This is a genomic window from Rhodohalobacter halophilus (genome assembly GCF_001715195.1).
Classification (GTDB): domain Bacteria; phylum Bacteroidota; class Rhodothermia; order Balneolales; family Balneolaceae; genus Rhodohalobacter; species Rhodohalobacter halophilus.
Map to the genome: position 1 here is coordinate 1 of NZ_MDWE01000011.1, position 57,671 is coordinate 57,671.

Annotated in this window: 55 protein-coding genes, 2 tRNA genes and 1 pseudogene (1 of these 58 running past the window's edge); 35 read left to right on the forward strand and 23 right to left on the reverse strand. The window is 44.8% G+C overall.

Annotated features, from left to right (window positions below):
* Positions 1 to 197, reverse strand: a 197-nt coding sequence (locus BG260_RS03515) for an SAM-dependent methyltransferase (RefSeq protein WP_218089718.1), incomplete at its 3' end; no start/stop codon positions are given.
* A gap of 94 nt (positions 198 to 291) precedes the next feature.
* Between BG260_RS03515 and pyrF the strand changes: the two genes are divergently transcribed.
* The 6 genes from pyrF to BG260_RS03545 all read left to right on the forward strand — a co-directional run bounded on the left by pyrF (position 292) and on the right by BG260_RS03545 (position 5,417).
* Positions 292 to 1,131: an orotidine-5'-phosphate decarboxylase gene (pyrF, locus tag BG260_RS03520; RefSeq protein ID WP_069130567.1), complete on the forward strand. Its 840-nt coding sequence runs from the start codon at positions 292 to 294 to the stop codon at positions 1,129 to 1,131.
* Entirely contained in the window at positions 1,124 to 1,573 is a 450-nt protein-coding gene (gene rnhA, locus BG260_RS03525; protein ID WP_069130568.1) for a ribonuclease HI, read from the forward strand. The genes pyrF and rnhA overlap by 8 nt, the downstream gene beginning before the upstream one ends.
* Positions 1,574 to 1,600: 27 nt before the next feature.
* Positions 1,601 to 2,950: an MFS transporter gene (locus tag BG260_RS03530; protein WP_069130569.1), complete on the forward strand. Its 1,350-nt coding sequence runs from the start codon at positions 1,601 to 1,603 to the stop codon at positions 2,948 to 2,950.
* A 172-nt stretch (positions 2,951 to 3,122) separates the two neighbouring features.
* A complete protein-coding gene (locus tag BG260_RS03535; protein WP_069130570.1) occupies positions 3,123 to 3,299 on the forward strand; it encodes a histone H1 in 177 nt (58 codons plus the stop codon).
* 140 nt (positions 3,300 to 3,439) lie between these two features.
* Positions 3,440 to 3,919, forward strand: coding sequence for a PH domain-containing protein (locus tag BG260_RS03540; protein ID WP_069130693.1), 480 nt, complete (start codon positions 3,440 to 3,442; stop codon positions 3,917 to 3,919).
* Positions 3,891 to 5,417 (forward strand): PH domain-containing protein, encoded by a 1,527-nt coding sequence (locus BG260_RS03545; protein WP_083750076.1) that lies wholly within the window; start codon positions 3,891 to 3,893, stop codon positions 5,415 to 5,417. The genes BG260_RS03540 and BG260_RS03545 overlap by 29 nt, the downstream gene beginning before the upstream one ends.
* On the opposite strand, the gene BG260_RS03550 is transcribed toward BG260_RS03545, so the two are convergent.
* Complete coding sequence (locus tag BG260_RS03550) at positions 5,402 to 5,770, reverse strand: response regulator (protein WP_069130572.1); 369 nt, start codon at positions 5,768 to 5,770, stop codon at positions 5,402 to 5,404. The genes BG260_RS03545 and BG260_RS03550 overlap by 16 nt on opposite strands.
* A 146-nt stretch (positions 5,771 to 5,916) precedes the next feature.
* Positions 5,917 to 8,826: an aminomethyl-transferring glycine dehydrogenase gene (gene gcvP / locus BG260_RS03555; RefSeq protein ID WP_069130573.1), complete on the reverse strand. Its 2,910-nt coding sequence runs from the start codon at positions 8,824 to 8,826 to the stop codon at positions 5,917 to 5,919.
* Positions 8,827 to 9,092: 266 nt separating this feature from the next.
* Here gcvP and BG260_RS03560 point away from each other — a divergent pair, with 266 nt between their 5' ends.
* The gene (locus tag BG260_RS03560) at positions 9,093 to 9,923 is read left to right on the forward strand and encodes a ZIP family metal transporter (protein ID WP_069130574.1); all 831 of its coding nucleotides are present in this window, start codon (positions 9,093 to 9,095) and stop codon (positions 9,921 to 9,923) included.
* Here BG260_RS03560 and BG260_RS03565 read toward each other — a convergent pair.
* The 6 genes from BG260_RS03565 to BG260_RS03590 form a co-directional block, all read right to left on the reverse strand.
* A complete protein-coding gene (locus tag BG260_RS03565; RefSeq protein WP_069130575.1) occupies positions 9,920 to 10,564 on the reverse strand; it encodes a DUF2459 domain-containing protein in 645 nt (214 codons plus the stop codon). The two genes, BG260_RS03560 and BG260_RS03565, sit on opposite strands and share 4 nt — an antisense overlap.
* Before the next feature lie 42 nt (positions 10,565 to 10,606).
* Positions 10,607 to 11,398 carry a gamma-glutamyl-gamma-aminobutyrate hydrolase family protein gene (locus BG260_RS03570; RefSeq protein WP_069130576.1) on the reverse strand — a complete coding sequence of 264 codons (792 nt, stop codon included), beginning with the start codon at positions 11,396 to 11,398 and terminating at the stop codon, positions 10,607 to 10,609.
* Entirely contained in the window at positions 11,388 to 12,395 is a 1,008-nt protein-coding gene (locus BG260_RS03575) for an amidoligase family protein (RefSeq protein ID WP_069130577.1), read from the reverse strand. The genes BG260_RS03570 and BG260_RS03575 overlap by 11 nt, the downstream gene beginning before the upstream one ends.
* 29 nt (positions 12,396 to 12,424) lie before the next feature.
* The gene (locus tag BG260_RS03580) at positions 12,425 to 14,863 is read right to left on the reverse strand and encodes a penicillin acylase family protein (protein ID WP_069130578.1); all 2,439 of its coding nucleotides are present in this window, start codon (positions 14,861 to 14,863) and stop codon (positions 12,425 to 12,427) included.
* A gap of 82 nt (positions 14,864 to 14,945) precedes the next feature.
* Positions 14,946 to 15,716, reverse strand: a complete 771-nt coding sequence (locus BG260_RS03585; protein WP_141691508.1) for a DUF481 domain-containing protein — start codon at positions 15,714 to 15,716, stop codon at positions 14,946 to 14,948.
* 113 nt (positions 15,717 to 15,829) lie between these two features.
* On the reverse strand, positions 15,830 to 16,726 hold the full coding sequence (locus tag BG260_RS03590) for a dimethylarginine dimethylaminohydrolase family protein (protein WP_069130580.1): 897 nt from the start codon (positions 16,724 to 16,726) through the stop codon (positions 15,830 to 15,832).
* Between the two features lie 173 nt (positions 16,727 to 16,899).
* Between BG260_RS03590 and BG260_RS03595 the strand changes: the two genes are divergently transcribed.
* Entirely contained in the window at positions 16,900 to 17,817 is a 918-nt protein-coding gene (locus tag BG260_RS03595) for a DUF58 domain-containing protein (protein WP_069130581.1), read from the forward strand.
* On the opposite strand, the gene BG260_RS03600 is transcribed toward BG260_RS03595, so the two are convergent.
* Complete coding sequence (locus BG260_RS03600) at positions 17,818 to 18,612, reverse strand: SDR family oxidoreductase (RefSeq protein WP_069130582.1); 795 nt, start codon at positions 18,610 to 18,612, stop codon at positions 17,818 to 17,820.
* A gap of 152 nt (positions 18,613 to 18,764) precedes the next feature.
* Between BG260_RS03600 and BG260_RS03605 the strand changes: the two genes are divergently transcribed.
* Complete coding sequence (locus BG260_RS03605) at positions 18,765 to 19,460, forward strand: response regulator transcription factor (RefSeq protein ID WP_069130583.1); 696 nt, start codon at positions 18,765 to 18,767, stop codon at positions 19,458 to 19,460.
* A gap of 1 nt (position 19,461) precedes the next feature.
* The gene (locus BG260_RS03610; protein ID WP_069130584.1) at positions 19,462 to 20,856 is read left to right on the forward strand and encodes a sensor histidine kinase; all 1,395 of its coding nucleotides are present in this window, start codon (positions 19,462 to 19,464) and stop codon (positions 20,854 to 20,856) included.
* Here BG260_RS03610 and BG260_RS03615 read toward each other — a convergent pair.
* Positions 20,839 to 21,459, reverse strand: a complete 621-nt coding sequence (locus BG260_RS03615) for an MIP/aquaporin family protein (RefSeq protein WP_069130585.1) — start codon at positions 21,457 to 21,459, stop codon at positions 20,839 to 20,841. The two genes, BG260_RS03610 and BG260_RS03615, sit on opposite strands and share 18 nt — an antisense overlap.
* Positions 21,460 to 21,778: 319 nt before the next feature.
* On the opposite strand from BG260_RS03615, the gene hemH reads away from it, so the two are divergent.
* From hemH to hemF, 6 genes are read left to right on the forward strand one after another with little or no spacing between them, the layout of a single operon-like run.
* The gene (gene hemH / locus BG260_RS03620) at positions 21,779 to 22,900 is read left to right on the forward strand and encodes a ferrochelatase (protein WP_069130586.1); all 1,122 of its coding nucleotides are present in this window, start codon (positions 21,779 to 21,781) and stop codon (positions 22,898 to 22,900) included.
* Between the two features lie 5 nt (positions 22,901 to 22,905).
* Positions 22,906 to 24,168 carry a glutamyl-tRNA reductase gene (gene hemA / locus BG260_RS03625; protein ID WP_069130587.1) on the forward strand — a complete coding sequence of 421 codons (1,263 nt, stop codon included), beginning with the start codon at positions 22,906 to 22,908 and terminating at the stop codon, positions 24,166 to 24,168.
* Positions 24,161 to 25,078: a hydroxymethylbilane synthase gene (gene hemC, locus BG260_RS03630; protein ID WP_069130588.1), complete on the forward strand. Its 918-nt coding sequence runs from the start codon at positions 24,161 to 24,163 to the stop codon at positions 25,076 to 25,078. The genes hemA and hemC overlap by 8 nt, the downstream gene beginning before the upstream one ends.
* 18 nt (positions 25,079 to 25,096) lie before the next feature.
* Positions 25,097 to 25,852 (forward strand): uroporphyrinogen-III synthase, encoded by a 756-nt coding sequence (locus BG260_RS03635; protein ID WP_069130589.1) that lies wholly within the window; start codon positions 25,097 to 25,099, stop codon positions 25,850 to 25,852.
* A 28-nt stretch (positions 25,853 to 25,880) separates the two neighbouring features.
* Positions 25,881 to 26,924: a uroporphyrinogen decarboxylase gene (gene hemE, locus BG260_RS03640; RefSeq protein ID WP_069130590.1), complete on the forward strand. Its 1,044-nt coding sequence runs from the start codon at positions 25,881 to 25,883 to the stop codon at positions 26,922 to 26,924.
* A gap of 33 nt (positions 26,925 to 26,957) precedes the next feature.
* On the forward strand, positions 26,958 to 27,869 hold the full coding sequence (gene hemF / locus BG260_RS03645) for an oxygen-dependent coproporphyrinogen oxidase (protein WP_069130694.1): 912 nt from the start codon (positions 26,958 to 26,960) through the stop codon (positions 27,867 to 27,869).
* 49 nt (positions 27,870 to 27,918) lie between these two features.
* Here the strand turns inward: hemF and BG260_RS03650 are convergent, their stop codons facing one another.
* The 3 genes from BG260_RS03650 to cutA all read right to left on the reverse strand — a co-directional run bounded on the left by BG260_RS03650 (position 27,919) and on the right by cutA (position 29,493).
* Positions 27,919 to 28,281, reverse strand: coding sequence for a SnoaL-like domain-containing protein (locus tag BG260_RS03650; RefSeq protein WP_069130591.1), 363 nt, complete (start codon positions 28,279 to 28,281; stop codon positions 27,919 to 27,921).
* A 115-nt stretch (positions 28,282 to 28,396) separates the two neighbouring features.
* The gene (locus BG260_RS03655) at positions 28,397 to 29,128 is read right to left on the reverse strand and encodes an enoyl-CoA hydratase/isomerase family protein (protein WP_069130592.1); all 732 of its coding nucleotides are present in this window, start codon (positions 29,126 to 29,128) and stop codon (positions 28,397 to 28,399) included.
* Between the two features lie 2 nt (positions 29,129 to 29,130).
* Positions 29,131 to 29,493, reverse strand: a complete 363-nt coding sequence (gene cutA, locus BG260_RS03660; protein ID WP_069130593.1) for a divalent-cation tolerance protein CutA — start codon at positions 29,491 to 29,493, stop codon at positions 29,131 to 29,133.
* 163 nt (positions 29,494 to 29,656) lie between these two features.
* On the opposite strand from cutA, the gene BG260_RS03665 reads away from it, so the two are divergent.
* The 5 genes from BG260_RS03665 to BG260_RS03685 all read left to right on the forward strand — a co-directional run bounded on the left by BG260_RS03665 (position 29,657) and on the right by BG260_RS03685 (position 34,404).
* Positions 29,657 to 29,740 (forward strand) — tRNA-Leu (locus BG260_RS03665).
* Positions 29,741 to 29,783: 43 nt separating this feature from the next.
* The gene (gene tig, locus BG260_RS03670; protein ID WP_069130695.1) at positions 29,784 to 31,082 is read left to right on the forward strand and encodes a trigger factor; all 1,299 of its coding nucleotides are present in this window, start codon (positions 29,784 to 29,786) and stop codon (positions 31,080 to 31,082) included.
* A gap of 51 nt (positions 31,083 to 31,133) precedes the next feature.
* Positions 31,134 to 31,748 (forward strand): ATP-dependent Clp endopeptidase proteolytic subunit ClpP, encoded by a 615-nt coding sequence (gene clpP / locus BG260_RS03675; protein ID WP_069130696.1) that lies wholly within the window; start codon positions 31,134 to 31,136, stop codon positions 31,746 to 31,748.
* 34 nt (positions 31,749 to 31,782) lie between these two features.
* Positions 31,783 to 33,033, forward strand: coding sequence for an ATP-dependent Clp protease ATP-binding subunit ClpX (gene clpX, locus BG260_RS03680; protein ID WP_069130594.1), 1,251 nt, complete (start codon positions 31,783 to 31,785; stop codon positions 33,031 to 33,033).
* 78 nt (positions 33,034 to 33,111) lie between these two features.
* Positions 33,112 to 34,404 (forward strand): sensor histidine kinase, encoded by a 1,293-nt coding sequence (locus BG260_RS03685; protein WP_069130595.1) that lies wholly within the window; start codon positions 33,112 to 33,114, stop codon positions 34,402 to 34,404.
* Here the strand turns inward: BG260_RS03685 and BG260_RS03690 are convergent.
* The 5 genes from BG260_RS03690 to aroC form a co-directional block, all read right to left on the reverse strand.
* Positions 34,395 to 34,997, reverse strand: a complete 603-nt coding sequence (locus tag BG260_RS03690) for a sigma-70 family RNA polymerase sigma factor (protein ID WP_245683887.1) — start codon at positions 34,995 to 34,997, stop codon at positions 34,395 to 34,397. The two genes, BG260_RS03685 and BG260_RS03690, sit on opposite strands and share 10 nt — an antisense overlap.
* A gap of 157 nt (positions 34,998 to 35,154) precedes the next feature.
* Positions 35,155 to 35,877: a CPBP family intramembrane glutamic endopeptidase gene (locus tag BG260_RS03695; RefSeq protein ID WP_245683888.1), complete on the reverse strand. Its 723-nt coding sequence runs from the start codon at positions 35,875 to 35,877 to the stop codon at positions 35,155 to 35,157.
* A gap of 21 nt (positions 35,878 to 35,898) precedes the next feature.
* A complete protein-coding gene (locus BG260_RS03700) occupies positions 35,899 to 37,068 on the reverse strand; it encodes a LysM peptidoglycan-binding domain-containing protein (RefSeq protein WP_083750078.1) in 1,170 nt (389 codons plus the stop codon).
* On the reverse strand, positions 37,058 to 37,399 hold the full coding sequence (locus tag BG260_RS03705; RefSeq protein WP_069130597.1) for a tetratricopeptide repeat protein: 342 nt from the start codon (positions 37,397 to 37,399) through the stop codon (positions 37,058 to 37,060). The genes BG260_RS03700 and BG260_RS03705 overlap by 11 nt, the downstream gene beginning before the upstream one ends.
* Positions 37,396 to 38,580, reverse strand: a complete 1,185-nt coding sequence (gene aroC, locus BG260_RS03710; protein ID WP_069130598.1) for a chorismate synthase — start codon at positions 38,578 to 38,580, stop codon at positions 37,396 to 37,398. Before aroC ends, BG260_RS03705 begins: the two co-directional genes overlap by 4 nt.
* A 231-nt stretch (positions 38,581 to 38,811) precedes the next feature.
* Between aroC and BG260_RS03715 the strand changes: the two genes are divergently transcribed.
* The 6 genes from BG260_RS03715 to BG260_RS03740 all read left to right on the forward strand — a co-directional run bounded on the left by BG260_RS03715 (position 38,812) and on the right by BG260_RS03740 (position 44,953).
* Positions 38,812 to 39,549, forward strand: a complete 738-nt coding sequence (locus tag BG260_RS03715) for an MlaE family ABC transporter permease (protein WP_069130599.1) — start codon at positions 38,812 to 38,814, stop codon at positions 39,547 to 39,549.
* Positions 39,546 to 40,283 carry an ABC transporter ATP-binding protein gene (locus BG260_RS03720; RefSeq protein ID WP_069130600.1) on the forward strand — a complete coding sequence of 246 codons (738 nt, stop codon included), beginning with the start codon at positions 39,546 to 39,548 and terminating at the stop codon, positions 40,281 to 40,283. The genes BG260_RS03715 and BG260_RS03720 overlap by 4 nt, the downstream gene beginning before the upstream one ends.
* A gap of 25 nt (positions 40,284 to 40,308) precedes the next feature.
* Positions 40,309 to 41,232, forward strand: a complete 924-nt coding sequence (locus BG260_RS03725; protein WP_176719425.1) for an MlaD family protein — start codon at positions 40,309 to 40,311, stop codon at positions 41,230 to 41,232.
* Positions 41,233 to 41,378: 146 nt separating this feature from the next.
* Positions 41,379 to 43,133 carry a peptidylprolyl isomerase gene (locus tag BG260_RS03730; protein ID WP_245683889.1) on the forward strand — a complete coding sequence of 585 codons (1,755 nt, stop codon included), beginning with the start codon at positions 41,379 to 41,381 and terminating at the stop codon, positions 43,131 to 43,133.
* A 100-nt stretch (positions 43,134 to 43,233) separates the two neighbouring features.
* Positions 43,234 to 44,352: a bifunctional diaminohydroxyphosphoribosylaminopyrimidine deaminase/5-amino-6-(5-phosphoribosylamino)uracil reductase RibD gene (gene ribD, locus BG260_RS03735; protein WP_069130603.1), complete on the forward strand. Its 1,119-nt coding sequence runs from the start codon at positions 43,234 to 43,236 to the stop codon at positions 44,350 to 44,352.
* Between the two features lie 4 nt (positions 44,353 to 44,356).
* The gene (locus tag BG260_RS03740) at positions 44,357 to 44,953 is read left to right on the forward strand and encodes a riboflavin synthase (protein WP_069130604.1); all 597 of its coding nucleotides are present in this window, start codon (positions 44,357 to 44,359) and stop codon (positions 44,951 to 44,953) included.
* Between the two features lie 12 nt (positions 44,954 to 44,965).
* Here BG260_RS03740 and BG260_RS03745 read toward each other — a convergent pair whose 3' ends face one another.
* The 4 genes from BG260_RS03745 to BG260_RS03760 all read right to left on the reverse strand — a co-directional run bounded on the left by BG260_RS03745 (position 44,966) and on the right by BG260_RS03760 (position 49,319).
* Complete coding sequence (locus BG260_RS03745) at positions 44,966 to 47,722, reverse strand: putative LPS assembly protein LptD (protein ID WP_069130605.1); 2,757 nt, start codon at positions 47,720 to 47,722, stop codon at positions 44,966 to 44,968.
* Between the two features lie 13 nt (positions 47,723 to 47,735).
* Positions 47,736 to 48,686, reverse strand: a complete 951-nt coding sequence (locus BG260_RS03750) for an ROK family protein (protein WP_069130606.1) — start codon at positions 48,684 to 48,686, stop codon at positions 47,736 to 47,738.
* Between the two features lie 62 nt (positions 48,687 to 48,748).
* Positions 48,749 to 49,054, reverse strand: a complete 306-nt coding sequence (locus tag BG260_RS03755) for an FtsB family cell division protein (RefSeq protein WP_069130607.1) — start codon at positions 49,052 to 49,054, stop codon at positions 48,749 to 48,751.
* Positions 49,055 to 49,246: 192 nt separating this feature from the next.
* Positions 49,247 to 49,319, reverse strand: a tRNA-Lys gene (locus BG260_RS03760).
* Between the two features lie 200 nt (positions 49,320 to 49,519).
* Between BG260_RS03760 and BG260_RS03765 the strand changes: the two genes are divergently transcribed.
* From BG260_RS03765 to BG260_RS03800, 8 genes and pseudogenes are all read left to right on the forward strand, one after another.
* Positions 49,520 to 49,918 carry an HIT family protein gene (locus tag BG260_RS03765; RefSeq protein ID WP_069130608.1) on the forward strand — a complete coding sequence of 133 codons (399 nt, stop codon included), beginning with the start codon at positions 49,520 to 49,522 and terminating at the stop codon, positions 49,916 to 49,918.
* Between the two features lie 3 nt (positions 49,919 to 49,921).
* Positions 49,922 to 50,356 (forward strand): type II 3-dehydroquinate dehydratase, encoded by a 435-nt coding sequence (locus BG260_RS03770; protein ID WP_069130609.1) that lies wholly within the window; start codon positions 49,922 to 49,924, stop codon positions 50,354 to 50,356.
* 3 nt (positions 50,357 to 50,359) lie between these two features.
* On the forward strand, positions 50,360 to 51,841 hold the full coding sequence (locus BG260_RS03775; protein WP_069130610.1) for a lipopolysaccharide biosynthesis protein: 1,482 nt from the start codon (positions 50,360 to 50,362) through the stop codon (positions 51,839 to 51,841).
* Positions 51,842 to 51,949: 108 nt separating this feature from the next.
* A pseudogene (locus BG260_RS03780) lies at positions 51,950 to 52,327 on the forward strand (GxxExxY protein).
* 125 nt (positions 52,328 to 52,452) lie between these two features.
* Positions 52,453 to 54,159, forward strand: a complete 1,707-nt coding sequence (gene recN, locus BG260_RS03785) for a DNA repair protein RecN (protein ID WP_069130611.1) — start codon at positions 52,453 to 52,455, stop codon at positions 54,157 to 54,159.
* Between the two features lie 35 nt (positions 54,160 to 54,194).
* On the forward strand, positions 54,195 to 55,130 hold the full coding sequence (locus tag BG260_RS03790) for a hypothetical protein (protein ID WP_069130612.1): 936 nt from the start codon (positions 54,195 to 54,197) through the stop codon (positions 55,128 to 55,130).
* Positions 55,131 to 55,213: 83 nt separating this feature from the next.
* Positions 55,214 to 55,786: a flavodoxin family protein gene (locus BG260_RS03795; RefSeq protein WP_069130613.1), complete on the forward strand. Its 573-nt coding sequence runs from the start codon at positions 55,214 to 55,216 to the stop codon at positions 55,784 to 55,786.
* Between the two features lie 96 nt (positions 55,787 to 55,882).
* Positions 55,883 to 57,671: the 5' portion of a hypothetical protein gene (locus BG260_RS03800; RefSeq protein ID WP_069130614.1), read on the forward strand. Its footprint extends 5 nt past the window's final position; only the first 1,789 of its 1,794 coding nucleotides appear in the window; it begins with the start codon at positions 55,883 to 55,885; its stop codon lies beyond the right edge, outside the window.

Consider the following 57,671-nt stretch of genomic DNA (forward strand, 5'->3'; position numbering starts at 1 on the left):
GTAACTTTGTATCCACGCTTAGCCAAGGTGATGGAGTGACGGCCACGTCCGCAGCCGAGATCGAGAATGGTGGGATAATCAGAAACAGGAAGTTCTTTACAGATCAGGTCAGCGACCACTGCGGCTTCAGAGAGATCGCGGTTTGAATATATTTTTTCATACAGAGGGCTGTCGAACCACTCTTTGAACCAACTCATACAGGGGAATTTAGGCTGATTTGTCAGATTTGAATACGGTCTCAATCTTAGCCTTTTAATTGCTATCTTCCAAAACTCAAATAAGAAATGAATTATGACATTTACAGAAAAGCTACAGCGGGCGGTTCGCTCATCCGGTTCTCTTGTTTGTGTGGGGCTGGACCCTGATCCACAACGAATTCCTCAGCCCCTGAAAAATCAATACAGCAACAAAGCAGAGCTGATTTTTGAATTTTGCAGAAGAGTGGTAGAAGCGACAAAGGTTGATGCCTGTGCATACAAACCGAACATCGCTTTTTTTGAAGCACTCGGTTCTGAAGGCTGGCAGGCATTTGAAAAGCTGCTCAATTCAATCCCTTCCAACAGAATTGTAATTGCCGATGTCAAAAGGGGGGATATCGGAAATACTTCGAAAAAATATTGTGAAACCTATTTTGATCGATACGCAGTGGATGCTGTTACCTTAAATCCATTGATGGGGCTTGAAACACTGGAGCCTTTTTTGGAAAGTGATGAGCACGCTATTTTTGCTTTAACGATGACATCGAACCCCGGGGCAGCAGACTTTCTGCAGCAGCGATTCCAGGGCAGGATGTCATTGGGTGAATATATTGCCGAAGCGCTGTCAAAAAAGCAGAAGAGTGTACCGGCTCCTATCGGAATGGTTGTTGGGGCAACTCAGGCAGAAGCTGCAAAACCGGTCATTCGTGCATTTCCAGATTCTCACCTGCTGATCCCCGGAGTGGGAGCACAGGGAGGATCCATCGATGAACTTGCGCAAACGCTGTTAAATCATAGGGGGATTCCTGTGATCAACTCATCCAGGGGCATTATCTATGCCGGTGGAGATGCCGAAAACTGGATAGAACATGTTGCCGGAGCTGCAACTAAATTGAAAGAATCACTTCGACAAATTACTGACAGATATGTCTAAAAAATTACCTGAAGTCATTCTCTATACTGACGGCGCGTGCAGCGGAAACCCTGGGCCGGGAGGCTGGGGAGCTCTACTCATCTGGGATGGAAAAGAGAAAGAGTTAAGCAACGGTGAACCGGAAACAACCAACAACCGGATGGAGATGCGTGCGGTTATCGAAGGGTTGAAGGCGTTGAACCGGAGCTGCCATGTAAAAATTCATAGCGACAGTGCATTGATTATCAACGCATTTACAAAAGGATGGATTGAAAACTGGCAGCGAAAGGGGTGGAAAAAATCAAATAATAAACCGGTCGAAAACAGAGATCTGTGGGAAGAGATGCTGGAAGCCGCAAAGCGCCATAAAGTGAGCTGGATTAAAGTAAAAGGGCATTCGGATAATGAGTTGAATAACCGTGTGGATGCTCTGGCGGTTGCCGAATCGCAAAAGTATTTGTGAGAACATCAAATAAAAAGATTAGCCGGTATGCGAAGAGCCAGAAAAGAGACACCCCGTGCATCCAATAAAGAGATTTTTGGATGGGCAATGTTCGATTTTGCCAACCAGGCTTATACGCTTTTGATTATCACAGTAATTTTTCCTGTGCTGTTTACGACCGTCATTGTGGGGGATGCCGAGAATGATTTCCGGATGGGGAATTTACTTTGGAGTGTAGCCCTGGCTGTGAGTTATTTTCTGGTTGTATTGTCTGGGCCGGTTTTTGGCGCAATCATGGACTACTCTGCTTTAAAAAAGAAATTTCTCTTTTATAGCTATCTGCTGACAATCTTTTCTACAGCTCTTCTCTATTTTGTTGAACCAGGTTTGGTTGTGCTGGGGGTAATATTAATAATCGTGTCAAACTTTGCATACTCCATCGGTGAGAACTTCATCGCTTCCTTTCTGCCGAGTCTTGGACCTCCAAGTGATCTGGGTAAAATGTCGGGTTTCGGCTGGTCACTTGGTTATTTAGGAGGATTGGTTGCAGCCGGTTTTGTCATTGTTTTTCTGGGTGATGCCACAGCTGAAAATTTTGAACGAATACGGTGGGTTGGACCTTATGCGGCTCTCTTTTTTATGGTAACCGCCATCCCAACGTTTTTATGGGTGAAGGAACCCGGAGCCAGAAAAGAGCTGCCGGCTGATGAAACGTTTGTTTCAATGGGTTTTAAAAGATTGGGCGATACATTAAGGGAGGTCAGTCAATTTAGAGATCTGGCTATCTTTTTGATCTCTGTCTTCTTTGCAATGGCAGGAATCTATATCGTAATATCATTTGCATTTATTTACGGAGATCAGGTGGTAAAGTGGGATGAAACCGTGCGGGTGTTGATGTTTATTGTGGTACAGATTACTGCAGCGATCGGGGCGTTTTCATTTGGCTTTTTACAAGATAAAATCGGAGCCAAAACTACCTATAACTTAACACTGGTTTTATGGTTTTTAGGCGTTTTGGGTATCTGGGCAGTAACAGACCTTACAGACTGGATCAATCTTACATTCGGCACCGACTACGAAGCTCAATATGTTTTCCTATATATCGGGATTGTGGCAGGTTTGAGCCTTGGATCGAGTCAGTCTGCAAGCAGGGCATTGGTCGGATTATTCAGCCCGGAACAGAAATCTGCGGAGTTTTTTGGTTTCTGGGGGTTATCGAACAAAATTGCCGGAGTGTTTGGAATCATTGGTCTGGGACTTTTACAGGCAGAATTTGGTCTTCAACGATCGGTACTGTTTTGTGCTGTGCTCTTTTTGATTGCTGTATTGGTAGCCCTTTTTGTAGATGAAAAGCGCGGAGAAAAGGCCGCAGACTGGTATCACAATAACCGGGAGTAATCTTTACAAAGATTGGGATTCTGATTTTTGAAGAGAAAAAAAGAAAAAAAAGTAGCTTTTTGTAGCTAATATGTTAAATTAGGCGAATTAAAGTACAGGGATGGGAAATTCTATGTACTGAAGAATGATGGGAGACCCATCAGAATAATTACTAACTAAATGGAATATTGATATGAGCAGAATGGACGAAATTAAAAACCTGACAGCTGAACTGGAAGGAGACCTCGATAAGTTCTACAACAAAGGAAACAAAGCTGCAGGTACTCGTGCCCGTAAACAACTGCAGGACCTGAAGAAGCTCTCTCAGGAAATCAGACTTGAGATTCAGGATATCAAAAACAAAGGATAATTATCCCTGTTTGATTTTAAGCTGCCTCGCTATGTGGGGCAGCTTTTTTTGTTTTGACAGGTAGTACCGATCTTTTACACCTTCTGCTGTCATCTATGTTCTCTTTCATGTAGTTTTAGGCCGATTTAAGAATGCAGGCTATGAAAAAAACACCTTTCCATAAATTACCTCCGCGTGCCATACGGGTCTGGCAGTGGTCAAATGCACTCGGCAATCTCTTTTTTTTGGGAATTCCGGTTGTTTACTATGCAGTGTTTGGTATGAACACGTTCCACTTTTGGATCTTAGCCGTCTCAACAGTCCTCATTCTTTCGTTTTGGATTTTATCATTTACCCTGATGCCAACCCTGATCTGGAAAAACTGGAGATATGCCGTTGACTCCGATGAAATAGATTTAAAGAGGGGGGTGATTGTTAAGAACAGGACTTTAATCCCGCTAAGTCGCGTTCAGCATGTAGATACTCGGCAGGGTCCTATTTTGAGGTGGTATAAACTGGCCACTGTTACGATCTCAACAGCGGCAACGACTCACGAAATACCGGCACTGGACGAAGTGTTGGCCGACAGAGTTCGTGATCAGATTTCAAAATATGCACGGCTGGCCGAGGAAGATGTTTGAATTTCAGCGTCAACATCCTGTAGCCACAATCAGCAGAGCATTTAGCCTGATTAAAGGCAACTTTGTAACCATTATCGTTTTTCTTGTGGTTGGTGCGAGGAGTGAAAGCTTTCCATTTCTTTGGTGGATTGGCGGCGGCTTCGTTTTTTTGTTGATACTGGGAGTGGCAAACTGGTGGCGGTTTCAGTTTAGAATAGAGGATGGGGAACTCCATATACGAAGTGGAATTTTTGTCCGAAAGAATCTCTACCTGTCAAAGGATCGGATTCAGGTAATCGATATAACAGCAGGCATTATACAGAGGTTATTTGGCCTGGTCAGGGTTGATATCCAAACAGCCGGCTCAACCTCTAGAGAGGCGGCTATAGAGGCTACAACGATAGAAACCGCCCGGGAGATTAATCGATTGTTGAGGGGGAATGGCAGTGAGCAGATCGAAGGGGAGTCAGCAGAGTCTGAAGCAGAAGTAAACGATGTAAATAAAGAGTTTAAGCTGCCGCCGAAAGAGCTTTTAATCGCTGCTTCCACATCGGGCAGTTTTGGGATTGCGCTCTCAATTTTAGCTACGGTATTTTCTCAGATCGAACCGCTCATCAGTGAGTCTGAGTTATTTGAATATCTGTTTGAACGGTTGCCGGCTCAGACCGACGCCATATTTTTTATTACAGTTATTGTGATTTTTGTGGTTTTTGCGTGGCTCTTGTCATTTTTCAGTACGCTGTTCAGTTATGGTAATTTCACCCTTTCGGTAAAAAATGATGAGTTGGTAATTACACGTGGAGTTTTTGAGAAAAAGAGGGTAACGGTTCCTTACAACCGGATACAGGCAATTCATGTAACGGAAGGTATGATACGGCAACCGCTTGGGTATGCTTCGGTACACCTGGAAAGTGCCGGTTATGGGGATGAAACCGGTACGGGCTCTATTGTTCTTTATCCTTTAATAAAAAAGAGTGAGATTCTGAGTTTTTTAAACAGTGTCGTTCCATCCTGCCGAAATCAGATGCCGGGTGAGAAACTCCCTGTTCGCTCCCTACGCCGCTACATTTTACGGTCTACATTTCTGATCACCGCCGTGATTGCTCCCCTCTATTTCTGGTTGGAGCTGAATAACTGGATTTGGCTGATTCCGGCTCTTGCCATGTTGTGGGGGTGGCTCAAATTTAAGGATACTGCCATCGGGTGGAGGCGTGATGCATATATAATCAGAAGCCGGCAACTGTCAAAAACAACAGCATTTGTAAACAGAAACAGGGTGCAGGATATTTCTCTGAGTCAAAGTCCGTTTCAGAAATTTCGAAAGCTTTGTACGCTAACGGTTCATGTAGCTTCGGGCGACAGAGGAAAAACATTTTCTGTAAGAGATCTTGAACTTGAAACCGGAAAGAAGCTATTGAAGCTCATTAAAATAGAAAAAGGTCCGGGAGAGCTTCCCGAACCTTTTGAGTCGTCAACTAGAAAAACTGAATTGCCCGGATGGAATCAAGCCGCAAATTGAACGGTTTGAATCGCTTCTTGCAGATGGCTTACTTTTACCGGCTTAAGAAGGTATGCGGAATTTTCGATTGATGATGCTTCTCTTCTGATTTTTGCATCATTTTGAGCCGTGATGTAGACCACAGGAACAGTGGATTGATTCCTGATCGCTTTCATTGCCTCAATTCCCGATACATCATCGGCCAATAAAATATCCATGATTACAAGGTCGGGTTTATGACTTTGCACGATTTCAATAGCGTGTCGGCCGCCGGGGCATGTCGCAAGTACTTCGTAACCCATTGAGGTTGCCATTTTTCGCAGTACGATCGTGAGCAAGCGATCGTCCTCAACTATGACTACTTTTTTATTCATAACGGTTCTATAGAGTGAAATTTTGATTATTAAAAATATACCGCTTATGAGTGTTCACTTCAGTTAGCATTATTTAAGCAAATTCCCCGGGTATGAGAATTTATTAATAGTGAAGGTGCATTGGCTGCACCTTCACTGCTATATGCTTATACAGAAGCGGGTTCCTGGCCTTCACTGTACGCCTCAAGCGGCAGGCAGGCACAGACAAGGTTTCGGTCGCCGTACGCATCATCCACGCGACTAACGGCCGGCCAGAATTTATTAAAGCGTAAATGCGGCAGCGGAAACACGGCCTGCTCCCGGCTGTATGGATGTTTCCACTCATCTGATGTGATGACTCTCATCGTGTGCGGGGCATTTTTCAGAAGATTATCGTCCCGGTCTGCATTGCCCTCCTCAATATCGCGAATCTCATTTCTGATTCCGATCATAGCTTCACAGAATCGATCCAGCTCCTCTTTCGACTCACTTTCGGTCGGTTCAATCATCAAAGTGCCCGGTACGGGGAACGACATGGTTGGAGCGTGAAAGCCGTAATCCATCAGCCTTTTGGCCACATCCGGCGCGTCGATACCGGCACTCTGTTTAAATCCGCGAACGTCGATAATAAACTCGTGTGCTGCCCGCCCATTTTTGCCTGTGTAAAGAACCGGAAAGTGATCTTTCAATCTGTCTTTCAGGTAGTTGGCATTAAGTATTGCAGCTTCGGTTGCCTTTGTGAGTCCATCGCTGCCCATCATCCGAATGTAGGCGTGTGAAATGGTTAGAATACTAGCACTTCCCCATGCAGCCGCGGCAACAGATGGTATGGCTTTGTCCGTCCCGGTTTGAACAACGTCATGACCGGGCAGAAACGGAGTTAATTTCTCAACAACTCCAATCGGTCCCATCCCCGGGCCTCCCCCGCCGTGCGGTATGGTAAAAGTTTTGTGCAGATTGAGGTGGCATACATCAGCTCCAATAGTGGCGGGTGATGTGTATCCAACCTGGGCATTCATGTTTGCTCCGTCCATGTAAACCAAACCGCCGTGATTGTGAATTACTTCACATATCTCGCGGATATCTTCTTCGAAAACTCCGTGTGTGGAAGGATATGTAACCATCAAAGCTGAAAGGCGATCACTATACTTTTCTGCTTTTTCACGAAGATCATCCAGGTCGATATTTCCATTTTCGTCACATTTAGTAACTACCACTTCCATACCTGCCATCACAGCGCTGGCCGGATTTGTGCCATGAGCTGATGATGGTACAATCGTGATATTTCTTTGGTAATCTCCGTTGGCCTGATGGTAGGCTCGAATCGTCATCAGGCCGGCATATTCGCCCTGGGCACCGGAATTTGGCTGAAGAGAAATTGCATCAAACCCGGTGATCTCTGCCAGCCACTCTTCCAGTTCATCAAAAAGTTGATGGTAGCCTTGTGCCTGATCAAAAGGTACAAATGGGTGGATTTTGCCAAATTCAGGCCAGGTGAGCGGAATCATCTCTGCAGTGGCATTGAGCTTCATCGTGCAGGATCCGAGTGAAATCATCGAGTGTGTTAGATCCAGGTCACGATTTTCCAGCTCCTTGAGATAGCGGAGCATTTCGTGTTCGGAGTGGTACTGGTTAAACACCGGATGATCCAGATACTCGGAGGTGCGTGTGAGATTGTCTGGGAAATCCACTTCTACATCTTCAGCCGCTTTGTTCAGATCAAATGTCAGATCTTTTCCAACAGCTTCGGCAAAAATTTCAAGAACTTCCCGGGCATCCTCAAGATGTTTCGTTTCATCAAAGGAGATTCCAATCATCCCTTCGGCATACCGGAAATTGATTTTCCGTTCAACAGCCAGCTTTTTCACTTTCGCGACCATGGACTCGTCAACATCCGTAAGGGTAATTGTGTCGAAGAAATATTCGTTGGATATCGAAAACCCGAGATCATTCAATCCTTGCGCGGTCAGTTTTGTTAAACCGTGAATTTTAGAGGCAATTTTCTTCAACCCTTTTGGACCGTGGTACACTGCATAGAAGCCAGCAATAACGGCCAGAAGTACCTGTGCGGTACAGATATTTGAAGTGGCTTTCTCCCGCCGAATATGTTGTTCACGTGTTTGCAGTGCCATTCGGTAGGCTACATTGCCTTCTGTATCTTGGGAGATTCCGATAATTCTGCCCGGTATCTGGCGCTTGAACTCTTCGCGTGTTGCAAAGTATGCGGCATGCGGACCGCCATAACCCATCGGGATGCCAAAACGCTGTGTGGAGCCCACAACAACATCTGCTCCCATTTCGCCGGGTGGTGTGAGCAGAGTAAGCGCCATCAGATCGGCAGCTACGGCAACATATACACTGTTTTCATGGGCTGCTTCTATCAGTGATGTATAATCCTTCACCGATCCAAATGTGTCGGGATACTGTAAAATCATTGCAAACAGTTCACCATCAGTAACATCCAGCTCATCAGGTTTCCCAACCTTAAGGGTGATATCGAGAGGCTCCATTCTGTTTTTTAGCACAGAAAGAGTTTGTGGGTGACAATTTTCATCCACAAAAAGGGTGTTGGCTGTTTTTCTCTTCTTCCCTTTTCGTCTGCCGTGGAGCATAGACGCAGCTTCGGCGGCAGCGGTTCCTTCATCCAGGAGAGAAGCGTTTGCAAGCTCCATTCCGGTCAAATCTGAAACCATTGTCTGGAAGTTAATCAGTGCCTCGAGACGGCCTTGTGCAATCTCTGCCTGATAAGGGGTATAGGCAGTGTACCAGCCCGGATTTTCCATTACATTCCGAAGGATCACATGCGGCAGAACGGTGTCGTAATACCCCATTCCGATGTACGATTTAAAAATCTTGTTCTTTCCTGCGGTCTCTTTGATGTGTTCGATGTAGTCCACTTCGCTGAGCGGATCGGGCAGGTTGAGCGGATTACTGAGCCTGATACCCTCGGGAATGGTCTCTTCGATCAGTTGCTTAATGGATGATGCACCAACAGTTTGCAGCATCTCTTCGATTTGAGCGTTGTCCGGTCCGATATGTCGGTCTGCAAACCGCTCCTTATCAAATGAAATCTTCATGAATGGGATTACGTTTTGAGCTGTTATTCGTTCAGGAGATCTAACAAAAATGGGGGTAATTCGGTTCAGAAACCGGTTGAATAAACCAATGCCAAACGTTAAAGCTCCAATACTTTTTTCATTCTACAAGATACGATTTTTTCATGGCGATAGCATACCATTTATCTTCTCAAAAATTAGAATGAGCATAAGTCTTGAACTGAAAAAATTTATTTTTAGCCTTGCCTAAATATTTATACTTTTAAAATAAAAATTCAGTTGATTGTATGGAATGGATACCGGAATGGTTCTTTGATTTAAACCCGATGATTCAGGCGCTGATTGGGGGCCTGTTTACCTGGGGGATGACGGCTCTTGGTGCAGCGGTGGTTTTCACAACAAAAAATGTGGGACAGAAGCTACTTGACAGTATGCTTGGATTTGCTGCAGGAGTAATGATTGCAGCGAGTGTTTGGTCGCTAATTATTCCGTCTATTGAAATGACAGAGTCGATGGGAGGGATTGGTTGGATGCCGGCCGCAATTGGGTTTTTAGCGGGGGGTGTTTTTCTAAGAGTTTGCGATGCTTACCTCCCTCATCTTCATATTGGTCTTCCTCGGGCAGATGCAGAAGGGATGGATACGAGCTGGCGCAGATCTACGCTTTTGGTCCTGGCCATCACCCTTCACAACATTCCTGAAGGGTTAGCAATTGGTGTACTTTTTGGCGCTGCAGCAACCGGAATTGATCCGACAGGAACGGCAACCATTGCCGGGGCCATTGTGCTTGCAATAGGTATAGGGATTCAAAATTTGCCTGAGGGAACCGCAGTTTCTGTACCACTCAGAAGAGAAGGTGTTGGGGTAGGGAAGAGTTTTTTCTATGGCCAGATCTCAGGTTTTGTGGAGCCCATCTTTGCAGTTCTGGGTGCGCTGGCCGTAATTTTCGTTCAGCCAATTTTGCCGTTTGCACTCGCCTTTGCTGCCGGAGCAATGATCTATGTTGTAGTTGAAGAGCTGATCCCCGAGTCTCAACATCACGGAAATACCGATCTGGCAACCCTGGCAACAATGATTGGCTTTGTGATTATGATGACACTGGATGTGGCTTTGGGTTAATTCGGTTGAATCTCCCGCCCATCTTTTTTTGCCTGGCTGATCACATTTCCCGACGTAAAGGCATAAAAGGGTGAGATCGGGTAGCCGGTTGAGCGTAATGCCTTTGCCGTCCACCGATTAGAAGTTCTGGGAAGAAAGTAGTACCGGTTTGCCTCAAAGAAGGCCGAGTTTTGATAGAGCCCGTTACTATAAAAGATTAGATGTTCACCGTTTACTTTTAAGCTTTTGTCGATAAATTCACCAAGCTTCCTTGCACCTTCAGGGGTGATGTGAACTTCTACGATTTTACTTGATGGAAAATAGCGTTCCACGTTACGGTCAAATCCCACAATGTGTACAACACTTTTAGTGGGAAGAAGTGCTGCACGGGTCAAGACTCCAAAACCTGCATCGGGGTTACTGTAGTATCGGGCGTCTCCCCATCCAAACATCAAGTTGTTTGCTTCAGGCAGTTCGGCATGTTTTGGCAGAAAATCGACAATAAAATTTGCCTCAATTGCAATTCCGGCGTGCCACCCATGACTTACAATATATACGGGGATATTGCGATGGTCCGGATTTTCCGGATAGATCTCTTTGACCGGTTTTAAACAGCCCGTGAGAAGTGCGGCCAGTATTAAATGAGTGAAAAGACGTCTCATACATTTTGAGTTCGGTTGTGTGAAATAACGCCCTCAAACCGGTTACCGTACATTTTTAGCGGCTGCGGTTTTTACAAGTGTTTTAAAAATATTCCTTTGACGTTTGATCTGAATCAGATACTCAGGGTGCCACTGAACACCAATGACAAAAGGGTAGTGTCGGTGTTCGAGCCCTTGTATAACATGATTGTGAAGTTCTTTTGCCACCAGGTCAACATTATGACCTGGGTCTTTGATTGCCTGATTGTGGAGGGCATTCACGTTACATATATCAGTGCCTAAAATTTCGGCCAGTTTTGAATTAGGTGAAATTTGAACCCGTTTTTTTGGGAAAATGGTTGCGATTTGCGGGCGTTCAGTGTAAAAACCGCTGATATCCTGATGGAGTGTTCCAAGAAAATGGACATTCATTAACTGCATTCCCCGGCAAATACCCAGAACAGGCTTTTTTTGATGTAGTGCACCTTCTAAAAGTTGCAACTCAAGTTTGTCTCGTTTAATGTCGATCGGGGCTGTTTTGGTAGAACGAAAATATCGGCTGACCCAATAAACCGGGAAAAAGATAATCGACAGAATCCATTCAAAAACGGTTCGTTTGTCTTTCGCTAACGTCGCTTTTTCAATTCGCTCCTCCCCATATCGTCGGGGCTCTACATCTGCTCCGCCACCAAGGATGAGTCCATCCAATTGATCAATTTCTGATGGATTTTGTGGCTGAATCCGGAGAGGCTTTCCTCCAGCCAGCCAAACAGATAGAGCCGTGAAGAACCATGCGGCACCTCCACCGTGGTTTGGACCTGTAACGCCGATAACGGGCCTCTGTTTACCGAACATTGTTCACCCAACGATCCATTAATTTAATCCATTTTTGATCAAAACCGATCAGCGTGTTCCGTTTCATTCGAAGCCAGGCACGGGAGTACTGGTCAAGAGATGTTTCATCATGGGCCAGCTCTTCAACCAGAACCCATCGATTCCATTCATCCGCCAGTGCCCAGTTTTCGTCCTCCAAAGAGCAGTTTGGAAGACGATAATGATAAGTGGGTCGGGAAGAGGTTAGCTCTTCTTCAATTAAAGAGTTTGTGAGCCCTTCATTTAAATGCATAAACAGAGGGAGTAGGTCCAGCGGACGATTTCTCGAGTTGTCATATTTGAAGTAGTCGCGAATCAGTAACTCCAAATCCGGGCGGTAGTCGGGTTGAAGTATGTGTTGAATGTACTCCTCCTCATAAGCATTGATAAACGGGGTAAGACGTCGGCTAATGTTAATTTTCGCATCTTTTCGAATCCACCCATCTAATAGTACATACGCACGCATAAACTTCAGAATGCTACCTGCAGACAGGTTGGGAGCCTCCGGATTGATATGCAGACCGAACGCATAGAGAAATGAACTGCCTGTACCTTTTACATGATTTTTTCTGAGCTCGTTCACCAGCCGATTTAGTTCACTCATTTTTGATAAGGGAATTGGCGGTGTGATAATTTCAAACGGAACGACAGAGGCTGCAGCTTCTTTCAAGGAATCTTCAATAGACTCTTTTTTCTTGAACTGATCGAGGTTTATTCCAATTTTACGGAGCAGCTTCTCATACTTTTTCTCGCGTAAGAGCTGCGCATCCAGCTCAAGGACAAAAGTGCCCAAATTACTGTTTTGGATCTCAAATTTGTACGTAGAAATTTTCTGAAATTCACCGTTGTAGAGTTTTTTCACAATTTCAGCGGCAATCTCCATGGAGATACCTGTAAACTCAAACTCAAATCCCGTTTTGCGTTCATCTCCATTGGGATTAAATCTGTTTGGGGGAGTATGAAATTTTTTGCTGTTCATTCAGTAAAGTAAGCAAAGTTGCGAACAAATTAATTCGCTGTTAGCCGCAGAATCAACGGAATTGAGCTCATTTCAGAGGGTTTTTCCCGCATAAAGTTGAGTTCGAATAGCTCCCCTTCAATCCACGGATCCACGAACAGGTCGTAATCTTTTGAGCCGGGATTTCCACTCTGTCCTCCGGGGTAAACTCCATATCCGCGAACGCCGTTTGGATCGAGCTCAACAACCATACGCCAGGAGGGCCCATGACTTCCCCAAATTGCATTCACGGATTCATTGCTTCCGTCAGTATAGATATTGTAAATGCCAAGGCCGGGAATTTGACCGAGATGATTGAGGTTCGTGTTATTATAGAATCCCCACTTCCATTCTGATTCTACAACTCCAAACTGTTCTCGAAGATTGTTCAATGCTTTTTCAAATGCAGGATTAACATGGTCAGAAAAAATTTCAATGTTCTCCGTATCAGGATCATCGAACCAGGGAGACTCGGGGTTATTAATGATGAGATCAACTGTCACGTCACGGTCGGGTCTTCTCATTGGAATTTCAGTTCGGAATTTACTGCTCCAGATACTTCTGTAAAGTTCTTTCCACCACTCTCTGAAAATGGTTGGGGCAATCAGGTCTCCAAGATTTTGATAATCCCACTCATTGAGCTCATTTGAAAGATTCAGGTCGGCTTCATCCAGTCTATTTACATCTAAGGCGCTAAGCATGGCAGGCAGAACACGTTCAGCATGATAGCTGTAGGAGTCCATTAGCAGATCACTGAAATCCTGAACAGTAATGTTTTCCATTTCAGAAAGCCGGTCATTAATCCGGCGGCCACGTTCAAACGGTGCAAATGATTCACCCAAATAGTATGGATAATCCTCTGAGGTGGGATATTGATTTGCAGCACTTAAATATCCCCGTTCCGGATTCAATGCATATGGATTGTGTTCATATGGAATATAGACTGACCAATCATATTGAGAATCGGAACCGTCGCTTACGGTCCTGCCCTGGAACTCCCATTTGAGAGGGAATTTACCGCCGGTTTGAATGGCAATATTTCCATCCGTCCCGGCATAATTCATATTTTGGGCGGGAGCTTTATAGGTTTCGAAAGCCTCCCTGAAATCTTGATAACCCTCTCCCCGATTCAATTTATAAAATGTAAGAAGCTCGTTGGATGGTTCATGCCCAATCCATGTAAGTGCATGATCTCGCTGAATGGTATTGGAAACGGGTGTCTCTTCCCGGGATTCGTACACCGGCCCATGATGTGTGAATAGGATTGTATCCTGAACGACACTACCCGATTTAGATCGGATTTCTTCGATACGCTCTTCAGTTGGGAGCCACTCTCCATCATGGAGGTAATGAGTTCTATCATCATCACGGAAAGTTATTTCGTACCAGTCCATTACATCAGCCCCGGTATTTGTGGAGCCCCACGCAATGTGTTCATTAAATCCGACTATTACGGTTGGCGTACCTTGCAGACTTACGCCATAGACGTTTTGGCTGGGAGTATGGAGCTGAACCTCATACCAAATGGAAGGCATACTCATATTCAAATGCATATCGTTGGAGAGAATCGGGTACCCACCTTCTGTTTTACTCCCATCCACTACCCAGTTGTTGCTTCCGTTGAAGGGGTGTGGCTGCCAAAGCTCAATCTGTTCTGCATAAGAGGGTTGGTGGAGCACCTCCGGCTGAGGGACAGTTTTAGGTTCAAAATTCCACTCTGTTTCTTCCGGTACGATCGGGTCCATCAGTTCCGGCCGTTTACTTAAAAAATCATTTACAAAATCCTCTCCGAGATGAGCCATTGTATTACTGGTTTGCACGTCCTCTGATCGTGCGGCAAGCATCTGGGTCATATATTTCAGTAGCAGGGCTGTATTAATCGGTTTCCACTCAGCCGGTTTAACGTTTAAAATTTTGTACTCGATCGGATAACGATCATAACTGAGCGACTGAATGTAGGTATTCACTCCGTCCGCATAGGCGTTGACCGCATTGGATACAATCGGATCAGAGCTGATCTCTTCCATAGCCCGCTCAGCTCCATAAACCATGCCGAGCCTTCGCTGATTTTTGTCATATTCGATTAGATCATCACCCAGCCACTCAGCCAGATACCCACCGGCAGCCCGGATTTGTAACTCCATCTGAAATAGCCGGTCGCGTGCGGTTACATATCCCTGGGTGAAGTAGAGATCGTATTCGTTTTGGGCGAAGATGTGCGGAACCCCTCGCTCGTCATAAAACACATCAACATTATCCGATAAATGCTCTGATGTAAGGTTGATTTCCCCTTGAAGTGCCGTTGTTTCTGCATTCCCCCAAAAACCACTTTTGGGATGAAAAAATGAACCTGCAGGCGGGAGTGGGCCCAGTGGGTTTACGTAGAGATAAAGAGTGGCAATGAATAGGAGTGAAAAAAGTAGTGCCGAAATTTTTGGATTCAGACTCATCAGATTGTTTTTGAATTAGACAAGTCAACGTTACCAAAATTGCCCGAGACGGAAAAGTCTACTTATTCACCCTTTTCAACAATTAAAAAGAGAGTACAATCCCGTTCTTTAGCTCATAGGTCAGTTTAGGTACATCAATGACGGGCTCAACGTCATAAGTCATCGTAAAGTTTACCCTGAACGTGAGCGAACGGCTCATGCGGATATTCAGCTGATTTTCTGAGGTAGCCCTGGGTTTGAAGAATCTGTCGGGGCGCGCCTGGTAATAACCGATCATTGTAAGAGAGGTTTGTTCGTTAAGATCTCCCCGGATGACCAGATTACTTGTACTTTTAAGGAGTTCGTTCTGAACACTCACCTCATTATTGAGCCCCCAGTCTTCGTATTCATACATCAAGCCGGTAGAAAAATGACCGCGGAGATGGTCTCTGCTGAGGAACGTATATCGAACCCCGGCGCCGCCAAGTGCGCGATTCTGCAATCCCAGGTTGTTGTTGTACTGATACTGAGTGAAGATTTCGGGAGAGAGAGTTTTTTCGCGTTGGAAGGTAGCTCGCAGGTGAACATATCCATTACTGACCAGAGAGTTGCCATCTACGTTTACCAAGTCGATACTGCTGAGCATCAGGTAGCTGTGCCGGTCGGAAAAGTAGGAGGCGTTGGCTTGGCCACCCACTTTGATGACCCGGTCGTTGTATTTATTCAATGAGAAGTCGGTGCCCAGTTCACCGGTCCACCCGTTACTGTTTCCGTCGGCACGGTTTCTCTCAACATTTAATACCTGTGAAGATGCGAGCTCTGCGGTGAAAAGGAGAGCCACAAATAGCGTCAGGGATTTTAGTAGTAGATTCATGTAAAACGGTTGATTGTAGATATTAAAAAAGTGCACAGCATGTACTCCGGAATAGTAGAGAGATGTGTGCACTTAACGTAAAATTTTATTCAAAGAGTTTTTTAAAATCGGAATTACCAGAGAAGCATTTTCATGCAAAAAACACTTCCGCCGCTCTTGATGTACTCAAACGTGCTGTATTCGTGTACAGAAAACCCTGCATCACGCAACTTTTGATTCACATCGGTGCAGCCTTGCTGAATCAGTACGTTTTTCCCGTCCGGGCAGGTAGCGTTGACAGCAAAAAGTTTTTCAGCTTCGTACTGTGTAGCTTCAATTACGTTGTCAAAAAGTTTGTAAATCATCTCCAGCCCTTCTTCCTGAAAAGCGTCAGGATAGATTAGTACGCTATTTTCATTCAGCATGGCCATGCAGGTGTCGAGATGATAAAATTTATCATCCGTCAACTCCAATGCCACAACGGGTGTATTCAGTTTGTCGGATATCTGGTCATACGCCTTGAGGGATGAACGGAATCCATACCCGCCCCAAAGCAGACGCTTTTTAAAATGCCAAAGTGCATCACCCATGCCTTCAAAATCGTCTACTTCTGAGCTATCCAGGTAATCAATTTCATATCCCATCTGACGATAAAACTTTTCAATGTGAGGAACTTCATCCTTTCGCTCGGCGGAGTGCATGATACTCATGAGAACTTTCTTTTTCCCATTTTCATCAATAAAAGGAAGGCTCTGATTCGCGCAGAACACCATGTCGGGTAAACCCTGAACCCCATCCAGTTTGTGAACAGTAAACCCAAGTTCCTCATAGCCATCCACCAAGTGCTCCCATTCATTCTGAGCCTGCATCTTATCCACTCGTCCCACGTGATCTTTCATATGCGGGTTGATGACATACTCAACATCAAAATAGGTAGGTTTAACGGTTAGCACCTGTTTTGGCGCCGGCATGGACGGGATATCAGAAAGAGTAAAATCGATTTGTGCCGCAGAAGTGTATATTTTTTTCATAGGAGTCATTTATTGGATGATTTCTCTCAGTTAGACCTGAGTGAATAACCGGTCAGGGTTTGTTCACGTACATAAGAGCTTATAAGGTTAAGAAATTTACCTGCCATCTTCCACAGCGCCTGTTTAGAAAATTCTGTTTTTGACGATAATGGTGAAAAAGGATAGGTTCCCACATGCTACTAAATCCAGATCTGTTATCGCAGCTTGCCCCGCTCGAGTTGAAAGCCCGAAGAATTGTTGAAGGGTTTATATCCGGTCTTCATAAAAGTCCGTATCACGGATTTAGTGTGGAGTTTGCCGAACATAAACCCTATAACCAGGGAGACGATTTTAAACACATTGACTGGAAGGTGTATGGAAAAACCGAACGGTTTTATGTGAAAAAATATGAGGCGGAAACCAATCTCCGGGCTCATGTTGTACTGGATATCAGCAGCTCTATGAATTACAAATATTTTGCTGATTGGAGTAAACTCACCTATTCCGTCCACTATGCGGCAGCCTTGATGCACATGATGAATCGACAGCGTGATGCGTGTGGTTTGGTTCTTTTTGATGATCAGGTTCACGAGATGATTCCTCCAAAGTCTTCCTACACTCACTTGAGAATGCTTTTCAATCGATTGAAGAAAGTGATGGAGGATAATCCGGGGGCTGAAGAGGTCAGGCGATCGGCATCTGCGGATGCACTCAACCAGTTAGCAGAAAACCTTAAGCGGAGAAGCCTGGTTGTAATAATTACCGACCTTTTTGAAAACGTGAAGGGTCACGATGAACTGATTTCGTCTTTACGTCATTTGCGGCATAAGCGGCACGAAGTGTTGTTGTTTAATGTGTTGGAGCATAAGAGTGAACGTGATCTCGATTTCCCGGATGGGCAATATCTGTTTGAAGATATGGAGACCGGCCGGCAGCTCGAGATGAATCCGGCGCAGTTTAGAAACTCCTATCAACAAAAAGTTGAGGAGTACACACGAAAGTTTAAGATAGCTTGCAGCGAGGCAGGCGTGGATTTTGAGGAGATCGATACGCAAAAACCGTTTGATCTTGCTCTTCTGGCCTATCTGAACAAGCGAAAACGGTTGGCCTGATCAGGTGACACGAACGCGTTTCAGTAGTTTGCTGAACAAGCCCGGAACAAATCGTTTCAGGTAAACACCCATCAATTCAGCTCCGCCAAGATAGATCTCATCTTTCCCGGCGGCTAATTTCGGAATCAGCTTTTTGGCAAATTCCTCCGGAGGCATGGCGTTTTTCTGCCCTTTCCCCATCTTATTAAATTTTTCACCCGACCCGGTCAGTGCATTGATGGTTACGTCTGTTTTTACATAACCGGGACAAACCAAGCTGACATTAACATTGTGTTCATATAGCTCCTGACGCAGCGAATCAAAATAGCCGTGCAGAGCATGTTTGGAAGCCGCATAGGTAGAGCGGAATTTTGTGCCAAACTTTCCCATCACACTGCTGATGACCACAATGTGGCCTGATTTCTGTTTAATCATCTCGGGAAGAAGTGCTTTGGTTAGGCCAACGGTGCCGAAAAAGTTGACCTCCATCACCTTTCGAACGGTAGACATTTCAGTATCGACGGCGTAGGATCGCTGACTGACACCACCATTGTTGATGAGCATATCAACATGGCCATACATGGCGAGTGCCTCAACTGCCTTTGCTTCCATTTGATCTGCCTCAGCTAAGTCCAACGGTAAAATCTTGACACTCTCCTCGTGGTTTGAGCAGTTTTCCTTCACTCTTTCGAGCTCCCCGGTGCGCCTTGCCGAGAGAATTAAATGTGCTCCTTTCTTGTTAAACTCATACGCTAAAGCTTCACCAATTCCGGATGAAGCTCCGGTAATCCAAATAACTTTTTTCCGAAGTCCCATTTTAAAAAAATTGATTCTATTTGTATAGAATATAGCCGATTCAAGGGCAACTCTAAATCAATTTGTGAAAGTCCGGGATGATATTCTGAATCTGATGCTGAATCTCTTATTTTAAGATAGTCTTAACCCGAAAAAGTATCGATCTGAAAAACATGCAGCCAAAACAGACAATTCTACTTGTAGAAGATGAGGTGGAGCCGGCAGAGATGCTCGCTAACTATCTTGAAATGAATAACTTTAACGTTTTGATGGCGCATGAGGGAAAAAAGGCACTGGAGCTGATAGAGAAACATGCGAGCGATATTCACCTGGCGGTGCTTGATATTATGGTGCCTCATGTTGACGGTAAAGAGATCTGCAGTGTGATCCGTAAACATCCGGTGATGAGTGACATTCCGGTCATTTTTCTTACTGCAAAGGATAAAGAGAAGGATGAGATAGAGGGGTTGGAGCTGGGAGCCGATGATTATATTTCCAAACCGGCAAGTTTAAAGCTCGTGAAAGCTCATATAGAATCACTTCTGCGGCGACAACAGCCACAAACCAGCAAGTGGATACAGTATGGCGACCTTTTTCTGGATACAAGTGGAAAGGATCTCTATTACAAGGAGAGTCGGATTGAGCTGACATCCACCGAATACGCCATTGCAGAGATGTTTTTTCAAAACCCGAAACGTGTCTACTCCCGGCAGGAGATTCTGGAACACATTGGCGGTGATGATCGATTCGTATTTGACAGGACTGTGGATGTTCACATCAAAAACCTCAGACTTAAGCTTGGGGAAGCTTCAGATATGATTAAGACCTACCGGGGACTGGGTTACGGCATGAACCGGGATCTGTTATAGTATGAGTATACGTTCAAAACTTGCCTGGACATTCATTCTGCTACTGATTTTTGGTATTACGGCTATCAGCAGCTACTCCATTCTGTTTATCAGAAATTATCTTCTCACCGAAGGAGAGCTTCAAATTATAAACGATACCGAGTGGCTGTCCATCACCATTCAAAACTTACGGATTGATGGAGATTTTGAAACCAACCTGAATGAAGCCGCACGGACCTCGGGGTACAAAATTGCCGTGTATGATCAGGATGGGGAGCTATTTGCTGAGGTGCCATACCATTCGGAGCGTACGGCACCTGGCCAGATCGATGGAATGACGTCATCTTTCGAACAGTCGGAACGGGGAGTTTTGCTCCAAAACAGATCGGATAGCGATGAGTTACGGGCATTCTATGAGGTTCAGAACTCTCAAAATCCTATACGATATCTTCTGATCAGTATTGAAAAAGATCAGATATATGAACCCATAAAAACAATTCGGTGGATTATATACACGGGGATGTTCATCTCCATATTTCTGGTGATATCTGTGAGTATTTTGTTTTCGCGATACATTGCCAGTCCCATTTTACAGCTCGAATCTGCCGCCCGCGACATTGCGGAGGGGAATGTGGACCGAACACTGAATTTGGATCGGAAGGATGAGTTTGGGCAGTTGGCGAAATCACTGAATCGAATGGCGGAGCGGTTTAGGTCGGATAATGAAGAGATGAAAAAACTGTATGAAAAACAGAGTCAGTTTTTCGCCGACATCACGCACGAAATTCGCAACCCGCTTCACACAATTTCGGGTTCGCTTGAGATGCTGGAGCTGAACAGTTTAACGGATGAACAGAGAGAGCACTACCTCAAAACGGCTGCGCGGCAGGCAGAGAGAATTAACCGGCTTTTTGTTGATTTAAAAACTCTTCAGCACTACGATTCTGACTCACATTTTATTGAGAAACAGAATTTTGATATCAAGGAAATTGTCACTCAGGTGGTGAGTATATATCGAGTAAAAGCGAAGGAGAAGGGAATTGAGATCAAATACGAAGGGGATTCTGCCAGAGTTTATGCAGATCCCAATAAGATAGAGCAGGTACTTGAAAACTTGATTTCGAACGCGGTTAAGTATACAAACAGGGGCAAAATTAAGGTGCGTGTAGAAAAAGGCAGCGATGATTGCAGTGTTTTTATAGATGACACCGGGATTGGAATTTCAAACGAGCATCTCGACAGGCTTTTTGATCGATTTTACAGAACAGACAAGGCTCGCTCAAGGGATAAGGGGGGCACCGGTTTGGGGCTTGCAGTAGTAAAGAGCATTCTGAGTGCACACGGCACTGATATTCAAGTAAATAGCACTCCCGGTAAAGGCTCTTCGTTTTGGTTTACCCTACCGGCTTCGGGCTGACAACAGCCGGTGAACATACGAAGCTGTGAGCCCGCCAATTAACGGACTGAAAAGATAGAAGGGCAGGTTGATGTAGAAACTGCCGTTGTTTAAAAAGTCAGCTGAGGCATATCCAATGCTCAATGCGGGATTCAGGCCTATTCCCGAATAAATTTCTGAAAAGAGATAACAAGCACCGAGAGTTCCGCCTACCATCAAACCATATACCGGATTTTTTCTATTCTTGTTTGGATAGATGAACTTTAAAAAGGTGAGTACAAAAATAAATGAGAAGAAAAACTCTACAGCGGCAAACTGTAGAAGTCCGGTGCCGGAAGCGGGTTCGGTGAGGAATGTGGATCCGTTCAGCCACCAAATAAAGCCGGCTGCTGCTATCGCCCCGGTAATTTGAAAAGTGAAATATGGAAACAGTTTACTTGTTGGGATTTCGTCAGAAGCCCAGGAGGCAAGGGTTACGGCAGGATTAAAATGCGCCCCGGAGTGGTCTGCTCCAATGTAAACCAAGGCAGCAAGTAATAGACCAATTGCCAATAAGTTACCGGAAATCCCTAAAGCTGTTACCAATAAAAAAGTACCGAAAAACTCGATAGAATATTTGAGCATGCAGAAAGGTTAATTATCTCTACGCCCGAATCTACTTGAACTATTACCAAGTATGCAAATAAAATGCTCTTATTTTTGAACGATTAAGGTCAGAACTTGTAAAAATTTCACGCAATCTCGCTTTACTTTAGTTTCCACACAGAAAATCAATTATATGTTTGTAAGTAAATATATCGCAGTTATTTACAAAGGGGTTTTAATTTAGATGGGATCTAAATGTGAATTGGAGAAGATTATCGTATAGAGCTCTTCACGATCGCTTCACAAAAAAAGGGTTAATTTCCCGACTGTAAAACCCCAAAAATAGATCTCTTGAATCATGCGTATTGGCGTAGTTTTGATGAACCTGGGCGGGCCGACCCATGAAAATAATGTTCGAACATTTTTAAAAAATCTCTTCAGTGACGAGGATATCATCAAGCTGGGGGGTGGGACAACTCAAAACATTTTTGCAAATGTTATTTCGAAGTTTCGTGCCCCGTCTGTCGCTGAGGACTACAAGGAGATCAACGGATGCCCAAAAGGGTGTACGGGAAACAAACACTGCTTCAACCGGCAGAATAAGGAGGTTTCTACCTGCTGTTCCCCGATCAACGGATTGACGGAGAGTCAGCGTCGTGGTCTGGAAAAGATGTTCAAAAAGATACTTCCGGAGCATGAGGTTAAAGTTTACACCTGTATGCGCTACTGGCTTCCATTTGCAGATCAGATCATGGATGACATGGTGGAGGATGGAATAACGCACACGGTATTAATGCCTCTCTACCCTCAGTTTTCCTGGACAACCACCGGTAGCAGTTTCAGGGACTGGGAGAATTGGATTCAGAAGAAATTTCCTAACGGTGATAAGCCGTGGAAAGAGTTTCATGTGAAGAACTATTACAAGAACGAGGAGTATTTGAGTGCCATTAACGATCGAATTGATGAGGCACTATCTGAGCTGGATGAAGAGACTCGCGAAAAGACGCACTTTATTTTTAGTGCGCATGGAACACCACTGCTCGAGGTAAGAAGCGGCGATCCTTATACGGTTGAAATAAAAGAGACGATGGAGGCTGTGATGGAGCGGCGAGAGGATAAAAACTCCTACTGGCTTGGTTTTCAGTCAAAAGTTGGGCCTCAAAAATGGACGCAACCCAATACGGAAGAGTTGGTGATGCGTCATATTGAGTATGGTATTAAAAACTTCCTGATGATTCCGATCGCTTTTGTAACGGATCACATTGAAACACTTTATGAGTTGGGTGTTGAATTGGTTGAGGATCTGGAAGAGGAAGGGTACGAAATTGAAAACATCAAGGTGATGAAGGGGCTGAATGATCACCCCGGATTTATTAAGGCGTTGGCAGAAGAGACGTTAAATGTACTGAAGCATGAAATTCCGGCCGATGCTGTAGAATGGGATAACACTGAAGCGAAAAAGAAAGCAGCAACAACATAATTAGGATGGTTCATCCAACGATACAGGATTTTGTAGTTATTGGGATCAATCACTGGGATGCACCGGTTGAAGTTCGGGAGAAGTTCAGCCTGAGTGATGAAGGGAAAGATCTGTTGATTCAGGGTGCCCGGCGTGAAGGGATTAACAGCCTCTTTCTGGTTTCTACGTGTAATCGCACGGAGATCTTTGCCCAGAATGTATCCACCCGGGAACTGATTCGCCTCCTGACCAATTATTCGAATGGAACTCTGGATGAGTTTCATCGATATGGGTTTGAACACGAAGGTGAGCGTGCAGTTCAGCATTTGTTTAAAGTGGCAACCGGACTGGATTCACAGATACTGGGTGACCTACAGATTGTAAAACAGGTAAAAGAGGGATACGAATATGCCGCCCGGCAGGAGATGGTATCGGGCGAATTTCATCGGCTGATGCAGCATGTGTTCCGGGCTCATAAGCGATCCAGAAATGAGACCTCCCTGGGGCAAGGCGCTGCCACAGTTGCCTATGCGGCCGTGCAATTCGCAATGCGAACCTTTGATAATTTGGCCAATAAAAATATTCTGTTGGTTGGGACCGGGAAAATTGGAAAAGTAACCTGTAAAAATCTGGTCAATCTCGGTGCAAGTAAATTAACGTTGATCAACCGCACCCGCGACCGTGCAGAGTTTGTGGCTGATAAGTTCAATCTTGAGGTTGCCGATATGGCAAATTTACCCGAGCAAATTGCTGAAGCCGATCTTGTAATTGTGGCAACCGGTTCAACCGAACCTGTAATTCGCCCCGAACACATGCAGCCGTCGATGGAGAACCCGAAATTTAAGGTGATGCTCGATCTGTCTGTTCCTCGAAATATTGACCCAAATGTGGCTACTCTCGATTTTGTGGATGTTGCCAATATGGATATGCTTGGTGATGTGACTGACGAAGCGTATAAAAAAAGGGAGCAGCAGGTGCCGGCGGTAAAAAAAATTATCAGTGAAGAGTTTTCTGACTATCAGCTTTGGCTGAATGAACAGCGGGTTGTACCTACGATCAAAGCGTTAACACAGAAGTTTGAATCGATCCGGGGGGATGAATTGGAGTTTTTCCGGAACAAGATTGAGACGGATGATTTTGATAAAATTGAGAATATGACTCGCCGGATAGTGAATAAAATTGCTGCTTACAGTATAGAGCACCTGAGGGATCATCACGACTCCGAAGAGGTGGCCGAGATGGTGAAAGAGATGTTTAAACTCGAAGCCCGGAACGGAAATCATGAGTAAACAGATCATTCGTATTGGCACCCGCGACAGTGAGCTGGCCACATGGCAAGCCAAACTTGTTGAGACGGAACTTAAAATCCTTGGATTTGATGCAGAGCTTGTTTTTGTAAAATCGGAGGGGGATCTTGATCTTACAACTCCACTTACCGAAATGGGCGGGAAAGGAGTTTTTACCAAAGCCCTGGATGACGCACTTCTCGAGGGAAGAATTGACCTCGCCGTACACTCCTACAAAGATCTGCCAACGGAAAACCCACTGCCGCTGAAAATCAGTGCGGTGATGGAGAGGGAGGATCCCAGGGATGCGCTTGTGGCTCCCAAAGGAGGAGCAATTTTAAAAGATGAAGGTATTGGCGCGGTAGTGGCAACCAGTTCGAACCGGCGCCGTGCACAGTGGCTGCATCGTTATCCAAATCATGAAATTACAAATATACGCGGGAACGTGAATACCCGGCTTCGGAAAGTGAAAGAAAATGGCTGGGATGGAGCAATTTTTGCTGCAGCCGGGCTGAAACGAATCGGACTAGATCATCATATCTCTCAATATCTTGATTGGATGGTGCCGGCCCCGGCCCAGGGTGCAATGGCCGTGATGATTCGTGAGGATGACGATCAAATGTATAAAATTACATCAAAGCTGAATCACGAACAGACGGCTATTTGTACATCTATAGAGCGCGAACTCTTAAACGAAATGGAAGCCGGTTGCAGTGCACCTGTCGGGGCATATGCCGAAATAGATGGAAATCAGCTCCATCTCGCTGCCGTTGCACTTACTGTAGATGGAAAAACACAATTTGATATAGAGCTGTCTTCCGGCGTTGATGAGAGCGAAGGGCTAGGCAGAGAAGCCGCCCGTAAGCTGCTCGAAATGGGGGCAGCTGACATCGTATCTGATCTGCGTTCCTGAATTCAATCCATTGAACCTATGCCTACCGCCGGAAGTCATAAAATTTTGGTCACCCGGGATTTGTCAGATGATCAGATAACCCTTGCCGAAGAAGTTGGCCTGAAAGTAGTGATTGAGCCGGCCATCGATTTTGAATTCCGAACCGACTGGAGTTCGGTGGTAGCCACAATTGACGAGTCGGCCAACCCGATTTTTGCATTCACTAGCCAAAATGGAGTAACCGGCCTGAAAAAACTGCTCAGCCGGGGATACCAGCTTCCAAAAGAATCGGTTATTTATGCAGTGGGCGGAAAAACAGCAGAAGCTTTGAGTGAGCTGGGTTTTACAGCGATTATACCTGAACTGCAGTATGGAGAGCATTTAGGCCGAAAAATTGCAGAAGATGTTCAAGCTGCTGACATCAAGGATGTGACGGTTATTCATTTTTGCGGAAATCGACGGCGTGAAGAGATGCGGCAGGTTCTGGAGAATTCCGGAGTAAAGGTAAAAGATATTGTAGTGTACAACACAATTCTAAACAACATGGATATTAACCTTGATGGCGTTGAAGGAATCCTCTTCTACAGCCCAAGTGCAGTGGAGGCATTTCGGAAAAGCGGAGGTTTTAGGGGAAAGAATTTGCCGGAACTGTTTGCCATTGGTCAGACAACAGGTCAGGAACTGAGTATTGAATCGGGCCGAAACGTGCATATTTCACCGGAGCCCGATACCGAACAATTATTGAAATTTACTGCCCGGATATTGAGCGAGAGTTCACACAGCGAAAAGGCATAGAAATTGAATAACATTAGATTAAACGATTATGACGAGTAATTTTCCGGAATTAAAAAATGATCTGTTTCTGAGGGCCCTGCGGGGTGAAGAGGTGGAACGGCCACCTGTCTGGATGATGCGACAGGCCGGGCGCTACCTTCCGCAATACATGAAACTTCGTAAGAAATATACCTTCTTTGAACGTGTTGAGACTCCTGAATTGGCTTGTGAAATTACTATCCAGCCAATCGATGAGTTGGAGCCGGATGCGGCTATTATCTTTTCAGACATTCTCACGGTACCGCAGGCGCTGAACATTGATGTGCAAATGGTGCCGGGTAAGGGGCCTGTGATGGGGAATCCAATCCGGACGGAAGATGACGCCTTTGCAATTCTGGCAGAAGATGTGCCACAAAAACTGAGCCATGTTATGGATGCCATCACCCTGACCCGAAAAGAGTTGAATGGCCGGGTTCCGTTGATCGGTTTTGCGGGAGCTCCCTGGACACTCTTTTGCTATATGGTTCAGGGCGAAGGTTCAAAAAACTTTGATAAAGCAAAGTCGTTTCTCTACCAGCACCCGGATGCATCGCGGCATGTGATGAAGGAGTTGACAAAAGCAACGATAGACTATCTGCAGGCACAAGTGAAAGCAGGTGCACAGGCCGTACAGGTGTTTGACTCGTGGGCAGGCCTTCTCAGTCCTGATGATTTTAACGAGTGGGCACTGCCTTACCTGATGGAGATCACCCAGTCAATTAAAGATGTACCGGTGATTCTGTTTGCAAAAGGTTCATGGTATGCTCTTGAGCGGTTGAGCTATAAGAGCGGTGCGGCCGCACTTGGACTCGACTGGACCATAGCTCCGGAATTTGCCCGCGAAATAACAAGAAATCAGATCACTCTTCAGGGTAATTTTGATCCGACACATTTGTTGGCGCCAATCCCCGAAATTGAGAAGAAGACCAAGCGAATGATTGACCGGTTTGGCACGCAGAGGTATATCGCCAATCTCGGGCATGGAATTTTGCCTCATGTGCCTGTAGATCATGCACGTGCATTTGTTGATAGTGTCAAAAATTACTCACAATAGTTTCATTCATAAGTACCCATTCCAATGTCATCCATCAGAAAAGAATTTACCGGCTACATTGAAAATCTTCAGGATGAGATCTGCACGGCACTGGAAGAAATAGATGGTGTAGCTGCGTTCCGGGAAGATTTGTGGGAACGGGACGGAGGCGGCGGCGGACGAACCCGGGTTATCGAAAAGGGAGATGTTTTTGAAAAAGGCGGGGTAAATATTTCAACGGTTTACGGTGAACTGCCCGGTCCTATAAAAAAGCATTTTGATGTAGAACACGGCTGGTTCTGGGCCGGTGGGATTTCTCTGGTTATCCATCCCAAAAACCCCATGGTTCCAACCGTTCATGCCAACTTTCGATATTTTGAGCTCTATGATGATCCGGAAATGAAAACTCGCAAAGATGGATGGTTTGGTGGTGGTGCTGATCTTACACCGTATTATCTGTGGCCGGAGGATGCAGCCCATTTTCACAAGGTCTTCAAAGAAGCATGCGACCGGCACGGGGAGGATTTATATCCAAAGTTTAAGAAACAGTGCGACGAATATTTTTATAATTCTCATCGCGGGGAAGCGCGCGGAATCGGGGGGCTCTTTTTCGATTACTTGAGGGAGGATGATCAGCGCTCAATTTCTGAATGGCAGCAGTTTACCCAGGATGTTGGGTCAGTATTCATAGAGTCATATCTGCCAATCGTAAAAGATCGTATTCAGGAACCCTACAACCGTGCACAGCGATATTGGCAGGAGGTTCGCAGGGGACGGTATGTGGAGTTTAACTTGATTCACGACCGGGGAACACTTTTTGGTTTAAAAACAAATGGCCGGATCGAATCTATCCTGATGAGTTTACCGCCACAAGTTCGCTGGGATTACGATTTTGAACCAAGAGACGGTTCGCGCGAAGCGGAGCTGATCGATGTGCTCAAAAACCCACGGGACTGGGTAAAATAAAAAAGGGCCCTTCATCTCTGAAGGGCCTGGAGTGAAACTCAGTAAATGATTATCCTTGCTGAGTACCATAAAATCGCTCTTTCACAATTTTTCCATTTTCCCACTGCTGTGTGGCAACCTGTTCAATTTTCATTCTACCGCCCTCTTTAAAAGTGACATCCATCCAGCTTTCCACTGCGGTTGTCTCTTCGTCTTCATTGGATGTAATGGCCACAACACCGGCTCCATGAAAATCTTCTACACTGGCAAAGAATTCATTCTCACGGTCGCGATTTTTATCTTTACCTTCCACGGCTGTTCCATCTTCTAAAATCATGGTCACATCTTCGTCGTAATACTTTTCAAAAGCTTCGAGAGCGGTTCCGTTTTGTACGTGATTGTAGACGTCTTTAATTTTTTCTTTTACACTCATGGCAGTCTGTTTTTGTTTAATATGAAATTATTTACACCTAAATAACACGAGTGTTGCCGATAGCGTTTGGAGAAGTACCGGGTAATTGGAAGAAAATCTTTAAGAGTTGTTAAAACTATTTCCGGTTTTTTAAAAAAGAGTTCACACGGTTAATGTGTTCTTCACTCTCCCAGAATTTGCTGAATGGTTTCAGCTCTTTAGTAATATCCCTCTTCTTTTCGCCTTTCATGTATTCGATAAATGGTCGGTCGTTCAGGGTCAATCTTTTTATCAGTTTGTCCAGCCCTGTTTTGTAGGAATCTGAGGGAAATACATCTTGAATTAAACCAGCGGTAAAGGCTGTTTCTGCGTCTATTACTTTTTGAGAAGCAAGCCAGTAGTCGGCCAGCTCCCGGCCTACACAATCACTTAATCGTGTGAGCCCGCCCCATCCAGGCGGGAGGTAGAACTTGCCCTGTGTGAATCCGAAGGTTGCAGATTCATGAGCAATTCTAAAATCGAAGCTGAGCATAGTTTCCCAGCCGCCCCCATAAGCATGACCGTTTACGGCAGCCAGTGTCCAGCAGTTCAGGTTTTCGATGCGATCAAGAATAGATAACATTCGATCCGACATCTTTCGGGCGCCTTCTGCGCTCTTAATTTGGTGAAATTCGCGAAGATCACCGCCGGATATGAATCGATTCTCTTTGCCGGTGAGAACAAACAACCGCAAACTGGAGTCCTGTTCAGCCTCAGTAAGAAGCTCTTCAAGACGATCCATGACTTCAAAGTTGATGGCGTTCATCGCACCGGGTCGATCAATAACGGCCTTCAGTACAAATTTTTCTCTGGATACGTGGATGGGCATGTTCAGGAGTTTTTCAGCTTCTCTTCAGAAGTGAGGGGCGGCCGGACCGAATTTACAAGCCAATCGAGGTAGTCGCTGTTGCCTTCCTGTTCAGAAATATTGAACGTTATGACACATGGAACCTCGTAGGAGTGAAGCTCTTTCACTCTTTTGGTGAGCGGGCTTACATTGCTATAAGAAGTTTTAGCAATCAGAATGGTCTCTTTTTCAGAAACCACTTCATCCTTCCAGCGATAAATTGATTCCATCCCATCCATAATGTTAACACAAGCGGCGAGTTTTTCCTCAACGAGTTTCTGGCCGATTATTTGGGCTTCCTGTTTATCTTTCGTGGTGATGTAAACAACGCGTAAATTTCTAAACATAACTCAATAATTGAATGAGGACTGTTTTTGATGAAAACTACGAAAAAGAGAGGAATCAATAACAAACAGATCCGGTAAATAAAATGTGTGGTGTTTGGTTGAATTGAGAATAAAAAAACCTTAACTTATTAGGCTCTGATTCTCAAGTAGAAATCAGGTTGTTGCGAGAGTGGCGGAATTGGTAGACGCGCTAGATTTAGGATCTAGTACCTTTACCGGTGTGGGGGTTCGAGTCCCCCCTCTCGTACTCCAATCTTACACAATTATCTGATAATTAAATTTTATTGAAAGTGGACATTTCTGTTCAGGATATCACATCCGTAGATAAGGAGATCATCGTAAAGGCAACAAGGGACGATCTCTCTGATAAATTCGACAAAGCTTACAAAAAGTATCAAAAACAGATCCAGATGCCCGGATTTCGTCCGGGACACGTTCCTCTCGGCCTTGTGAAGAAGCGTTTTGGCAAGGAGATTGAAATGGAGGAGATCAATTCATACGTTCAGGAAGTGTATGAGAAGGAGATTGTGCCTGAACATGAGCCTGTGGGTGAGACCAAGATGCTCGACCTGAACTGGGAGAATGATGAACTGGAAGTAAAGTTCAAGGTGGGTAAAAAACCTGAGTTTGAACTGACCGATCTCGAAAAAGTTGAAGTGGACAAAATGGTTCATGATGTAACGGACGAAGAAGTTGAAGAGGAGATTGAACGAACTCTTGAGCGTTCCGGAAACTGGAAAGAGATTGACGAAGAGATTACGGAAGAGTGCCGGGTTACTGTTGACGCAGTTTCACTGGATGAGGATGGAAATCCAATTGAAGGTGAAAAGGATGAGGATCAGAAATTGGATCTTCGCCAGGATGGTGCCAAGGAGTTTCGGGATAATCTTGTCGGCAAGAAAAAAGGCGATGTTGTAAAGATGGAGCTTGGAGAAGGTGACGAACTTGACCGGTTCGAAATGCACATCAAAAACGTTGAGCTGATGGAAAAAGCTGAATTGACTGATGAGTTTGTTAAAGAGCAGTCTAACGGCGAAGCTAAAAACGTCGATGAGTTTAAGAGCTTCATTAAGAGCAAAATGCAGGATTACTACGATCAATCTGCGCAGGATATGTTTAAGCAGGATGTGATTGATGTGCTTACAGAAGCGCACGAAATTGATGTGCCGGAAGTGATGCAGGATCAAATTCTCGACTCTTATGTTGAGTACGCAAAGCAGCAGTCCGGCGGGCAGTTACCACCCGACTTCGATTTCAGCGAATACAAAGAGAATATGCGTGAGCAGGCAGTTCGTGAGGGTAAATGGGCATTTATCAGCGAAAAATTGCAGGACAAATTTGATGATATCGAAATCAAACCGGAAGACATCGATGATTTTATAGGTGTAGAAGCTGCGAAATATGGAATGTCAGCCGATCAGCTGAAGGGTTATTATGCGCAGAATCCAAACCAGCTTGAGAGCCTGCGAACCAGCATTCGCGAGAACAAAGTTTTTGATAAATTGAATGATGTCGTTACTATTAACGAACTCTCAAAAGACGATTTTAGTAAGAAGAGAGAAGAAAAACAGAAAAACGACGATCAATAAACAGACGGTTCAGTCATGAATATCAAGCAACCCCTTTTTGAGTTTCCCAAAATGAGTGAAGTAGAACCGGTTCAGGCCAACCTGATCCCAATGGTTGTGGAGACAACCAACCGCGGGGAACGTGCCTACGACATCTACTCACGCCTGCTGAAAGACAGAATTATTATTCTGGGAACGCCTATCAATGATGCTGTGGCGAGCTCAATTGTAGCTCAGCTTCTATTCCTGGAGTCTCAGGATCCTGAAAAGGATATTAACCTCTACATCAACAGCCCGGGTGGAGTTGTATCTGCCGGAATGGCCATTTATGACACCATGCAGTATATCAAATGCGATGTTGCCACAACTTGTGTGGGAATGGCAGCCTCGATGGGGGCAGTATTGCTGACTGCCGGTGCCGATGGAAAACGAAATGCACTTCCGCACTCACGTATTATGATTCACCAGCCGTTGGGCGGAGTTCAGGGACAGGCCAGTGATATTGAGATTGAAGCTCAGGAGATTCTTCGGTTGAAGAAGGAGTTGAGCGGTATTCTTGCACATCACTCTGGTAAATCTGTTGAACAAATCATTGAAGACTCTGACCGTAACAAGTGGATGACATCTGACGAGGCGAAAGAGTATGGCCTTGTGGATCGTGTAATGCGGCGTGAAGAGAAGAAGTAGTAGAAGATTTTATTAATAAGTAAAAGTAGCGGCCATGAGTAAGAAAAATAAGGAACAGGTTACCTGCTCTTTCTGTGGCAGGTCGAATCAGGAAGTAAATTCAATGGTTGCGGGTCCGGATGTTTACATCTGTAACTACTGCGTTGAAGATGCATCCAGTATTATTGAGAGTGATTTGGCCGCCCTCAACAAACGAAGAGAGAAGAAGTACAAACCGCTGCTCAAGCCGCTGGAGATAAAGTCAAAACTGGACGACTACGTAATTGGGCAGGAAGATGCAAAAAAAGCACTTTCTGTGGCAGTTTACAACCACTACAAGCGAATTTCTGCCGGCACCGACTCAGACTACGACGACACGCGGATTGAGAAAAGCAATATCTGTATGCTTGGGCCAACCGGTTCGGGTAAAACACTTCTTGCAAGAACGCTGGCCGATGTGATTGACGTGCCCTTTACCATTGCGGATGCGACGGTTCTAACGGAAGCCGGCTATGTTGGTGAGGATGTGGAGAGTATTCTCAGCAACCTGCTGCAGGCTGCCGATTACGATGTTGAACGCGCCAAACGGGGAATCGTCTATATCGACGAAATTGATAAAGTATCCCGAAAAAGTGACAATCCTTCGATTACGAGAGATGTGTCGGGTGAAGGGGTACAGCAGGCGCTGTTGAAAATTTTAGAGGGTACTACGGCGAACATCCCACCCAAAGGCGGTCGTAAACATCCGGAACAGAGTTTTATTCAGCTTGATACAGCCGATATTCTCTTTATCTGTGGAGGTGCATTCAGTGGACTCGAAGAGATTATCTCTCGCCGTCTTTCTACAAGCTCAATGGGTTTTCAGTCAGAAGATCAGATTAAGGTAGACAAGGATGATCCGAAAATCTTCACAAAGATTGAACCTGAAGATCTTCAGAAGTTTGGCCTGATTCCGGAACTGATTGGCCGTTTGCCAATTATCTGTGGATTGGAAGAGCTTTCTGATGATGCGATGATCGAAATTTTGCTCAAGCCGAAAAACGCCATCACAAAGCAGTACAAAAAACTGTTCAACATGGAAGATGTGGAACTGGTTTTTGAAGATGATGCACTTCAGGCAATTGTTGAACGCGCCAGAGAGCGAAAAACCGGTGCCCGTGGACTCCGCTCCATTCTCGAAGATGCCATGCTGGATGTCATGTTTACTTTGCCATCAATGAAGAACGTAAAGAGGTGTGTAATCACCCGCGAAACGATCGAAAAGAAGGCTCCTCCGGTGTTTGAAAAGCAGAAAGCTTCAGCTTAGGTATTTTTCTCCCGCTATTCACGTTAGATTGGGAGCATACTTTTTTGGATATTAGACCAAACAATACCAAATGCTTCCATGCGAAAATTGCTTCCGTTAAACAGGCTTAAAATTATTCTGGTCATACTCCTGATTGTATTGGCGGGGGTCTCTTTTTTCTACAACCAGTTTCTCCTTAACAAGCTGATGGAGCAGGAGCGAACCAGTATTGAGCTATGGGTTAAAGCCTTTGAATTCTACAACCTGCCATCTCACCAGCGAGCCAGTCGCGATCTGAATTTTGTAGCCAATGAATTAAGGGCTTATGAAGAGGTGCCCGACAGTCTCTCCCGGATGATATTGGAAGCAGAGGCAAATGAATCGACAGCAGGCTTTTTATTCAGTGAAATTATTCAGCCCGACCTGTTCAACATCCCTGTAATTGTAGTAGATGAACCCAACTTTATTGTCTATGCCAGGAATCTGGATGATCCCGACATTTCAGTTGCAGAATTTATCGATAAGTACTCGGTCAGTACGCCTCCTATCCCCATTACCTTTGGCGAAGAGCCCCGTATTCGTCGTCAATATGCCTACTATGGGGAGAGTCCAACTATCCAGTATCTGAGGTACTTCCCTTATATCCAGTTTGGTATTCTGCTTCTGTTAATGGGAATGGGATTCACTACATATAGAAGTATAACAAGGTCTGAACAGTCCAACCTTTGGGTCGGTATGGCTAAAGAAGCGGCGCATCAACTTGGAACCCCGCTCTCAAGCATGTACGGTTGGCTTCAGCTGCTCAAGGACCGCCACCAGGAGGATGAACAGACTCTGTCTATTGCCTATGAAATTGAGAAGGATGTGAGTCGTTTAAAGGGGATTGCTGAACGTTTTAACAAGATTGGCTCTCAGCCTGAGCTGAAAAGGGTCAGCATTGATCCTATTATTGATGAGGTGATTGCCTATATGGAGAAACGACTTCCACAGCTCGGTAAAAATATTGAGGTGAGAAAATCAATAGATACTAATGCCAAAGCGAATTTAAATCCGGAGATTTTTCAATGGGCAATTGAAAATCTGATCAAGAATGCGATGGATGCGATAAAGTCGAGTTCAGAAAATGCCTATGTTTCGATTGCAGTTACGCAGGATGGTTCTCAACTGTACATTGACATTGAAGATTCGGGAACAGGAATTGACAAAAAGAATCTGAGCGATGTTTTTAAACCGGGCTTCAGTACAAAAAAGAGAGGGTGGGGGCTCGGATTAAGTCTCACAAAAAGAATTATAGAGGATTACCACAATGGGAAGGTGTTTGTACTGAACTCCGAGGTTAACAAGGGAACCACAATCCGGATAGTCATTCCGGTTTCTGAAAGTCAGTCTTGAGTGTATCCTTTCTTGGTGGCGTAATCCATTAGCTGTGCTTTCAGCAGATTTCTTCCCCTGTGAAGTCTTGATCGAATGGTTCCGATCGGAACATCTAGCATATTGGCAATCTCTTCGTAAGTAAAATCTTCCACATCACAGAGAAGCACAACTGTTCTGAAATCTTCCGGAATCTCATCCAGGGCGTTGGAGATATCATCGTCGATAAGCTCACGGAACATTTTATCTTCCATATCGGACGTTTCCGTCCGTTCTGCCCGTATCGATTCGTAAAATGAAGCCACCTCATCGTAATCAACTTCCTGAGGTTTTTTCGATTTCTTTCGGTAATTATTGATGTAGGAATTTTTCAGAATACGGAAAAGCCAGGCCTTTGCATTCGTGCCTTTTTCGTAGCTGTCGAAAAACCTGTAGGCCTTAACGATTGTATCTTGAACAAGGTCTTCAGCGTCATTTGGATCGGAGGTGAGCCTCAAACCAAAATTATATAAAGCATCCAGATGAGGGATAATCTCCTCATTGAAATCTTCTTGTTTTCTAATTTCTTCTTTTGAAAGTGACGCCATCCCTTCCTCGTCAGAGCGAGTCTGCATTTATAAGATTAATTGTAATTCTATCCGAGTAATCCAAACCCCAGATATTTACTGCTTCTTTAGAGAACTAATGTATTTTCTTTCAACGTCTTTTTCCAATTGAAAGAATTGATCGATCCTGTAGAATATATTTAAGACGCGTTGGTATGAATAGGTCTTACATATTAAGTACTACAATCAGATCATATATAGCATGAGTCCAAGCTGCCATCCCAAATCCTCTAATAACATAAATAAGATTTAGCGCTAAGCCAAACAAAAACCGAAATAAAAATGTGCTCAGAACCAATGAATCGGCATATTCACCTATGTAATGAACACCGCTAAATATCAATGCCGCAAGGACTACAGAAGTAGCAACAGCCATGTTTTTTCCCTTTAAAAAAAAGCGAAAAATATAGATCAGCAGGCTTACCAGAATCACCCTGAAAAATAGTTCTTCGTATAAACCGGCGCCAAGCGACAGCGCAATCAGTTGAAGTTTGCTAAAATTAGCAGGCAGCCCATTAGCGGACTGCAGCAGTAAAAAATCTACAATATTTGAAATAACAAGGGCTGCGAAAACCGCATAAACAGAAGCTTCGCAAATCATTATGAGGAAATAACTCCTTCGGACGCTTTGCAGTTCCCTTTTTTTTCGATATAGAATGATCCCGCCAATCAGTGCGGCAATAATCAGTGTGGCTGATATAGCATCCCATCCAAGGTAGAGGAACAGAGACTTGAACCAGATATCAACGGAGATACGTGCCGGTGCTCCTGTCGGTTGGGAGATGAGTATCAATACCTCATAAAGCAGCAGAAGAGGAAGTGAGATGAGATAGCTGTAGAGTAAGCCGCCGGTCTGCTTAAAGTAATTCTCCATAGGTAGATATCGCACACCCCGATTGTGCAGTGTGTTTTATTGGTCTAGGTAGATTGTTACTCTCGCCTGTTCAATCGAGCTGAATTCCAGCAAATTGTACGCGGCATTCGAGAGTTTGAGACCATCTCCGGAGTGTCGGTCATTCACTTTTACAAAAATTCCATTTCCGTTGGATGAATTCTCAATAAAAATAACCCTTCCAAGAGCAATATTGGGGTGGGCAGCGGTAAGCTGATCAGGATTGTACAGCTCGCCGCTGGTTGTTGGGCTTGCGACATCATTTTGGGAATACCTAAAAACTGAAACACTGCCAAGATTCTCCAGGTCTGAGCCGGACCGGTATGGGTTGTCAAAACTTCTTGTTGGCGGAAGCAGAACCGTTAATCGCTGGCCGGCTGATATTTGATTCATGCTGAGTCCCGGATTTAATGCAAAGAGTTCACCTTCACTCATCTGAAACTTGTTGAGTAGCGTTCGGCCGTTTTCACCCGATTGTACACGATATTGAACAAACCGCCCCTGCGGTGTGGATTCTTCCGACCCTTCAGCCACGGAAGGTGCCGATGGCTGATCAGACGGTACTGTAAGTCGCTGACCAACCCGAAGCATATCGGTTTCCAGGTTGTTTAGCTCTTTTAATTCGTTGACAGACAGACCATGCTGATTTGCAATTCTGTAAAGAGAGTCCCCGCTGCGCACAATATAATAGGTGTTTAGGCCTCCCTCTCTCTGCCGAACAATCGACTCTCTCTGCTCCGGCTCTTCAGCGGCTTCAGGTTCTATGGCTTCCTGTTCTTGCTGGTTGTTGATCGGCCTGAAGATTCTCAACTCCATTCCTGTTGAAAGGTTAGGATTCTCAAGATTATTCCACTGCTGTATTTCGGCAATCGTTACGTTATATCTTCGAGAGATAGAAAAAAGAGTTTCACCCGGTTCAACCGTGTGAGTAATTTGGTTTTCAGTTTCGGGTGCAGTGATGCGTAAGGTTTGACCAACTGAGAGATTGTCGCTGTCAAGATTATTCCATTGACGTAGGTCACTAACGGCAAGTTCGTATTGGCGGGCAATGCTGAAAAGAGTTTCACCGGCCTGTACAGTATGAGTTTCCGGTTGCTGCTGTGCTAATGATGATTGAGGGGTTGCGAACAGCAACAGGGTCATTAATGGAAATATGATTAGAATAATCGAGCGAACGTTAATCTTCATAGTCAGTTTCGATCTTAAGGTTTTCCAGTGCTTCGGACAGTTCCAGTTCTGTACGTCTGTTTTTCTGATCTTTGGCCAGTTCAATGCCTCTGTTAAATAACTCTCCGGCCTGTTGATGATTGCCCATCCGTTGATATAGTTTTCCTAAATGATAGTAAACGCCCAGGTAGTCGGAATCTTGCTTTAAAATAGATTCAAATAAAACCACAGCTTTAGTTACCTGATCCCGCTTCAGGAGTTCCAGTGCAAGTGCAAACTTGGAGAAGGAGTCGTTCGGATTCTTCTTCAGGTTAAAAGCGAGTCGTTTAATTTTATCATTGGGATTGCTCATGCAGTCTCAGATTGATATCGTTTTTTAATCTCATTCATTGAGTCTCCGCCAAACTTTTCAAGAATTGCATTGGCAAGCACAGGTGCAATGACGCTTTCTGCTACCACGACCGCACGGGGAAGTGCGCAAACATCAGATCGTTCATACCGGGTGTCCTGTATCTCTTTGGTTACCAAGTCAGCAGTTTTGAGCGGTTTGATCATGGTAGGAATGGGTTTCATGACTCCACGAATAATGAGTGGCATCCCCGTCGTCATTCCTCCTTCGATGCCGCCTGCACGATTTGTACGCCGGGCGAAAGTGTTATTATCATGAACGATCTCATCGTGTACTTCATGCCCGCGGCTTCTGCCGGCTTCAAAGCCCAACCCTATTTCAACTCCTTTCATAGCCTGCGTACTTACAATTGCCTGGGCAAGCTGTCCGTCAATTTTTCGATCCCAGTGTACATAGCTGCCGAGGCCAGCGGGCAGACCCGTTACAATAATTTCGTAAATACCCCCGAGAGAGGTGCCCTCTTTCCTGCGGAGTTTAATCTCTTCGCGCATCTCGGCACTCAGTTTCTCGTTGAGGCATCGAACATCCGACTGATCGGCAGATTTATAGACTTTTTCAGCACCTTCATCAGCCAGCGGGTCTGCAATTTCCCGTACTTTATCCCAGCCCTCGTAACCTACTGAGCCAATTTGGATAACATGACCTCCGATCTCAATACCGAGCTCTTTCAAGAATGCCCGGGCAACGGAGCAGCAGGCAACCCTCATGGCGGTTTCACGGGCACTGGATCTTTCAATAACCGGGCGAATATCATCAAAATCATACTTTTGCACACCAACAAGGTCTGCATGACCGGGGCGCGGAAGGGTAATGCGTTCCACATCACCGCGTTCACCGGATTTTGCCATTACTTTGGGCCAGTTGCTGTCATCTTTTTCGAATGCCCGATTTACCATCGAAAGCGCAATCGGGGCGCCGGTTGTTTTACCAAACCTCACACCGGACTGGATAATTGCCCGGTCTTTCTCAAATGCCATTCGGCCGCCCCGTCCATACCCCTTTTGGCGGCGAACAAGGTGCTGCTCTATAAATTCTTCGGATAATTGGAGTCCGGCCGGAGCTCCTTCTAATATTCCAGTCAATCCTGGGCCGTGAGATTCGCCTGCTGTAAAATATCGAAACATGGTGTAATGGGATTATAGATGTTACTTCTGACAGAAGATAATGGATTTAAGGTCTAAGTTCTCAATAATGCCTAGGAATTCTCAGGAGAGCATTCACGCTTCCATTACAGAAATTGCAAGAGATGAATTAACAACACATTTGGAGTAAAAGTTTTGTAATATTGTAGACTTTAAACCGGAATAAAATATGCAAGAAATCCGGTGATGTTTTTAATCATCTGATACAATTAAATGCACTATCTCAACGAACTTGGAAAATATAGTTCACTGCTTTATCAGGCACTGAGATCATCTACGGAGTTTTCGACCTACCGCAAAAACCTTTTTCAGGAACTTGTGAAAATCGGTTATGATTCTGTACCTATCATCATGCTGACCGGAGTTTTTACCGGTTCTGTGATGACTTTACAGTCTGCTTATCAGTTGCAATCGGCATTTATTCCCATTTCAACGATTGGTGCCATTACCTCCGAGTCGATTTTGATCGAGCTTGCTGCTGTAATCTCCAGTCTGGTACTTGCGGGAAAGGTTGGGGCTAGAGTTGCAACTGAGCTGGGAACGATGCGTGTAAGTGAACAGATTGATGCGTTGGAATCAATGGGATTTAATTCGGTCTCATTTTTGGTTGTGCCCAGAGTTTTGGCCGGCATCCTTATGTTTCCGGTTCTCTACATCGTAGCCAGTGTATTTGGAATTGGTGGAGGCGTTGCAGCCGGTTTCTTTTCCGGACAGGTTCCCCCGGCCGATTTTCTTCAGGGAGCAAGGATGTATTTTTATCCCTGGAATGTGATTTTCGGTTTCACAAAAATGATTGTTTTTGGGTATATCATCACCTCTGTGGCGTGTTATAAAGGATATTTTGCACGAGGCGGCGCAGAGGGTGTGGGTAAGAGTACTACGGACGCCACAGTGCTTGGCTGTATACTCGTTCTTTTAGCCGACTTTGTATTAGCAGCCCTATTACTATGATCGAAATTAAAAATCTTACAAAATCTTTTGGCGACCTGCTGGTATGGGAGGATGTGTCGCTGACTATTAATGATGGTGAGACGATAGCCATTATAGGCAGGTCGGGCTGCGGTAAATCGGTTCTTTTAAAGCATATCAATGCACTGCTTGTGCCCGATAGCGGAGAGGTACTGATCGACGGGAAGAATATTTTTGATCAGGACTATGTAGATCAGCGAAAAATGCGCCAAAAATTTGGAGTGCTTTTTCAGGGTTCCGCCCTGTTCGACTCCATAAACACATTTGAGAATGTAGCCTTCCCGCTTCGTTATTTTACCAATCAAAGTGAGGAAGAGATTCGAGATAATGTGATGCAATCACTTCAGTATGTAAATCTTGAGGAAGCGGCTGATAAGGAGACATCGGAGCTGTCCGGTGGTATGCGAAAACGAGTAGGGCTAGCAAGGGCCATTGTTCTGAAACCAGAATACATTATGTATGATGAACCTACATCCGGGCTGGATCCCAAAACCGCAGATGAAATAAATGAGCTAATTAACGGTATGGCTGATGCCCTGGATATTACATCAATTGTGGTAACACACGACATGCATAGCGTGCTGGAAGTTGCAGATAAGGTCGCCTTTTTGGATCAGCAAAAGCTAAGCTGGTTTGGTTCGGTAAATGAGATGAAATCGAGCGACCATGAAGAGCTTCTCAGTTTCATCAAAGCCAGCGAGTATCAAATTATTTGATAATGAAAGTAAAATTGACACAGATATGAAGAATGAAGCAAAAATTGGAATAACGGTTTTACTGGCGATACTTGTTGCCATTGTAGGATTCCGTTTTATGAGGGATGTACCCATTTTTCGCCAAACCCTTGAAGTATCAGCTGTATTTGACCGCGGCGATGGAATCAATCGCGGTAGCTTGGTAAATCTGAAAGGAGTAAAGGTTGGATCCGTCAGCCGTGTGAATCTTACACCTGATAATAGGGTAAGAGTAACCATGCAGCTGAATGAGGATTTAAGAATTCCAGTCAACTCGGAAGCGCACCTTACCTCACTGGGGATTGTAGAGGGGAAATCGATCGTGCTGCACCTCGGCGATTCAGAAAATATTGTTCAGTATGGCGGTGAAATTGAGGGGGTTTATATAGAAGGGGTTACGGAAGTTCTTGGAAGTAAAGGGGAGGAGCTTGCGGGGGATGTATCTGCGTCTCTGTCTCAATTAAATCAATTTTTGCAGCAACTGAATAAAACACTGGATGATGATACGCGCCAGTCTGTAGATCAGACGTTGAAAAATGCAGATTCCGCAATGCAAACTATCGCTGAGACACTGGAGAAAAATAAACAGGATATTGACCAAGCAATCTCTTCAGCAAGTCGAACGATGATGCAGCTCGACACGCTCGCTACCGATAACCGTCCGCGGGTGGACAGCCTGCTTGCTTCGCTTGAGGAGAATGTAAATGAGCTGCATAAAGTAAGGACCGAACTGGAAACAGCTTCGGTGAATCTGAATCAAATTCTGGAGAAGATAAACAGCGGGGAAGGAACCATGGGCCGCCTGGTGAACGACCCTTCACTGTATGAGAACCTTGATCAGCTGTCAAAGGAGATGAATGAACTTGTGAAGGGAATTAATGAAGATCCCGGGCGTTATCTGAAACATATGAGCATCATCGAAATTTTTTAAAGACTACGGTTTGAATTCATATTACAATCGGTGCATTAAATTGCGGTTCGCGATGTGTTGTCGTATATTTTCAGGCTCAAAAAAATTGTCACATATAATTCTAAACTGAAGATTCAGAGGTTTGTCTCATGGGTGTAATGGAAAAAATGAGAAATAGTACCGCATCAATTTTGTGGATACTGATATTCTCGTTTGGTGTATTGTGGGTATTGGCCGACACGCAGGTATTTGATGCAGTTGGCGCCGGCCCAAGAAATTTAGGAACGGTAAATGGCGATGAAATTTCACTGGAGGAGTACAATCAGCGTGTAAGCTTTTACACTGATCAATTCGCCCAGCAATCAGGTCGTTCAATGTCACCCGAAATGCGGGCTATGTACGAAAACCAGGCTTGGGAAGATCTGGTTGCCGCTCGTCTGATTGAACAAAAAATAAATGAACTTGGAATTACTGTAACCGACAGAGAGCTGATGGATATGGTTACCGGTGATAATCCGGCTCCTTTTATTCGTCAACAATTTCAGCAGGAGGACGGGACGATAGATCGTATTGCTCTTAGAGCTGCAATTGAAGCACCTGAAAACAGTGAGATCTGGATTATGATTGAGCAGCAGCTACGTGAAAACCGACGCCAGGAGAAGTTGAATAACTTTATCTCCTCCGGTATGAAGGTAAGCTCTTTGGATATTCGAAATGAATATATTCGTTCAAATTCCTTTGCAGATATTGAATTTGTCCGTTTCCCATTCAGTGATATTTCAAACGATGAAATTGTAGTGACAGATGATGAACTGCGTCAGTTTTATCGCAACAACTCCTCCCGTTATCAGCGTAGTGAAACCTACCGTTTTCGATTTGTGAGCTGGGATAAAACCCCAACAGCAGAAGATACAACCAACACGGTTCGCGAGATTGAAGATCTACGCACAGCATTTGCCGAATCAACTAACGACTCTCTTTTTGTTCTGAGATATCAGTCAGCTGTGCCCTTCCGTGGGTCCTATGTGGCAGTTGAAGATCTTCGGGAAGAGTATGCTCCCGTTATCGATCTGGACATTGGTGAAGTATCGGATGTTGTGATGGTTAACGGAGATCCGCATGTGTTCAAAAAGGTTGACCAGCGCGGAAATGAAATTAAATTTGCCGTTCTCTCCTACAATGTGGAAGCCGACCCGATCGGGACGATTGACAGACTTGCAGAAGCAGCTGAAGAGTTTCAATTCTACGCAAACGCAGACGGTTTTGAAGAGGAAGCAGCACAAAGAGGTCTGGAAGTTCGTCAGGCAACGGCCACGAAAGACAATCCGTTTATACCCGGTTTAGGTGCGTCGCAACAGACCTTACAGGCTCTTGAAGGATTACGAGCTAACCGTATTTCAGACCCAATTGAGCTGGATAATCAATTTATTGTAGTTCAACTGCTGGAAAGAACACCGGAGGGAACCCGCCCGTTTGAAGAGGTGCGATCGCAGGTTGAGAATGCTGTTCGAACAGAGAAAAGAAAAGCACAGATGACCGGCAGAGTGAGAGAACTTTTACAAAGCAACAGTGATCTGGAAGCTATTGCCGCCGCAGCAGAACGGGAGATTCAGAGTGCTGAAGGTGTGCGAATGGGCGGATCGACAATTCCCGGGGCCGGTCGTGAACTTCGCGTAATCGGTGCCATCTTTGAAATGGAAGAAGGGCAAACTTCCGGTGTTATTGAAGGAGATAATGCGGTGTTTGTAATCCGGGCAATTGGAATAGACCGGGCCGATCCTATGAATATGTCATCTGCTGAACGTACTGAAATTCGAAACCGACTGGAACAGGAGCGCTTTATGGCATTCAATCAGGTGTTTATTGAGCGCTTGAAAGAGGGGGCCAGTATCCGCGATAATCGAAGCCAGATTCTTCGATAAACGCTTTTTCAGTTAATTTTTTAGAAGGGTAAGAGAATTTCTCTTACCCTTTTTTTATTGGTAATTTATTACTTCTACCTAAGAAGAAACGATTTGTCTCATGTCCGATCAGAATGACAATGTATGGATGCAGCGCGCCCTAAGTTTAGCGGTGAAAGGACTGGGTTATGTTTCTCCGAACCCTATGGTCGGGTGTGTTATTGTATCCAAAGAAGGGGATGTGATCGGTGAGGGGTATCACGAGCGCTATGGAAAAGCACACGCTGAGGTGAATGCAGTTCGATCCGTAAAGGATGAATCGAAACTGAAGGATGCGACTGTCTATGTAACACTTGAACCATGTTCGCATCAGGGGAAGACTCCGCCTTGTGCACCCATGCTAGCGAAACTACCCATTGAGCGGGTTGTTGTAGCCATGAAAGATCCAAACCCTGAGGTGAATGGAGGTGGACTGGATATATTAAGAGAGAATGGCATACAAGTTGAAACCGGGATACTGAAGAATGAAGCAGAGAAATTAAATGAGAAATGGATTCACGCCCTGGAAACATCCATGCCATTTGTTACGCTTAAGATTGCACAAACTGCTGATGGCTATGTGGCAGCTCCCAATGGAGACTCTTCCTGGATTTCCTGTAAAGAGTCGAGGCAGATGGTTCACCGATGGAGAAGTGAGGATGATGCCGTTATGGTTGGGCGGAACACAGCATTGTATGATAATCCTCAGCTAACTGTACGGCATGTAGAAGGTCGCCAGCCAAAACGAATAGTATTAGACGGCCCATACGAGCTGCCAAAAAACCTGAATCTTTTTTCAGATTCATTTGAAGAGAAGACAATTATCATCACTCACAACAAGAAGAAGGCAGAAGAGGATGTTGATCCGATGCTGAAGATGCTGAAATCCAATTATTTCAGAGGGCAAGTGGTTGTTACGGGAATAGAAGATGGACATATAGATCTTCGAGAAGCCTTTTCGAGATTGTATAAAATGGGTATACATTCTGTATTGGTTGAGGGAGGTCAACAGCTCTCCAGTGCCCTGATGAAGCAAAATCTCGTTGATCGATTGCAGCTCTTTATCGCTCCAAAATTGTTGGGAGGGGGATCTAAATCATTGATTGACCTCGGAATCAATAGAATGGAAGATATTCGTGAATTTAGAAGTTACAGCTGGCAGAAGTCCGGTTGTGACATGTTATTAACAGCAAATATATAGATTTATGTTTACAGGAATCGTTTCAGAAGTTGGAAATATAACAGAACTTAAAAAAATAAGAGGCGGCCAGGAAATTGCTATTGAATGTTCATTTGCGAATGATGTACACGTAGATGAGAGTATCGCGATAAATGGTGTATGCCATACCGTAGTATCACACAATGAAAAAGCATTTCATGTTCAAAGTGTTGAAGAGACACTTCGAAAAACAAATTTAGGCGACCTGGACGAAGGGAGTTCTGTTAACCTGGAACGGTCTTTAACGCTTGATAAAGCAGTTGAGGGGCACATTGTTCAGGGACATGTTGATACAACCGGCACAATTAAAAAAATTGAGAAAGATGGTGCTGATCTGCTGTTGACGATTGAATACCCTGAAGAGCACAGAGACTACATAGTTGGCAGAGGGAGTATTTCGTTAGATGGAATAAGCCTAACCATTGCCAGGAATGAGGGCAATCAGTTTACTGTGGCAATTATCCCTTATACATGGGAAGAGACAAACCTCAAAGGTAGAAAGGTTGGTGATAGAGTGAACCTGGAGTTCGATATCTTTGGAAAATATATTGTCCAGTATCTTCGAAATCGTGAAAACAGTTAACGGCTTGTGTCATTAAAATCGCGGATTTCGGCCGCTTGGAGATGAGCTTCTCTCCAGATTATTCAACAGTGGGAGCTTCTGGAAAAGCCCCTGAATTTGTGAACTGGATAGTGAGAGCCGGAAAAAGTAGTACTGAAAGTCTCCGAACGGATTGAACTGAAAGGAGAGATTCCAGCAAATCATATCTCTTTGCAGGCTGAACTGTGATGGGGTTAACTCTTTTTCGATGAAATCGTAACCGATGCGCGTACTCACTCTCCATTTTGGTGTCAGATTAAACTGAATGTTATTGGCATTCAGAACCGCACTCTTTCTGGCGTCTTGGCCAAATTGATAGGTCCAGCGATAGCTAAAATCCAGGCCAACACTCCAGGGCGTATCTGCTCGCTGAACAGGCTGCATATTAAACCGCTGATCAACAGGACTGAAGAAGGTTTGGTCCAGCGGGTCGTAAGGGCGATAGGGCGGTGTTGTTATTCTCGGCCCCCTGCTCCCCCCGCTAAAGCTGGTAGAGAGATTAAGACTGTAGCTTAACGGCTGCAGGAATTTGTTTGAGTCTTCCCAGATGAATGTGTTAATCTCGCGGCCGGTTTCATTCCGGGTGTACATAGAATAGGAAGCATTAGCCGAAATTCTTAAACCATCCACTACACGTGAGGAGAGCGACATATTTACCCGCTGAAAGTTTAGACTGTCGGCGGCAAAATTGTATCCGGAATTCACAGACAAGTTATCGATCAGCCGAAGGTTATTGGAACGAACCTCCCCGGTAGAGTCTCGTTTAACCTGCTTAGTTTCAAAAATATTGGTAATCCCGAACGACATGGTCATCTGTTCACCTCGGCCGGGGCCGGAAAAGATCTCATCCTCAAAAATGGAGTACTCCTGTGTATTGCCCAATGAATCTGATTGAACTTCCCGATAAACTCCCCACATCGGGTCGGAGAAGTCCGGGCTGTAGCTAAAACTCACATTTGGGCGAACGGTATGGCGAAGCCCTTCAAAATTTCCCACATTCATTTGCGAGATTCCGTAAAAGGTTGTGCTAAAGTTTAAACTGGTTGAAAAATCCCTTGCGGAAGCAAACCCTCTCACCCGATTGGTCTCAATTTGATTCTCATCGTCATTCCACTCTTTTCTGATAGATGACGGGAACCAGTATTCGTTTAAGTTAAAGTTGGCACTTACGTTCAGGAATTGGCTGGGGATGAGCTGCCCGGCAGATATCCCGACCCGCTGAATAAATCCCAATTGCAGGTGATCGTCGTTTCCTGTTGCCTCTCTGTACTTTGATGGGTCGAGCAGGGCATCAAACCAATTTATTTCGGCTGAATCTGCATCGATTGGTGTAAAGTTAAACTCCGACTTAAAATTGTTCCGATAGTTTACCGTAATTCTTTCATACCATTTCTCATCCTGTAGTCCGGGTTGATCTGACTTAAAAGGAGAGAACTGACGGGCAGAAAAGGTGAATTCCGGACCGGTCAATCGGGTTTGATTATTGGTAAATTGCTGATTCAGATTGGCTGTTGTACTGAAATTGAATGCTCCCTCCGGATGGCTGTATCGGTAGGAAATACGAGATGTGGAACTGGTGCTTGCTCTGTCGTTCGGGTCAAAAGAGTTTCTCTGGAAATAGTTGGACGTCCGTAAATTGATGTTTGCCGTTAAATTTGCATATGGCGAAAGCTGCTGGTCATGTGAGATCGATAACCGCTTATTGATCGTTTCAGAAAACCCGGGGTCCGTAGGTTCAAGCCCCTGTTCTCTTGAATAACCGAGAACAATATTGCCATTGAACTGGCCGGTGCTTCTGTACTGCATTCTGGACTCATTGAAAAAAGTGCCCGAGGTGAAGAGATCAAAAGATGTTTGAGCTGTGATATAGTCATTAAAATATTGAAACCACCCCAGATTCTGCAGGCCTATTCCTCGTGTGGATGTGTTTTGGTAGACATAGGTAGGTTCCAAAAGTCCGGAACGGCGGCTCTCGATTCCCGCAGGCACATACCCGAATGGAAAAACCAGAGGGTAGGGGATGTCGAGGATGAAGAGCCTAGCGTTGGTAAAGAAGACCTCTTCCTCATCCACCACTTTCATCCGATCGGCCTGTATGTAATAGTACATGTGGTCGGGCGGACAGGTTGAGTAAATGCCCTCTTCGATAAAAACCTCATTACGGGAGACATTTTTGACTTTTGTTCCAATTAAATAGCCATCATCCATCTGAAGTTCAGCCACCTCAAATTTGCCCTTCTCCGTTTCGTAATTAAAAAGAATTCGGGTGCTTCGCATTTCATCATCCTGCCTGCGCAGAATAGGGTACGATAGAGTGTCGTTGGGTGTATCAGTTCTCGCCTCAACCTGATTCATATTCAGGTTGAGTTCAATAGTGCCGGCGCTTAATTCGCCATTTGTATGTTTTACATTACTCGAGCCGTAGAGATTTGCAATACGCTGATTCCTGAAATTAAACGTCAGTGAATCCCTAGCCTGAAAGTTCACGGCATCGGGTGCCGATTTTCTGTCGGCTTGTCTGGTTTGAGGGGTTTGGGGTGTTTGTTCTTGAATCTGTTCAGGGGGAGGAATCGTATCAATTTCTGTAGATCGTAAAGTATCTTGAAGTGCCGATGGGATGGTGTCTCTAGCAGCCGGACGCAGTGAGTCGCTTACAACCTGTGCAGATGCACTGCTCCACACGGTAAGTCCGAGCAGGCAGAAAAGTACCAAAAGATATGATTTACGATTTCTGAAAAGGCGATTTTGCATGCATAAAGTCTAATCAACAGAGTTCTTCGAACGCAAGGCTTGCAGCTCCAAGCAGGGCTGCATCATTACCCAACGATTCATAAACAATTTCAAAACCTTCGCGAAACGGAGGCATAAGGTATTTTTTGGCGGTTTCTTCTGCAGGACCGAGAATCCACTTACCTGCTTTGGCAACACCGCCACTCACCACAATCTTATTGATGTCGAGAATGTGCACGTAGTTAACAATAGCATACCCCAGTTTTTCACCGGCTTGCCGTAAAATGTCAATACCAAGCTCATTTCCGGTTTCTGCTGCATCATACAGGTCAGCGGGCTCAAGCTTATCAAAATTTTTGTGGAATTTTGAATAGAGGGGGTTATCCGGATTTTGCCGGATGGTATCGGCGGCAAAACGGCTTAAAAACCGTTGGCCAAGGTAAGCTTCAATGCCACCACGAGTGTTGCTGTTTGAGAGCGGGCCGTGGTAGTTGATAATCACATGACCAAGTTCGCCGGCCATTCCGTGTACACCGCGATAGATTTTCTGATCAATAATAATTCCACCGCCAACTCCCGTTCCAAGCGTGACCATTATAAAACTTCCAAACGATTCACCGGCACCAAAAAAAGCCGACCCAAGTGCTGCGAGGTTAGCATCATTTTCGATTACGCAGTTATAGCCGGTTCGTTTTTTAATTTCGCCGGCCACGTTTTCAACTTTCCATCCGGTAAGATTGGGTGGATTTTTTACGGTTTTGCGATCGAGGCTGACCATCCCCGGCAGTCCCATGCCAATTCCGATCGGTTCTACATCATGCTCCTCGAGTAGTTTTTTAACGGCCATGGCAACGCGATCAAATACATGCTCTTTACCTAAGTCTGCTTGTGTTGGAATGGAAGTTGTTTCAATAAAGCCCGTCTTTTGATCAACCAGGGCCGCCTTGATGTTGGTGCCGCCCAGATCAATACCGATCGATATCATAGAATCTCATTTTAAATGGATAGGAAAGCCCGAAAATAGTGAAAAATGAGCAAAGGATTGGATTAATCGTCCGATTTTATGCGGTAAACTTTTTCGTCGGGTTTTCTCATGCCATACTCCTCTCGGGCGATTTTTTCCAGCAGGTCCGGATTATTTTCAAGCTCTTGGATTTTCTCTTCAAGTTCACGGGTTTGCTGTTGTAGCTCGTCCGTTTTCTGAATCAGTTCATCCTTTTTAAAGTTGAGGTCAACCCGTGTATAAAGGCTGTAGGTATCGATAAAGAGAAACCAGATGGCGATAAAAGCAATCAGTGCTCCTATCAGGTAGGAGCGTTTCCAGCGAAGTGGATTAAACTTTTGGGTGTCCATAGCATCAGATGATTATTCACTCGAAATTAGGTTAAATATCCGACTGATACAAAAGATTGAAGATTACATCCGATAATTGTTGAACATCAGTGGAAGAAATGAGTGCAAAAAAATAACCCCAGCCGGGTATCAGCCGACTGAGGTTAATCAAGAGAGAGTCATTAAAAATGTGAGTAACTCATAAAAGAGTCGTGAATCGGGAGGGGCTCGAACCCTCGACCCACGGCTTAAAAGGCCGTTGCTCTACCAACTGAGCTACCGATTCAGCAAATGTTTCAAGACTCAAAAGATAAGGATTCGATAGAGAAAAAATCAAACCTATTTCAGAAGTTTTTCAAAAAATGTTTTCGATAACAGTAAGCTTGTAAGTAACCTGAGAACTACTCTTAATTTGTGGTATGAAGTTGTTACATTTGTATAAACTGAACATGAAGTTATTCTCAATCGTTTAAATTTACTTTTGTCATGGCTACGATCTTTACAAAGATAATCAACGGAGAAATTCCGTGTCATAAAATTGCGGAGAACGAATCGCACATTGCTTTTCTTGATATCAACCCGATTGCGGAAGGGCATACATTAGTAGTCCCCAAAAAAGAGATCGACTATGTTTTTGACCTGCCTGATGACCTTTTGGGTGAGACGATGGTTTTTGCGAAAAAAGTGGCTGCAGGTTTGGACAACGCAGTGAAACCGATCAGAACAGGAGTGATTGTAGAAGGGCTGGAAGTACCTCACGCTCATATCCACCTGGTGCCGATCTATAAAGAGAGCCAGGAAGTTTCTTTGAAACGAAAAGTGAATGTTTCGGAAAAGAGAATGAAAGAGCTGGCTGAGTTGATTTCAAAAACTGTGGAGATTTGAGGGATGGAATTTCTTGTGTTGAATGGGCCAAATCTAAATCTTCTCGGAAAACGCGATCCGGGTGTATATGGATCAGAAACACTCTCCGATATTGAGCAGAGACTAAAGGAAAGCTTTCCCGAAATTGAGTTTAAGTTTGTTCAAAGTAATCACGAAGGAGAGCTGATCGATGCCATACAGAAGGCAAGAAATGGAACTGTTGACGCACTGATTGCAAACTGGGGCGGATTTACCCACTCTTCGGTTGCCATTCACGATGCACTGGAACTTCTTGAGATTCCCAAAGTGGAAGTACACCTGTCGAACATTCATGCACGAGAGGAGTTTCGTGAGCGATCCATTACCGGAAAAGCGATGAATGGAATCATTACCGGGTTTGGTGTGGACAGCTATCTTTTGGGTGTGGAAGCGGCGTTGAAAATTCTCGCAAAAAAATAACCCGTGCAGAAACTTAAGGAACTCTTTTCCGATACTCTTATCTACGGCATCAGCAGTGTGCTGGCGCGGTTTATCAACTATCTGCTGGTTCCGCTTCACACCGGGGTTTTTAATACGGCGCAGTATGGGGTGATCGGTTTGGTGTACGCGGCCATCGCTTTTCTGAATGTGGTGTTTACGTTTGGAATGGAGTCAGCCTATCTGCGCTATGCTGAAAATCGAAAAGAGGCTGCTTCGGTTTTTAAAACGCTTCAAACCGGGCTTCTGATTTTTGCTTCTCTTCTCTGTTTGGTTCTATACCTCTCCATGCCGGCTCTTATGCCGATGTTGAATTTGGGAGAAGAGACGTCCGTCATCTTTTTGATGATGCTCGGAATTCTCTGGTTTGATACGCTTTCGATTGTGCCCATGGCCGAACTTCGACTGACCCGAAGAGCCTATCTGTTTGCGGTTTTGAAGACGCTGAATGTGCTGATCAATCTGGCTCTTAACTTCTATTTGATACTATCGCTGGGTTGGGGAATTGAGGCGGTCTTTTTCGCGAATTTAGCCGGCTCGTTCATCATGACCGTTTTGGTCTGGATGTTTACCGCAGATCTGTTGAAGGGTTCGTTCAGCAAGAAGTGGATGAGCACCGCATTTGAGTTTGGCTGGCCGTTTGTGCCTTCTGGGATTGGGTTCGTAGTCAATGAGATGCTGGATCGCTTTCTGCTCAATAGTATGGATCCTGCCAACGCAGAGCGGCTTTATGGTGTAGGGACAACACCGGAAGATATTGTCGGGATCTACAATGCCTGTTATAAGCTCGCCGTATTTATGCTCCTGCTCGTTCAGATGTACCGGATGGCATGGCAGCCGTTTTTTATGCGTCACGCCAAGGATGGGGAGTCGCGCGAGCTGTTTGGTCAGGCGTTTATCTGGTACAACGCGTTTTCGGCACTGCTCTTTCTGGGAGTGGCACTATTGAAAGAGCAGATCGTAGCGATTCCCATTCCCGGCACCGAAGCTACGTTGATCGACAGCGCCTACTGGGGCGGGCTGGAGATTGTGCCGTTCCTTCTCTTGGCATACTGGTTTCACGGCTGGTATATCAACTTTTCATCCGGGGTATTTATCAAGGAGAAAACCCGGGTATTTTATAAAATCACTCTGATGGGTGCGGCGATTACAATTATTGCCAACCTGATTTTGATTCCCTACTTCGGGATGACCGGCTCTGCGGTGGCTACACTGCTCAGCTACGGGGCGATGGCGGTCACACTCGGAGTCTACAGCAAAAAGGTGATGGATGTACCATATCGCCTACCGGAGAGTTTTGGGTTGATGGCGGTAATGGCGGCACTGGTTTTTGCTGAACCGATTGTCATGGATCTAATCAACAATGGGTGGCTGCTTTCGAAGGCACTCATTGCCATAGTTGGGACGGTGGTTATAGTTATTTATATGAAAGCACTGCTCCCGAGCTCTAAAACGGATTCTTTGTAAGGAATCACAATTTACAGTTCCATATAAGTGCAGAGTTATTTTCTCGCAGATTTTCGCGAATTCTACCGCAGATGTTTCGCAGATAATAAAAAAAATCAAGCTGAGATAATGCACGAAAATGAACTTTCATATGAAATTAGGGGAGCAGCTTTTAAGGTACATTCCACTTTGGGGCCGGGATTGCTGGAGTCTGTTTATGAAACTGCATTGGCTCATGAATTAAGGAAACAAGAAATCGAGGTTTGAACTCAGGTCGCATTACCGATTGTATATGATGATATAAAAATGGAGCACGGATTTAGGTTGGATTTATTGGTGAATAAAAAAGTGATAGTAGAAATAAAGTCAGTAGATGCTCTGCTTGATGTTCACCATAAACAGTTACTCACCTATCTGAAGTTAAATCAGCTAAAACTTGGCCTTTTAATAAATTTTAATTCTACTAATTTGAATAAATCAATGACGCGCATTGTAAATAATCTGTAACTTTTGCGCGAATCAGCGAAAATAATCTGCGCTTATCTGCGAGAAACGGATATGATGATCCGGCCGACTTATTTTTTATTTTAAACAGTTGGATTTAGCTATTGTAAATCAAAATTCTGAAAGAAATGATCAAATCCCTCTACATCAAAGATTTTGCACTGATTGACGAACTGGATGTTCAGTTTGAGAAAGGGCTCAATATCATGACCGGTCAGACCGGCGCGGGTAAATCGATTATTATTGGCGCGCTGAATATGATTTTGGGTGAGCGGGCGGATACGGAAGTCATTCGTCAGGGAGCCCAAAAGGCGATCGCTGAAGCCACTATTTTTGTCGGGGAGAATGAACAACTTTTTGAACTTTTGGAAGAGAGTGCAGTGGAAGTGTCGAAGGAGCTTATCCTGAGGCGTGAAATTCGTCAGACCGGAAGTCGCGCCTTTATCAACGATACGCCGGTTAATATCTCGGTTCTGAAAGAGGTGGGAGATCAGCTTGTGGACCTGCACGGTCAGCACGATCATCAGATGTTATTGAAAGAGGAGAATCATCAGGGGGTGATTGATCAGTTTGATTCGGTTCAACCGGTACTGAAAGCGTATCGAACCGAGTATAAGAAAATGTCGGATCTGCAGAAGGAGCTTCGGGATTTGAAACGCCGGGAGCAGGATCTGAATGAAAAGATGGAGCTCTATCAGTTTCAGGTGAAGGAACTGGAGGCTGCCGAACTGGACGCTCACGAAGAGGAGGAGCTGGAGGCGGAGATGAACCTTCTGGATAATGCGGAGGATCTCGATCAAAAGGCGGCGGCTATTGCCGAGATTGGCAGCGGAGACGATATCAGCTTGATGGAGCTGCTCAATACCATCAAGATGCACCTGGAGGATATGAGCCGGATTGAGCCGGAGTTTCAAACCTACCTGGAGGAGGTGACCACCGCCCGTATCAGCATTCAGGAGGCCGTTCAGTTTGCCGAGAGATATCGTGAAGGGATTGAGTTTAATCCGAAACGATTGGAGACTCTGCGGCAGCGGCAATCAGAGTTAAATCGGCTTCAGAAGAAGTATCAGCGCGATATTCCGGAATTGATCAAGTATTACAATGAGATCAAGGCTGAGCTGAATGTTGCCGAAAATTTTGATCTGGAGATTGAGCGGATTGAGAAGAAAATTGCAGATCATGCAGAGGTGTTAAAAGAGAAAGCGATGGATTTGCATAAGATCAGAGTTCAGGTTGGCAGCCAACTTTCGGCCGATATTGCTGATGCTCTCAAAAATCTGGGTATCGAACACGGCCGTTTTCAGGTGAGCGTGGAATGGATGACATCAGCATCCGGCTGGCTGAAAGTTGACGGAACTGCGGTTGAGTGTACACCTGACGGCTGTGATGAGGTGACGTTCTACATTTCAACAAACAAGGGAGAGTCGCCAAAACCGTTGGCTAAGATAGCATCGGGTGGTGAGATCAGCAGGGTGATGCTGTCGCTGAAGTCGATTCTGGCGAAGGAGCACCACCTGCCTGTGATGATTTTTGATGAGATCGATACGGGAATCAGCGGGCACATCTCTGAGAAAGTAGGCCGCGAGATGCGGAAACTGTCTGAGTATTGCCAGATTGTGGCGATCACGCATCAGCCGCAGATTGCGAGTCAGGCGCACAAGCACTACAAGGTGGAAAAGGTGGAAGAGCGGGAGAGAACGATCACGAAAATTGTATCTCTTTCTGAAGAAGAGCATATCCGCGAAGTGGCCGGATTGATGAGCGGTGAGGAGATAACAGACTCGGCACTCAGCAGTGCGAAAGAACTGATTGAAAGGAGCGGGATGAGGAATTGATATTTTGAAAAGTGAAAAGGAAAACGTGTAAGATTATGGATGGCAGATTTGCTTTAAAAATAATCATTGGCTTAGCATTAGTACTCATATTTTCAGGGCTATTTTGTGAGGCTAATTCTCAAAACCATCCAAGTATTTCTGCAATTGGAGAGTTTCGATATGGACTATCTGAATCTTTGATTGAGGATGCTGACGGATTAGAAGAGTTGCAGGTTTTAAAATCGGACGATGGGACAGTACGTAAGTTCTACTTGTTAGATGAAGAGTCAGGAACGTACGTTGGTTTCACTTTTCCGCCTTTTAGAAATGAATATGCACATGGAGTTCAGCTAACAGGCTACGATGAAAGAGAAGAGTTGTTCGGGGGGCTGAAACTTGGGATGAATAAGGAAGATGTTTTTGAACGTATTGGTACTGCTTCAGATTCAAGTTTGGTAGAGGTAACCGGAGGTACATTTTACAGTTTTGAGGGTAGAAATTACTCTATTGAATTAGACAGCGAGGGTAGGCTTTACAGCGTTGCTTTTCATGGCATAGATAGCTACCTGATTGAACAGGGCTGGCCAAGGAATTGGTTTAGATATCAAATCAATACAATTGAGAATGTAACTTCAACCAATTTGACGGATGTATCTAATACAGATCCAACAATATTTGCGAATATAGATCCATTTCGGCCAAGAGTAGAGTTTACCGGTCGAGTTCGTGAAATGCCTGAAGAGAGGAAATCAATGATCGATATATGGTTAACACAGCTTGGTCATCAGGAGGAGGTGAAAAACTTATTTCAAAATGAGTTTGAAGTGAGGGAAAATGGAGTTGAGTACTGGGTTGCAATTCAAAATTCACTACTGCAGCCTCTTATTGAGGAGACAAATGAGGGATTATATCCCACGGACCTATTCTTGAATATTGTAGGTGAAATAGATAGTGAGCCGGTCTTAGTATGTAATGAGTTTGTCGTTTTGTAATTGAAGCACCGATTCGAAAGAATGATCTTGTAAACTTTGTGCTACTTCAGTTTTTGAGACTTCGTGGCATTTAATACTAAACCATGATTCGACTGACTATTTTATCTATTCTGCTCTTTTTTGTTGCATCGTCATTACAGGCACAGCAAGTATTGGTTGTGTACCATTCTGAGACCGGCAACACCGAACGGATGGCTCAGTCTGTTGCTGAGGGAGCTCGCTCTCTTGAGGGAGTTGAGGTTCTGTTGTTGTCAGTGGACGAGGTTTCGGCAGACCAACTTGTCGAAGCGGGTGCCATTATCGTAGGAAGCCCGGTCTACAATGCTAATATTTCTCCTGAAATATCAGCGTTTATCGCATCCTGGCCGTTTGAAGGTCAGCCGTTAAAAGATAAAATTGGGGCGGCTTTTGTGACGGCCGGAGGAATATCAGCAGGAGAGGAGATCGTTCAGATGAACATTCTGCAGAGTATGCTGGTGTTCGGAATGCTTGTAGTGGGCGGACCTGAGTGGACACAGCCGTTCGGGGCGTCTGCCGTTACGGGTGAACCGCCGTTTAGCACAAAAGAAACGGGCAGTATTGAACCCCATTTTTTGGAAAAAGGGTTTTCTTTGGGGCAGCGGGTAGCCGAATTAACGGTAAAAATGGATTTATGATTTAATGAAGGAATATTCTGCTATTGCGGAGCGGGAATTTTTGTTTTAAGGATTCTTTTACCAAATTGAAGTGTCTGTTAATTCAATACTACCGTTATGAAAACATCCATCTTGTCGATTGTGTTATTACTCAGTTCAGTATACAGCACATTTGCCCAGCAACAATATCCGACGGATCGGCAATACTCTGTTCCGTTTGATAACCAGCCCTTTTTCTTTCAGCCTTCTCAGGTATCACCCTATCAAATGGGGGTGTTTAGTGATGTAATCGGGCAGTTTTCGGATCACCCGCTATCTGAGATCAATAGAAATCCGGCAAACCTAAATCAACTCAACGAGAGAAGTTACCTTTACGCGGACTTTAAAACCCTTCCCGATGAAACCCTGAAAAGTTACTACTCCGGATGTGTGAACTGTATAACACCGGCTTGGATCATCACGCCTACTGAGGAGAACCGAACGATCAGAGAACCATTTTTATTGGCCGCTTATTTTATGAATCCGATTGAAAATTCCGGCTGGAGGCTTGGACTGACTTATCAACTCATGAGTATGAGTGAATCGTTCTATCAAATCAGGTCAAATCCCTATACATATTATGATAATCAACTGGCTACAGGATCCGCACTGCCGTCACCATCGCCATATGACGGTAAACGCGATCAGTACCGGATACAAGGTCATTTCCCCTCATTCTATACAGGATATGAATTTTCGGAAGATCTAAGTATCGGACTTAAAGTGGGATATAATTACTATTCCGGGAACGGCAATCATGTGTCAGAAAATTTTGGCAATATTTCAGACATTGCAATCCCTCCACAAGCGAATGAGTTCTCTCGTCAGCGGGATGTGATTTACAGCCATTGGGATTTTTCAGCCGGAATCAATGCAGGGTTAAGTGACCGATCAACTGTGGGGGTCAGTATTGGATATCTTACAGGAGCATTTGACCAGAAAGGAAGTGAGATTTACAACCAGGCTTATGAAAATTATGACCTGAACGGGGATGACTTCTACTATACGAATTTTAGTGACTGGTTTGAACGGGGAGGTTTTGAACGGAACGGCCAAACGCTTTATGCTACCGCCGATTATACGTTCGGTCGAGATGAAAACAGTATCTACAGGCTGAATTATCGGGTAAGTTTCTCTGATCAGGATTTTGATTTTGGGTCGTCGGGCTACCGCTTTAGTGAATCTGAAAACTATTTTGAAAATAATGAGGGTGAACTTCAATTTTGGATCTCTGAAAATGAACAGTCAACTTTGAACAGCGGAGCGGGCAGCTCTGAGTTATGGCAGCACCGGTTTAGTGCTTCATACAGTAGGAAATTGTCAAATAATTTTCAGCTCAAATCAGGTTTTCAGATAAACTTTGACCTTGATAAAGAGTCTTATACCGATCTTCAACAGAGGCTAAATAGCAATTACACCTATCGTGAAGAGGATGGTGAGCCCACGAACGACCAGCTCTACTCATCAGATAACCGAACCTTAAACATCACTCAACCCGCAAATTATCGGTTTACTGGACAACTGCCTATAATTTTCGGGAGATCTTTTGGCCAGCACATTTATGCAGAACTGGGTGTGATGGGCTATTACCGAAGTGAGATCAGAAAAGTGAATCAGGTTGTAGAGTATGATAACCGTTATGAAGTGATTGAAAATGGTGAAGTTGAGATTGGTGTAAACCAAAATCAATATGTAGATGAACTTCGCCGGCATCATAGCTCAACGATGCTGAATGCATTCAGCTCAATCACATTTCTGCCAAACGATCAGCTTCGGATTCGATTGATGACCTATTCCGACCGTCGTGAAATCAACCGGATCAGCAGTGTCGATGCCATTCGATTTCAGATTTCAGCCGAAATTGGAT

Excerpts from the sequence above, each read along its gene's own strand:
- pyrF (WP_069130567.1), top strand. The coding sequence starts at position 292 with ATGACATTTACAGAAAAGCTACAGCGGGCGGTTCGCTCATCCGGTTCT.
- rnhA (WP_069130568.1), top strand. The coding sequence starts at position 1,124 with ATGTCTAAAAAATTACCTGAAGTCATTCTCTATACTGACGGCGCGTGC.
- BG260_RS03530 (WP_069130569.1), top strand. The coding sequence starts at position 1,601 with ATGCGAAGAGCCAGAAAAGAGACACCCCGTGCATCCAATAAAGAGATT.
- BG260_RS03535 (WP_069130570.1), top strand. The coding sequence starts at position 3,123 with ATGAGCAGAATGGACGAAATTAAAAACCTGACAGCTGAACTGGAAGGA.
- BG260_RS03540 (WP_069130693.1), top strand. The coding sequence starts at position 3,440 with ATGAAAAAAACACCTTTCCATAAATTACCTCCGCGTGCCATACGGGTC.
- BG260_RS03545 (WP_083750076.1), top strand. The coding sequence starts at position 3,891 with ATGCACGGCTGGCCGAGGAAGATGTTTGAATTTCAGCGTCAACATCCT.
- BG260_RS03550 (WP_069130572.1), bottom strand. The coding sequence starts at position 5,770 with ATGAATAAAAAAGTAGTCATAGTTGAGGACGATCGCTTGCTCACGATC.
- gcvP (WP_069130573.1), bottom strand. The coding sequence starts at position 8,826 with ATGAAGATTTCATTTGATAAGGAGCGGTTTGCAGACCGACATATCGGA.
- BG260_RS03560 (WP_069130574.1), top strand. The coding sequence starts at position 9,093 with ATGGAATGGATACCGGAATGGTTCTTTGATTTAAACCCGATGATTCAG.
- BG260_RS03565 (WP_069130575.1), bottom strand. The coding sequence starts at position 10,564 with ATGAGACGTCTTTTCACTCATTTAATACTGGCCGCACTTCTCACGGGC.
- BG260_RS03570 (WP_069130576.1), bottom strand. The coding sequence starts at position 11,398 with ATGTTCGGTAAACAGAGGCCCGTTATCGGCGTTACAGGTCCAAACCAC.
- BG260_RS03575 (WP_069130577.1), bottom strand. The coding sequence starts at position 12,395 with ATGAACAGCAAAAAATTTCATACTCCCCCAAACAGATTTAATCCCAAT.
- BG260_RS03580 (WP_069130578.1), bottom strand. The coding sequence starts at position 14,863 with ATGAGTCTGAATCCAAAAATTTCGGCACTACTTTTTTCACTCCTATTC.
- BG260_RS03585 (WP_141691508.1), bottom strand. The coding sequence starts at position 15,716 with ATGAATCTACTACTAAAATCCCTGACGCTATTTGTGGCTCTCCTTTTC.
- BG260_RS03590 (WP_069130580.1), bottom strand. The coding sequence starts at position 16,726 with ATGAAAAAAATATACACTTCTGCGGCACAAATCGATTTTACTCTTTCT.
- BG260_RS03595 (WP_069130581.1), top strand. The coding sequence starts at position 16,900 with ATGCTACTAAATCCAGATCTGTTATCGCAGCTTGCCCCGCTCGAGTTG.
- BG260_RS03600 (WP_069130582.1), bottom strand. The coding sequence starts at position 18,612 with ATGGGACTTCGGAAAAAAGTTATTTGGATTACCGGAGCTTCATCCGGA.
- BG260_RS03605 (WP_069130583.1), top strand. The coding sequence starts at position 18,765 with ATGCAGCCAAAACAGACAATTCTACTTGTAGAAGATGAGGTGGAGCCG.
- BG260_RS03610 (WP_069130584.1), top strand. The coding sequence starts at position 19,462 with ATGAGTATACGTTCAAAACTTGCCTGGACATTCATTCTGCTACTGATT.
- BG260_RS03615 (WP_069130585.1), bottom strand. The coding sequence starts at position 21,459 with ATGCTCAAATATTCTATCGAGTTTTTCGGTACTTTTTTATTGGTAACA.
- hemH (WP_069130586.1), top strand. The coding sequence starts at position 21,779 with ATGCGTATTGGCGTAGTTTTGATGAACCTGGGCGGGCCGACCCATGAA.
- hemA (WP_069130587.1), top strand. The coding sequence starts at position 22,906 with ATGGTTCATCCAACGATACAGGATTTTGTAGTTATTGGGATCAATCAC.
- hemC (WP_069130588.1), top strand. The coding sequence starts at position 24,161 with ATGAGTAAACAGATCATTCGTATTGGCACCCGCGACAGTGAGCTGGCC.
- BG260_RS03635 (WP_069130589.1), top strand. The coding sequence starts at position 25,097 with ATGCCTACCGCCGGAAGTCATAAAATTTTGGTCACCCGGGATTTGTCA.
- hemE (WP_069130590.1), top strand. The coding sequence starts at position 25,881 with ATGACGAGTAATTTTCCGGAATTAAAAAATGATCTGTTTCTGAGGGCC.
- BG260_RS03650 (WP_069130591.1), bottom strand. The coding sequence starts at position 28,281 with ATGAGTGTAAAAGAAAAAATTAAAGACGTCTACAATCACGTACAAAAC.
- BG260_RS03655 (WP_069130592.1), bottom strand. The coding sequence starts at position 29,128 with ATGCCCATCCACGTATCCAGAGAAAAATTTGTACTGAAGGCCGTTATT.
- cutA (WP_069130593.1), bottom strand. The coding sequence starts at position 29,493 with ATGTTTAGAAATTTACGCGTTGTTTACATCACCACGAAAGATAAACAG.
- clpP (WP_069130696.1), top strand. The coding sequence starts at position 31,134 with ATGAGTGAAGTAGAACCGGTTCAGGCCAACCTGATCCCAATGGTTGTG.
- clpX (WP_069130594.1), top strand. The coding sequence starts at position 31,783 with ATGAGTAAGAAAAATAAGGAACAGGTTACCTGCTCTTTCTGTGGCAGG.
- BG260_RS03685 (WP_069130595.1), top strand. The coding sequence starts at position 33,112 with ATGCGAAAATTGCTTCCGTTAAACAGGCTTAAAATTATTCTGGTCATA.
- BG260_RS03690 (WP_245683887.1), bottom strand. The coding sequence starts at position 34,997 with ATGCAGACTCGCTCTGACGAGGAAGGGATGGCGTCACTTTCAAAAGAA.
- BG260_RS03700 (WP_083750078.1), bottom strand. The coding sequence starts at position 37,068 with ATGAAGATTAACGTTCGCTCGATTATTCTAATCATATTTCCATTAATG.
- BG260_RS03705 (WP_069130597.1), bottom strand. The coding sequence starts at position 37,399 with ATGAGCAATCCCAATGATAAAATTAAACGACTCGCTTTTAACCTGAAG.
- aroC (WP_069130598.1), bottom strand. The coding sequence starts at position 38,580 with ATGTTTCGATATTTTACAGCAGGCGAATCTCACGGCCCAGGATTGACT.
- BG260_RS03715 (WP_069130599.1), top strand. The coding sequence starts at position 38,812 with ATGCACTATCTCAACGAACTTGGAAAATATAGTTCACTGCTTTATCAG.
- BG260_RS03720 (WP_069130600.1), top strand. The coding sequence starts at position 39,546 with ATGATCGAAATTAAAAATCTTACAAAATCTTTTGGCGACCTGCTGGTA.
- BG260_RS03725 (WP_176719425.1), top strand. The coding sequence starts at position 40,309 with ATGAAGAATGAAGCAAAAATTGGAATAACGGTTTTACTGGCGATACTT.
- BG260_RS03730 (WP_245683889.1), top strand. The coding sequence starts at position 41,379 with ATGAGAAATAGTACCGCATCAATTTTGTGGATACTGATATTCTCGTTT.
- ribD (WP_069130603.1), top strand. The coding sequence starts at position 43,234 with ATGTCCGATCAGAATGACAATGTATGGATGCAGCGCGCCCTAAGTTTA.
- BG260_RS03740 (WP_069130604.1), top strand. The coding sequence starts at position 44,357 with ATGTTTACAGGAATCGTTTCAGAAGTTGGAAATATAACAGAACTTAAA.
- BG260_RS03745 (WP_069130605.1), bottom strand. The coding sequence starts at position 47,722 with ATGCAAAATCGCCTTTTCAGAAATCGTAAATCATATCTTTTGGTACTT.
- BG260_RS03750 (WP_069130606.1), bottom strand. The coding sequence starts at position 48,686 with ATGATATCGATCGGTATTGATCTGGGCGGCACCAACATCAAGGCGGCC.
- BG260_RS03755 (WP_069130607.1), bottom strand. The coding sequence starts at position 49,054 with ATGGACACCCAAAAGTTTAATCCACTTCGCTGGAAACGCTCCTACCTG.
- BG260_RS03765 (WP_069130608.1), top strand. The coding sequence starts at position 49,520 with ATGGCTACGATCTTTACAAAGATAATCAACGGAGAAATTCCGTGTCAT.
- BG260_RS03770 (WP_069130609.1), top strand. The coding sequence starts at position 49,922 with ATGGAATTTCTTGTGTTGAATGGGCCAAATCTAAATCTTCTCGGAAAA.
- recN (WP_069130611.1), top strand. The coding sequence starts at position 52,453 with ATGATCAAATCCCTCTACATCAAAGATTTTGCACTGATTGACGAACTG.
- BG260_RS03790 (WP_069130612.1), top strand. The coding sequence starts at position 54,195 with ATGGATGGCAGATTTGCTTTAAAAATAATCATTGGCTTAGCATTAGTA.
- BG260_RS03795 (WP_069130613.1), top strand. The coding sequence starts at position 55,214 with ATGATTCGACTGACTATTTTATCTATTCTGCTCTTTTTTGTTGCATCG.